This window comes from Pseudoduganella sp. jia 12, assembly GCF_055502675.1.
Genome location: NZ_JBUXKP010000004.1, coordinates 339,694 through 397,364 on the forward strand (window position 1 = coordinate 339,694; position 57,671 = coordinate 397,364).

Below are 57,671 nucleotides of genomic sequence, written 5' to 3' on the forward strand. Positions count from 1 at the left end.
GCGATACGGCGGAAGACTTCGACCGGCTGGCGGCGAACGGCCCGCTCAAGAGCTACGCCAACGATGTCTACGCGCTGTCGTCCGTGAAGCTGTTCGCCGACGGCGCGCTGGGCAGCCGTGGCGCCGCGCTGATCAAGCCCTACAGCGACGCGCCGCACACGCACGGCCTGCTGTTCTACGACGACGCGGCGATGCGCGCCAGGATGGCGAAGGCGATGAAGGCCGGGTACCAGGTCAACGTGCACGCGATCGGCGACGCCGGCAACCGCCAGATCCTGGATGGCTACGCGACGCTGCTGAAGCAGTATCCGGCTGCCGGCCTGCGCCACCGGATCGAGCATGCGCAGGTGGTGGCCCCGGCCGACATCCCGCGCTTCGCCGAACTGGGCATCATTCCGTCGATGCAGCCCACGCATGCCACGTCCGACCACAATATGGCCGAGCAGCGCGTGGGCAAGGAGCGCATCCGCGGTGCCTATGCGTGGCGCACGTTCCTGAAGCAGGGTTCGCGCATCGCCTGCGGGTCCGATTTCCCGATCGAGTCGCCCAATCCCTTCGAGGGCATGCATGCCGCCGTCACGCGGCAGGACATGCGGGACCAGCCCCCGCAAGGCTGGCACCGGGATCAGGCCATGACGGTGAAGGAGGCGCTGCGCTGCTTCACGCTGGATGCGGCGTACGCGGCACGGCAGGAAAACGTGCTCGGTTCGCTGGAGCCGGGCAAGTGGGCCGACTTCATCGTCACCGACCGCGACCTGTTCACGGTACCGCCGGCCGAGATCGGCCGGATCGGCGTGCTGGAAACGTGGGTGGGCGGCAGGCAGGTGTTCAAGCGATAGCGGCGATGCCGTCCAGTTCCGCCACCGCGTCCGCCGGCAGCGACAGCGATGCGGCGGCGAGGTTCTGCCGCAAATGGACCACGGACGACGTGCCGGGAATCACGAGGATGTTCGGCGAACGCTGCAACAGCCACGCGATCGCCACCGCCATCGGGGTCGCATCGAGGCGCGCGGCCACCCGCGACAGCGTGTCCGACTGCAGCGGGGAAAAACCGCCGAGCGGGAAGAAGGGCACGTAGGCGATGCCGTCGGCGGCCAGCCCGTCGATCAGCGCGTCGTCGCCGCGGTGCACCAGGTTGTAGTGGTTCTGCACACAGGCGATCGGCACCATGCGCCGCGCCTCGCGTACCTGGGCAGCGGTCACGTTGCTCAGGCCGATATGGCGCACCAGGCCCTGCTCGCGCAGGCTGGCCAGCACGGCCAGCGGTTCTTCCAGCGATCCTTCGGCCGGACCATGGACGCTGAACATGGCGCGCAGGTTGACCACGTCCAGCGATGCCAGGCCCAGGTTGCGCAGGTTGTCGTGGACCGCCGCCGTCAGCTCTTCCCGTGAAAATGCCGGCAGCCAGTTGCCCTGGCCGTCGCGGCGCGCGCAGATCTTCGTCACGATGGTGAGGTTGTCCTGGTAGGGATGCAGGGCCTCGCGAATGAGCTGGTTGGTGACATGCGGCCCGTAGAAATCCGACGTGTCGATATGATCGACGCCGCCCGCCACCGCGGCACGCAGCACGGCGCGTGCCGCTTCGGGATCCTTCGGCGGGCCGAACACGCCGGGGCCGGCCAGTTGCATGGCGCCGTAGCCGAGTCGCTTGACCGCGCGGTCGCCCAGTTGCCAGGTTTGCGTGGTGTGCGTGAAGTTCGACATGCCGTTCTCCTTGGTGAGTGATGAAGCAAGGATACGAGCGCATTCAGTGCACGACAATCCGGTAAAGTGTGCATGGGTTGTGCGAAAAAACGAACAATGGAGGGGGCAATGAAGGTCGATCTCGGCGATTTGAACGCCTTCGTCACGGTGGCACGAGCGGGCGGGTTCCGCGATGCGGCACGGGTGGCAGGTGTCAGTGCGTCCGGGCTGAGCGAGGCAGTGCGGCGACTGGAGGCGCGGCTCGGCGTGCGCCTCCTGAACCGCAGCACCCGCAGCGTGGTGCCCACCGAGGCGGGCCGCGGCCTGCTCGACCGGCTGGCCCCGGCGCTGAACGAAGTGCAGTCCGCGCTCGACGTGGTCAACGCGTTCCGCGACCGGCCCACGGGCACGCTGCGCCTGAACGTGCCGCAGGCTGCGGCGCGCCTGGTGCTGCCGGCCATCGTGCCGCGCTTCCTGGCCGCCTATCCGGACATCGTGGTCGATGTCGCCGTCGAGGACAGCTTCGTCGACATGCTGGCCGCCGGCTTCGATGCCGGTATCCGCTACGAGGAGCGGCTGGAGCAGGACATGATCGCGGTGCCCATCGGCCCGCGCCTGCAGCGCTTCGCCGCCGCCGCGTCGCCGGCCTATCTCGAGCGCCATGGCCACCCCGGCCACCCCGGCGAACTGCTCCGGCATGCCTGCCTGGCCGGGTATTTCGCCGCCGGCGCCACCGTGCAATGGGAGTTCGCCCGCGACGGCGAAACGGTGCGTGTCGACCCGCAGGGGCCGCTGCGCGTGCGCCTGGGTGCGGGCGCCGACCTTGCCGTCGCATCGGCCGTGGCCGGCGCCGGCATCGTCTACCTGTTCGAGGACTGGCTGAAGCCCTATTTCGCGCGCGGCGAACTGGTGCCGGTGCTGGAACCGTGGTGGCCGAGCTTTTCCGGGCCTTTCCTGTATTACCCCGGCCGGCGCCTCGTGCCCGCGCCGCTGCGGGCGTTCATCGATTTCATCCGGGATGCCCGGGAGTAGCCATAAAAACAAGGCGCTGTCACCCGAGCCTGTGGGCTGAACTGAACCATTCGCCAAGACCGCTGTCTCAACAGTACTGACGACGGAGGCGGCGATGCATGACGGACTGTTCGATAACTTGCTGGAGCGGCTGCGCGGGCAAGTCGCTCAATGTTCAAGCGCGCAACTGGCGGCGTTGCGCGCTTTGCTCGGGTCGGCCTCGTCGCTGACGACCTGCCTCGAGCTGATCGAACGATTCGGGCGACCCTGCCATACATGCCCACATTGCGCGGCGACACGTATCCATCGTCACGGCTTCTCTTATGGCCTGCAACGCTATCGCTGCCTGGCTTGCGGCCGAACCTTCAATGCCTTGACCGGCACACCGCTCGCTTTCCTGCGCCTGCGTCACAAATGGCTGCCGTTCCTGGAGACAGTGCTCGATTCGCGGACGGTGCGCGCCGCCGCCGAAAAAACCGGCATCCATCGCAACACCAGCTTTCGCTGGCGCCATCGCTTCATGGCCGGAGCCAAGCACGATCGCCCGTCGCAGTTGCAAGGGATCGTCGAGGCGGACGAGACTTATCTGCTGGAATCGCAAAAAGGCAGCAGGCACCTGGACAGGCCGGCGCGCAGGCGTGGCGGCAAGGCCAGCCGGCGCGGGATTTCGAGGGAACTCGATTGCATCCTCGTGGCCCGCGACCGTGATGGCAAGACGAGGGATTTCGTTTGCGGCCGTGGTCCGGTCACGGCGCGCCAGCTGGAGCATCACCTGCCGCCGGTACTGGCCACGGACGTGCTGCTGGTGTCGGACAGCGCCGCTGCCTACCGGACATTCGCGCGCCGTGCCGGCATCTTGCACGAAGCTGTCAACGTGAACGCAGGGGTGCGAACACGCGGTGCGATTCACCTGCAGCATGTAAATGGGTACCACAGCCGCTTCCATGGCTGGCTGGCGCGTTTCAACGGGGTAGCTAGCAGGTACCTGCCGAACTACCTGGGCTGGCGCCACGGCCTTGACGGGCAGCGCTGGCGAACGCCAGCGGATTGCTTGATTGCAGCACTGCAGGGCAGCATTAACTGATAACTCGGTGGAACTTCCACAGGTTTCGGTGACAGCGCCTTCTTTTTGGCGCTGCCGTTCATCCCCGCACGCCGATTACATGACGGTCGCCACGGTGTCCGCCGTGCCGGACTGCGGACGGGGCCCGTGCCCCGCAGCCGCTGCCGGCGACGGCGCGCTGTGCTCGTCGTAACCGCGTACGCTGGCGAGCTTCCCGGCACCGACCACGTTGACCGCATAGCCGTTGCGGCCGGCGGCCTTCACGCCGTACAGCGCATAGTCGGCGGACTGCATGATCGCTTCCGCGTTCGTCTGCACGTCCGTGATGGCGATGCCGATGCTGGCCGTCACGCGCAGCGTGCTGTCGCCCACGCGGAACGGGGACTGCATCGCCGCCAGGATCCGGTCGCCCAGCTGGTGCGCCTCGCCGGCGCCGCGGACCTGTTCATACACGACCACGAACTCGTCGCCCGCCAGCCGCGCCACGGTGTCGGTACAGCGCACGGCACCCTGCAGGCGCGCCGCGAACTCCACCAGCACGGCGTCGCCCACGGCGTGGCCGTGGGTATCGTTGATGGCCTTGAAGCGGTCGATGTCGAGGAAGGCCACGGCCACCGACTCTCCGGAGCGGCGCGCGCGTGCCAGCGCCGCCGGCAGGAACTGGTCGAACATGCGGCGGTTGTGGGTGCCGGTCAGCACGTCGGTCGTGGCCAGCCGGTGCAGGTCGTCGGCGGCCTGCTTGCGGCTGCGCGACAGCCGGTACAGCGCGCGGCTGAGCAGGCCGAATTCGTCGGCATGGTCGACATTGAAGGCGCTGATGTCGGTGGCGCCCGCGTCGATCGACTCGACCACGCGCTGCAGTTCGTCGAGCGGTTCCATGAGTACCTTCACGAGGCCCCAGCCGAAGATGCCGGCCATCGCCGTGAACAGGCCGGCCGCGCCGAGCGCGTTGAACCATACGGAAGCCATGGGCGCGAAGGCATCGCGCAGCGGGTACGACACGGCGACCGTCCAGTCCACGTGGCGCAGCCGCTTCCAGGCCACCAGCGAAGGTTCCTTGCCGTCGAGGATGTCGGCGCGCCAGCCTTCCGGGCCCGCCAGGGGCGCGGCCAGCGCAGGCATCTCGTCGCCGGACGGGCGTGTGAGGATCAGTTCCTTGCGCGGGTGGTGCACCACGGTGCCGTCATTGGCCACGATGAACAGGTAGCCCTGTTCGCGGGTGCGCAGCGCCTCGACCTGGGCCGCGAAGGCCGGGCGCAGCAGGTCCAGCCCGCCCACGAGCACCGCATGGATGTTGCCCCGTGCATCGTGCAGCGGCTGCGCCACCGACACCACCGGGCGGCCCGACAGCTGGCTGCGGAACGGCGCCGAGATCACGCTGTCGTGCGTGCGCAGCACTTCCCGGAAATAGGAGCGCGTGCTGACGTTGATGGTCTTGTCGTGGCGGTTCTTCAGGTTGGCCACGCGGTCGCCGCGCACGTCGAACGCCACCACGTTGGCGAAATCGTCCCGCAGGCCTGCATGCGATTCCAGCAGCGCCTGCACGTCGCGCACGCCGAGATCGCGCGCCTGCGCCTCTTCCGCGATGCTGCGCAACACTTCCTGCTTCGCGCGGATATCGTTGTCCAGGTAGGCGGCGGCGCCGGACAGCGCCGAGATTTCCTGGCGCGCGATCATGCGCTGGATCTGCGATTCGGCGATCAGCAGCGAAATACCGCATACGCCGATGGCGGCGATGAGCACCATCGAGGTCACCAGGAGGGAGACCTTGGCTTTGAAGCTGGTGAAGGGTATGGCGGCCGAGAACACGACAACTCCTGGCGCACGAAGACGCGTCGATCGTTGATCCGGCGGGAAGTTGGGCCAGGAATGCGGTCCCGCACATGAGCATGGGGCAGGACCGCCAGTGCACGATTATAACGGTGGCATCAACGCAGGCCGGCGGATTCATGGCGGATGTTGCCTGCCAACAACAATCATGAGAACGAAAGCAGCGCATCGCGGTGTCACCGCCCGCTTCACTTCCGCTCCTCTGCCGATCATCGCTGTCGGTCCTCGCCACGGTCGTGTTTGCCGCACAGCCATAGAATGCATCTTTATACCAACTAAGGCATCATCGCGGCATCACCGGGAGGAGAACAATACCGCATGGAGACGCGTTCCGGGCCGCTCACCGCCACGGCCGGCAAGGTCGTGCTGTTTACGGTCGTCTATGTGCTGGCCGCCGCGCTGTGCATTGCCGTTTCGGTACCGACCGGTAACAACAGCCCCGTATGGCTTCCCACCGGCATCGCGCTTGCGGCGGTCTTGCGCCACGGCCGCCCCATGCTCGTCGGCGTCGCGGTGGGTGCCTTTGCCGTCAACCTTTACCTGCTGGCGCGCTGGCCCGGACTGGGCGTCACGACGGTCGTCGCGGCACTGGCCATCGGCGCCGGCAATACTCTGGCGGCCGGAGCCAGCGCCTGGCTCGTGCGCCGCAGTGCCCGCGCGCTGCGGCGCGACAGTCCCCTCGTCGTCTACAGTTACCTGGTGGTGGTGATGGCGGGCGCGATGATCGGCGCCGCGCCGGGCGGCTGCGCGCTGGCGCTTGCCGGGCAGCTGCCGTGGAGCAGCGTGGGCAGCGTGGTCGCGCTGTGGTGGCTGGGCAATGTCATGGCGATGCTGCTCGTCACGCCGCTGCTGGCCGCCTGGACCTGCGGCAAGGCGCTGCGCCGGATGCGCGAGCCGCGCACGGCCTGCATGGTCGCCCTGCTGCTGGCGCTGACCACCCTGGCCACGCTGTGCATGTACCGGCTCGGGCCCGAGGCGCTGCAGACATGGACACCGTTCCTGCTGCTCGCCCCCGCCATCGCCGCGGCCTGCCTGTTCGGCGCGCCGGGCGGCACCGCCGCCGCCGCCATCGTGGCGACGGGCGCCATCGCCGCCACGCTGGCGGGCGGCGGCCCGTTTGCCACCCGCGACCAGTTCCATTCCCTGCTGGGGCTCGACATCTACCTGGCATTGCTCGGCATCGCCGTGATGCTTGTCGCGAACACGGCCGTCGGCCACCACCGCCCCGCCACCGTGCCGCGGCCGGGCCGGTGGCCGATGGCCACGCTGGCGCTGTGCCTGGCCATCACGGCCGCCGCCTGGCACGCGGTCGATGCCCACACGGAGCGCCGCATCCGCGAACAGTTCGACGCGATCATCGACCTGACCTGGCAGCAGATGGATTACCGGATGGGCAACTACCGGCGCATCCTGATGGCCGGCAAGGCGTTCTTCGAGGCGTCGGAAGAGGTCACCGAAGCCGAGTGGAATGCCTACGTGGCCGACTTCGACCTGCAGCGCGCATTCCCCGGCACGCTGGGCCTCGGCTACGCGACATGGCTGCGCACGCCGGAAGAAGCGGAAGCATTCGTGCAGCGCCAGCGCGCGCAGCGGCCGGCCTACCGCCTGTGGCCCGAGCCCATGCGGTGGCCGGCGGCGGCCGTCACCTACCTGGCGCCCCCGAACGAGCCGAACACGCGGCCGGTGGGCTACAACATGACGTTCGAGGCCAACCGGCGGCAGGGGCTGGCGGCGGCCGTGGCCAGCGGCGGCATCGGCAGCACCGGCAGCATCGGGCTGGTGCACGACATGGGACGGGACGCGCAGCAGGGCCTGCTGATGTTCATGCCGCTGTACCGACGCGACATGCCGCTCGACACGGTCGCCGGCCGCGACGCGGCACTGCGCGGCTTCATCTACAGCCCGTTCCGCGTGCACGAGATGGTGGGCAGCCTGCTCGGAAGGCACGACGCGTTTTCCCTGCGGATCGTCGACCTGCATCCCGCATCGGCAGGGCGGGAACTCTACCGCGGCGCCGGCGGCGAGACGCGCGGACCACGCTACGTGCGGCCGCTCGAGGCGGAGCGCCTGCTGGAGATCGACCAGGCCGGGCACCGCTGGCAGCTGGAATTCACCGCCAGCGCCAGCTTCGAGACCGGCATCGACCGGCAGGGTCCGCTGCTCACGCTGGGCCTGGGATCGCTGATCAGCTTCCTGCTGTTCGGCATCGTGCGCGGACTGGCCACCACGCGGGAGCGGGCACTGCGGATGGCGCGCCAGATTACCCGGGAGCTGCAGATGCAGCAGCGCGTGGTGCGCGAGGGCGAGGAGCGGTTCCGCCTGTTCACCGCCAGTGTGCGCAGCCACGCCATCATCTTTCTCGACGCGGCCGGCCGCGTGGAGGCGTGGAACGACGGTGCCGCCAGGATGTTCGGCCACGCGGACGGCGAGGCGATCGGCCGCGCCCTCGACCTGTGGGCCGATCCGGGGCGCGGCCAGGCCCTGCTGGCCGAGGCGATGGCGCGCGACAGCGCGACGGCCGTCACGGAACTGGTGCGCAAGGACGGCACGCGTTTCACGGGCGAACTGCAGTTGACGGCGGTGCGGCACGAAGGCGTGCCCACCGGGTTCGCCTGCATCGTATACGACGTGACGGCGGCACGCCAGGCCGAGGAACAGTTGCGCCAGGCAGTGGCCATCGCACAGAGCGCGAGCCGGGCGAAGAGCGCGTTCGTGGCCAATATGAGCCATGAACTGCGCACGCCGATGAATGGCGTGCTGGGCATCGCCGCGCTGCTGGAGCGGAGCGCGCTGGCGAAGGAACAGCGCGACCTGGTGCGGATGATCCGCACGTCCGGCGAGACGCTGCTGGCGGTGCTCAACGATATCCTCGACTTTTCCAAGATCGAGGCCGGCAAGGTGGAATTGCACCCGGAGCCGGTGGCGCTGGACGACGTGGCGCTGGCCTGCGCGCGGCTGATGGCCGTGAACGGTGGCGGACGGCTGAGCGTGCTCGTCGACGTGGCGCCTGCCCTGCCGGCCACGATCGTGGCGGACGCGCTGCGCCTGGAACAGATCCTCACGAACCTGATCGGCAATGCGCTGAAGTTCACCGAACGGGGCACGGTGGACTGCCGTTTCGCCCGTGCCACGCTGGCCGGCGCCCCGGCGCTGCGGGTCGATGTCGCGGATACGGGCATCGGCATCGATCCGGAGCAGCAGAAACGCCTGTTCTCCGCCTTCGCCCAGGCCGACGTGTCGACCACGCGGCGCTTCGGCGGCACCGGGCTCGGATTGACGATCGCCCGCAGCCTGGCCGAACTGATGGGCGGCACGCTCGGCGTCGCCAGCACGCCGGGCAGCGGCAGCACGTTCACGCTGACGGTGCCGCTGCATGCGGCGGCTGCGCCGGATCGCTACATCCTGCCGCCACGGCACCTGCAACTGCCCGTGCTGCTGTGCGAACCGGCGACGCGGGTGGTATCGGCGCTGGCCAACGCCACGGCGCGCTGGGGCTGGCACCTGCACATCGCGCACGACCCGGCCCGCGTGGGGCTGCTGCTCGCCGTGCCGGGCCCGCTGCCGTACGAGCTGGCGATGGTCGGACCCGGCATCGATGCCGCGCCGGTGCTCGCCACGCTGGCGGCCCGGCGCGCCCAGCTGCCCGCCGGCTTCGCGGTGATCCGCATCCTGGCCGGTTTCGATACCCCGGTCGCGGATACGCCGGTACCCTTCCCCGCCGCCACGGTGCATGCGCCGGCCACGCGCGCGGCGCTGCATGCCGCTTTGCTGGAGGCGCGCCATGCCCCGGTGGCGCCGGCACCCGCGCTGCCCCCGGATGCCAGCGGCGGTACCAGTGCCGATGTCGGTACCGGTGCCGACGCCGATGCGGACAGGCAGCCCCTGGCCGGCATGCGCGTGCTGCTCGCGGAGGACAACCCGATCAACCAGACCGTGGCCATGGCGCTGCTCGACTATGCCGGCGCCATCGTCAACCTGGCCGGCGATGGCGCCGCGGCGGTAGACCGGCTTCGGCACGATCCCGCCGGCTGCGACGCGGTATTGATGGACGTGCAGATGCCCGTGATGGATGGCCTGGCGGCCACACGCGAAATCCGGCAGGCGCTGCGCCTGGCGCTTCCCGTGATCGCCATGACGGCCGGCGTCACGCAGGAAGAGCGCGACGCGTGCACCGCTGCGGGCATGGACGATTTCATCGCCAAGCCGATCGACGAGGAAGAGCTGGTCGAAAAACTGCGTCGGTACTGGCGCCCCGCCCTCGCCGCCAAAGCATGAGCACTGGTGCCGACGTTGGCCCATGAGCCCTGGTGTCGGACAGGTTTTCCGGCGCTTTTCGGAAAACGTGTCGGACACTGGTTGCCCCCGGAAGCAGCCGCTGTCAGTGCACCGGCAACACGAAATCCGGATACCGCGCGCGCAGCGCATCGAGCTCCGACAGGGTGCCCGACAAATGCTGCCGCACCCAGGACTGGGCCCGTGCGGCGTCGCCGTCGCCGATCGCCCGGGCGATCTGCGCATGCTGTTCGAGGATCGACTGGGCCTTGCCGTTCAGCGGCAGGTGCAGGCGGCGCAGCCGGTCCAGGTTGCCGCTGCCGTCGCGCAGACGGTGCCACAGGCCCTCGAGCGATGCCGCGTCGTACATGGTGCGATGGAATTCCATGTCCACCGCCGTGAAGCTCGCCAGGTCGCCTTTGCCCAGGCAGGCTTCCTGCCGGCCCACGAGGTCGAGCAGCCGCGATGCCAGTTCCGGGTCGGCCCGCTGCGCCAGCGCATGCACGAGTTCGAGCTCCACCGACAGTCGCAGGAAATGCGCCTCGCGCGCCGACGACAGGTCGACCGCGCGCACCCGCGTGGCATGCTGGGGAAAGACTTCGACCAGCTTCTCGTCATCCAGCCGTGCCAGCGCATCGCGCACCGGCGTGACCGACACGTCGAAATACCCGGCCAGGTCGGTGCGCGACAGCACGGCGCCGGGCGGCAGCGCCAGCGTGACGATCAGCTCGCGCAGGTGTTCGTACACCTGCAGTGCCGCGCTGCGGGACCGGTCGAGCCGGAAAGTGCCAGGTAAAGTGTGTTCGCTCATGTCGTTCTTGAAGGGTTGCCGCGGTAACGCCCGTGACGGTATGGCCGCAATGGTACAGGCGTGATGGTTTAGCCATGATGGTATAAGCGTGATTCTACCGGCTGCCCGCGCAATGGTTGCATCGGCATGGCCCGGAATCAACTTCGTGAGCGATTGCCCGTGGCGGCCGGCGATCGCTGGACAGTGCCGCGCAGCCCCGGATAATCGCCCGGATCACGTCCTGCGAGTTTTGCATGCCCCCATCGACCCCGCGCCGCGCCACGCTTTCCCTGGCGGCGACCCTGCTGCTCACCGCCACCTGCGCCCCATCCGTTCATGCGGCGGTGCGGCTGCCGGCCATCCTCTCGGACCACATGGTCCTGCAGCGGTCGGCCGCCACGCCCGTGTGGGGCTGGGCCGATGCCGGCGAGAGCGTGACCGTGCGCTTCGGTGCGGCCACGGCCGCCACGCGCGCCGGTGCCGATGGCCGATGGCGGGTCGACCTCGACCTGGCCCAGGTGCCGCCGGGAGGCACGGCCGAACTGGTGGTGCGCGGCGCGGCCGACGACATCGTCGTGCGCGATGTGCTGGTCGGCGACGTGTGGCTCGCCTCGGGCCAGTCGAACATGCAGAAACCGCTGGGCGAACGCAAGGGCGAGCAACCCACGTTCGACTACCGCGCCGAGATCGACGCGGCCGACGCCCCCGACGTGCGGCTGTTCAAGGTGGCCCGCAGGCGCGCCGCGCAGCCGGCGGACGACGTGGCCGGCGAATGGGTGCGCTGCAGCCCGGCGTCGGTCGAGCGCACCGCGTTTTCCGCCGCCGCCTATTTCTTCGGCCGCCGCGTGCACCGCGAGGTCGGCGTGCCGGTCGGCCTGGTCGATGCCAGCTTCGGCGGTACCCGGATCGAGCTGTGGACGCCGGCGCCCGTCCTGGCCGCCACACCCGGACGGGCGCCCGCGGCCGACGATGCCGTACTGTACAACGGCATGGTCGCCGGCCTGGCGCCGCTCGGCCTGAAGGGCTTCCTGTGGTACCAGGGCGAATCGAACCTCATCGAGGATGGCGACGGCGCCGCCTACACGGCCAAGATGGCCGCGCTGGTCGACGGCTGGCGCAGCGCGTTCGCAGGCAGGCAGCCGGCTTCGCCGCGCCTGCTGCACTTCTACTATGTGCAGATCGCCCCGCACCTTTACCACGTGGTGCGGCAGGCGAAAGTGGCCGATCCCGCGGCGGCGGCGGAGCTGCGCGCGGCGCAGACGGCGGCGCTGGCAATACCCGGCACCGGCATGGTCGTGACGACGGACCTGGTCGACGACCTGGAGGACATCCACCCGCGCGACAAGCGCACGGTCGGCCTGCGCCTGGCGAACCTGGCGCTGGCCGGCACCTATGGGCGCGCGGACATCGTGGTGCACGGCCCCACGTTCCGGGACATGCGGGTGGAAAACGGCCGCGCGCTGCTGTCGTTCGACCATGCCGCCGGGCTGTTCGCCAGCGACCGCAAGCCATTGTCGTGGTTCCAGGTGGCCGGCACCGACGGCCGCTGGCATCCCGCCAGGGCCACGATCGAAGCCGGCCGCGTGGCGGTCGCCAGCGACCGGGTGCCGCAGCCGGCGAAGGTGCGCTTCGCGTGGGACGAGGCGGCACGGCCGAACCTGGTCAACGGTGCCGGCCTGCCCGCCGTGCCGTTCACTACCGACGAAGCGCCGGTGCCGGCGCCACGCCGCTGACATGCAGGCTCGCTGCCCCTGGAACCCCTGGCCTTGAAACCGATGATCCGCTCTCCGATGCCATCCTTTGCCGCACTGCTGTGCGCCATCACGCTCGCCCCGGCCCTCGCGGCCGAAGCTTCCGGCGCCAATGAACGGTTCATGGTGGCCGTCACCGTCGACGACCTGCCCGGCCACGGCAGCCTGCCGGCGGGCATGACGCGCACCGGCATCGCCGCAGCGCACATCGCGGCCTTCACGGCGCATGGCGTGCCCGAGGCGTTCGGCTTCGTCAACGCCGGCAAGCTGGAAGGGGAACCGGGCAGCGCCGCCGTGCTCGACCTGTGGCGCAAGGCCCGCCACCCCCTCGGCAACCACGCCTACACCCACATGAACCTGAACCGCGCGCCTTCGCTGGCCGCGTGGCAGGCCGACGTGGTTGCCGGCGAACCGGCCGTCGCGGCGCGGATGGCGGGAGCCGACTGGCACTGGTTCCGCTATCCGAACCTGGCGGCGGGCAGCGACGACGCCACGCGCGACGCGGCGCTGGCATGGCTGCAGGGGCGCGGTTACCGCATTGCCGACGTGGCGCTGTCGTTCAACGACTGGGATTACACGGATGCCTATGTGCGCTGCGTGGCGAAGGCCGACGATGCGGCGATCGCGCGCATGAGGGCCCACTACATGGCGCGCATCGATCATGAAATCGTGCGCACGAAGGAGCAGTCGCGGCGCGTGTTCGGCCGGGTGATCCCGATGGTGCTGCTGACACACATCGGCGGCTGGAGCGGCGTGACGCTGCCGGACGTGCTGCGCCGTCTCGACGCCGCCGGCGCCCGCTACGTGACACTCGCCGAGGCCAGCGCCGATCCGGCCTATGCGACGGCGGGCGGCGGCAGTGCGATCGCCCGCGCCGCGAAGGCAAAGGGCATCGCGCTGCGCGACGCGGACATTCCCGCCGGGGTCCCGCTGCCGGAGCTCGACCTGCAGGCCGTCTGCCGGTAACGGCGTGCGGAGAGGCACTGAGGGGCAAGCAAGCCGCCGCCGCGTCGCTGGGCGGTGGCGTTCAACATCCTTTCCATGACCACGAACAGACAACAACAGACAGCTGCCGCGCCATTGATATATTAGTATTTGAGGAGACCCGATGAAGCCCGCCCATTCGACCGCCCGGCGTTTTCGCGCCACCCTGCTGGTAAGTGCCGTCATTGCCGGCCACATGCTGCCCGCGCATGCCGCCCGCACGGTTTACAACTTCAATCCCGGCTGGCGGCTGGCCGTGACCGACACGGCCGATGCGTCCCGTCCGGGGTTCGACGACGCCGGGTGGAAACCGGTGACATTGCCGCGCGCGTGGAACGAGGACGACGCGTTCAGCAAGGACATCGTCGACCACTCGACCGGTATCGCCTGGTACCGCAAGCACTTCACGCTGCCGGCCGCGGCAAAGGGCCGCAAGGTGTTCCTGGAATTCGAAGGCGCGCGGCAGGCGGCCGAGGTGTACGTCAACGGCCGGCGCATGGGCCTGCACGAGAACGGCATCACGGCATTCGGCTTCGACATCACCGATGCGCTCGTGCCGGGCCGGAACGTGGTGGCGGTCCGCACCGACAACAGCTGGGATTACAGGGAGGCGGCGACGGGCCAGCGCTACCAGTGGGCCGACCGCAACTTCAACGCCAACTATGGGGGGCTGCCGAAGAACGTGAAGCTGCACGTCACGGACCGGCTGTACCAGACGCTGCCCCTGTATTCGTCGCTGGGCACGACCGGTGTCTATGTGCATGCGGGTGACTTCGACATCCCCGGCCGCCGCGCCACCGTGTCGGCCGAGTCGGAAGTGAGGAACGAATACGGCCAGCCGCGCACGTTCACCTACGAGGTGCGGCTGCGCGACCGCGATGGCAAGGAAGTCGCCCGCTTCGCCGCGCCGCCGCAGACCGTGGCACCAGGCGCCACCGCCACCGTGAAGGCGCAGGCGCCGGTGGCGGGACTGCATTTCTGGAGCTGGGGTTATGGCTACCTGTACGACGTCGAGACGACACTGAAGGTCGATGGCAGGCCGGTGGATACCGTCGTGACACGCACGGGCTTTCGCAAGACGGAATTCAAGGACGGCGTGGTGAAGCTGAACGACCGCGTGATCCAGATGAAGGGCTATGCGCAGCGCACGTCGAACGAATGGCCGGCCGTCGGCATGTCGGTACCGGCGTGGCTCAGCGATTACAGCAACGGGCAGGCGCTGGCCAGCAATGCGAACCTGATCCGGTGGATGCATATCACCCCATGGCGGCAGGACACGGCGTCGCTCGACCGGCTCGGCCTGATGCACGCGATGCCGCCGGGCGATTCCGAAAAGGACGTGACGGGCAGGCGCTGGGAACAGCGCATCGAGGTCATGCGGGATGCGATCGTCTACAACCGCAACAGCCCCAGCATCATCTTCTACGAAAGCGGCAACCGCGGCGTGAGCGCGCAGCACATGCGCGAAATGAAGGCGCTGCGCGACCGGTACGATCCGCATGGCGGCCGGGCATCGGGCAGCCGCGAAATGCTGTCCACCGCGCTGCAGGGCATCGCCGAGTATGGCGGCGAAATGCTGTACATCAACAAGAGCGCGCGCATCCCCATGTGGGCGATGGAATATTCGCGCGACGAAGGCGCCCGCAAGTTCTGGGACGAGTTCACGCCGCCGTTCCACAAGGACGGCGACGGCCCGCTCCACAAGGAGCAGCCCGCTCCCACCTACAACCGCAACATGGATACGCATGCCATCGAGAACGTGAAGCGCTGGTACGACTACTGGCGCGAGCGGCCCGGCACGGGGACCCGCGTATCGTCCGGCGGCGTGAACATCGTGTTCTCCGATTCGAACACGCACCACCGCGGCGCCGAGAACTTCCGCCGCAGCGGCGAAGTGGACGCGATGCGCATCCCGAAGGACGGTTTCTACGCGCACCAGGTCATGTGGGACGGCTGGGTCGATGTCGAGAAACCGCGTGCCCACATCGTCGGCCACTGGAACTACGCGGCCGGGACCGTGAAGCCCGTGACCGTGATCTCCAGCGCCGACAAGGTGGCGCTGTACCTGAACGGCACGAAGCTCGGCGAAGGCCGGCAGAGCGAACGCTTCCTGTTCACGTTCGACGATGTGGCCTGGCAGGCGGGCGAGCTGAAGGCGGTCGGCTTCGACGCGGCCGGCAAGAAGGTCTGCGAAACGACGCTGGCCACGGCCGGTGCGCCCGCCGCGCTGAAGCTGACGGCGATGACGGCGCCGGGCGGCCTGCGGGCGGACGGCGCCGACCTGGCGCTGGTGCAGGTCGAAGTCGTCGACGCGCAGGGCCGCCGCAATCCGGTCGCGCTGGACATGGTGAAGTTCGACCTGCAGGGCGCGGCCGAATGGCGCGGCGGCATCGCGCAGGGTCCGGGCAATCACGTGCTGGACCGCGAGCTGCCGGTCGAGGGCGGCGTCAACCGCGTGCTCGTGCGCAGCACCACGAAGCCGGGCCGCGTGGTCCTGCGCGCCAGCGCCGCCGGGCTGGCGCCGGCCGAGCTCGCGCTGGCCACGCAGCCGTTCGAGGTCAAGGGCGGCCTGGCCGCGCGCTTCCCTGCCGACGGCTTGCCGCTGCACCTGGAGCGCGGGCCGACGCCGGCCACGCCTTCGTTCCGCGTGTCGCGCATCGCCGTTCCCGTCGCCTCGGCCGAAGCAGCCAGCAACGCGGGCGATGCCGCGCTGACGTTCGACGACGACGAAACGACAAAATGGTCCAGCGCGCCGGGCCAGGGCTCTATCACGTACCGCCTGGCGCAACCGGCCACGCTCGGCGAAATCTCGCTGAAGCTTTCCGGCTGGCGCGAGCGCAGCTACCCGCTGCGCGTCTTCGTCGACGGCACGCCCGTCTACGACGGCACGACGCCGAAGAGCCTGGGGTACGTGACGCTGCCGCTGAAGCCCGTCCACGGCAGCACCGTGCGGCTGGAGCTCAATGGCGTGGCCGACGAGTCGAACGCCATCCGGCTCACCGAAGTGGCGAACCAGGCGATCACCGATACCGGCGCGAACCAGACGCCGAAAGGCGTGCTGTCGATCGTGGAGATCGAGTTCTATCGCCCGGCGGGGGCTGTCGGGGAGCCTGCGCCACGCCCGCGCAGCGAATGACGGCCTGCATGCCGCCGTCCGGAACCCGTCACTCGCCGGCGTGCCGTCAGTTCGCCCGGAAATCGTGGGCCGTCGCGTCGGCGAACGACAGCAGGTCGACCATCGAGAAGCGGTTGCCCCGGTCCGCATCCTTGCGGGTCGGCAGCGTGGGCCGCCACTCCGGATCCTGGGTCAGGTACGATTGCTTGTCGCCCAGCAGCAGGCCGATCATGACCTCGGCGACGATGCGCCCGCCCACGGGCCCGAGGTGTTCGCCCGATGCGTCCATTTCGGCTTCCTTCAGGATGTAGTACCACAGCGGCGTGGCATGCTGGAGGTTCAGCGCGTGCAGTTCGGGCAGCTGTTCGGCCGACAGCGGCGTGACGTGCATCGCCTGTGCGACGCGCTGGCCGGAGGGCAGCGCGAACGTGAGGTGGCGCAGCAGGTTGCGCTGCGCCAGCGAAGCGGGATTGCCCGCCGGCGAAGGATTGGCCACCACGGACGGCGGCAGGGCGAACAGCGCCGACGACAGTTTCGTGTCGATCCGCTTGTTCGGCTTGACCTGCTCGTCGCCGAAGTCGAAGAAGGTGGACCAGCCCACGTAGCGGCGTTCGGCGCGGCAGCCGCCGCGCAGGTCGTCCGGATCCGTGGCGGACCCGCCGCGGCCGCCGAAGATCATGGCGATAAAGGGTTCACCGCCGTTGCCGGTGAAGTTGGCGCGGTACGAGGGCCGCACCTGGCTGTGCCCGAAACGGTAGGCGGCCACCGAGAATTCCACGGGAATGTACGGTTCGTTGTTCCACTTGTAGAACTTCAGGCCGTTGTCCACCACGTCCTTGACGATCTCCTTGCCGCAGGTGAGCGGCAGGAACTCGTGCAGCACGATCCACTGGTAATGCCAGCGCACCTGCCGCTGCGCTTCGCAGAACAGTTCCGCCCCGCCCAGCCCGAGCGGCGCCAGGTGGTCGACGACGGCGTTATGAAATTTCAGCATGGCCAGGTGCAGCTGCGACACGATCAGGTTCTCGTCGTTGCGCGGATCGCCGATCAACGCGCAGCCCTCGCTGTTCCTCGGCAGGTCGTCCTTCAGGCCGCCATGCTCGATGAGGAATTTCGCCGGATTGCCGCGCTGGTACAGGAACGGATTGGCATCCGGTCCGGCACCGTAGATGCTGTCGAGCGACAGCGTGGGCGTGCGGAAGTTGGCGATGTGCTCGGGATCGGCCTGCCGTTCGAGGCTGGACGTGGGGTCGTACGTCATGTCGTGGTCGAGGAACTGGCCCAGGAAGGTCATGCCCGCGCTCATCTTCGGATTGTCCTGGTTATGGATGCCGAGGTTCAGGTCCGTCACGAGCGCGCCCGGGGTCGCATCCTTCGGATCGCACGCGTCCATGATGCCGCCGGCACGGCCCAGTTCCAGCAGCTTTTCGCGGACCGACGGATTGTCGGACGCGAACGGCGGAAGGGATCCGAACATCCGCCCGAACTTCCCGCTGTCGTGATAGCGGGAACGGGGTGGAATGAAATCGTTGGTGTTCGTGGTGCCGTGGCGTGCCATTGCTGTCTCCCGGGTGACATCGCTTTTCGCGAATCGGTGTGAAGGATGAATGCATGGACGATGGATACCGCGCTCGACCCGCCATGCCGGGGATGCCGGTGGTTCGCGGCTTCCGGATTGCATGTTCCCTCCAGCCTCATCCCTTAGTTGTATTCGTTTGTCACCAACTGTCATGAATGCCTGGAAAACAACGAGCCACGGGGATCGCCGATACCGCGGCGAATGGCGCGGATGACGCATGCGCGCAACATGGTTGACGGCGGTTAGGCACCGGCCTAACCTGATGGTCGCACTACCCGCCGCAGCACCTCCCGGGAAGGAGAGCCATCATGCCTCACTGTACTTCGCCTGGCTGCAACAAGGCCTGGGAACCCGCCACCGAGTCGTCCATGGAACGTATTCCCCTGTGTACCGAAGCCGTCTGTCCGCTGCGCGCGCTGCAGCGCCAGGAAGCGGTGCGAGTTTCCGGCCAACCCCTGTTCCAGACGAGGCAGAATGCCTACACCAACCAGGGCACGGCAAGAGTCGGCACCTCGGTGGCGCAGTCGCTGAACTTCCTGCGCGACGACAGCGACGCGGCATTTCACGCCTACAATATGGATGGTGCGCAAAGCGCGTGCACGACCGTGAAGAAACGCAATGGCCAGGTCAAGGAGTTCAAGACCCAAAACCAGATGCATTCGGAGATGCGCGCCATCGACTGGATACTGGAACAGGGCGAGTGGACACTGTACCTGGGACTGGTCCTCTGGAAGGACGACCTTTCTCCCATCGCCACCACGCACTTCCACACGACGGAGCCGCACTGCGGCTTTTGTACCATCTTCCTGCTGGCAGCCGGCCTGCCGGTCGGAAAACCCACCTGCGGCAACCACAAACTGGCCAGCCGCCTGAACTACCAGTTGCCCGTGTCGATGGAAATCAGCCCGCACTACATTGCGCGGGTACTCGACAAGGGCTGCTACTGCGGTTTTCCCGCGCTGAAGCGGGTGCTCAACGCATTCATCGGCACGCCAGCCAGCAAGTGGGTACTCAGCATCGATGGCCTGGCCTATGTGGATGACCACACCTATATCCCGCCGGACAGCGGATTGCTGGTGATCGACTGGTTCGAGCTCGTCAAACAGCACAACCGGGAAGTCATCTACCTGGCCTGGAAGGTCATCTACGAGCAGATCCAGGCCACGAACAAGCAGCGCCAGTGAGCAGCGCCAGCGTCGGGAGATAACGGTCTTGCCGCAGCTCGCCGGTTTTCATCGAGCAATCGAGAACACGCACAGGACCACCCGGCAACGCGCCCAAGGCGCACTGCCGAGGACGACAGCTTTCCCCTTCCGGCCGGCGGCCGGACACTGCACGCATCACAGGCACTGCATGCCGCAAATTCGGCGGCCCGCCGCTTTCCGGTGTCGCCGCGGATCAGCTGCCCAGATGCTGTTCGCCCGGCTGCTGTGCCGATTTGGGCCGGAATTCCTGGGGGCTCATGCGCATGCGGCCGCGCCGGTCGCCCATCAGGTCGCGCAGTTCCCGGATCGGAATGCCGCTTGCTTCATGCATGCGCAGCAGGATCGTGGCGCCGACCGGCAAGCGGCCGTGGCGAATCTTGCTGAGCACCGGCGGCGCCACTTCCAGCGCGCGCGACAGCGCCGCATCGTTCTTGGCGCTGAGCCGCTCGGCCAGCGCGTCGAGCAGGCGGCCCGGGTTGTAAGCACCGACATCCTGATCGGCTCCACCATTGTTGAGTAGGGGTTCCATCACGTTCTCCTTGTCAATCGCTACCTGCTCGATATGCAGGCGAAGCAACGCAAATCAACAGGCTGATGACGAAAAATCAGGGGTTTTCAAGTAACGATATAAAAGGTTTAAACGTTATTAAAAGCTAAGTACCGGTACCGGCCACGAAACCTGTCGATCTGAAACATTGCCTCTCTTTACATTTTTAATTTCCGGTTATTGTTCAATCGCTATCGGTTTGCGCTAAAATGCCGTCCGCCGCCCGCCGGGCAGCCTTTTCGGCAATCGCCGACGCCATCGATGGAGCCCCGATGTACCCGACCCGAACCGCCGGCCTGCTGGCCTGCTGTGTTGCGCATGCCGCCTGCGCTGCGCCCGCATCCGATGCCGCGGCTTCGGATTCCCCTTCGGTGTCGCGCTCCTCTCTCCGCGCTGATTCGCACGGTTATCCCATCTACCAGTTCTCGCCGGTCAACCAGTACAACGTGCCGGTGACGGCCAGCTACTGGAATCCCATCATGGATTACGTGTCGAAGGCCAGTGGCGTGACATTGCGCCTGAAGCTCGGCCGCACGTCCGCCGATACCACCAGTTTCGTGCTTGCCCAGGAGGTCGACTTTGCCTTCACCAACCACCTGTTCGCGCCCGAACGGGCGCGGATGGGCTGGCGCGTGCTGGCACGCCGCACGGGCGCAACGGTCCGTTCCCAGATCGTCACGCTGGCCGGGTCGCCCGTGCGCGAGCTGGCCGGGCTGGCCGGTGCCGATGTCGCGTTTCCCGGTCCCGAGGCGTTCGTCGCCTACAAGGTGAGCTACGCCGAACTGCTGCGGCGCGACGTGCCTGTCAATGTGGTGTTCGCCGGTAATATGGACGGCGCGTTTGCCCAGCTGCTCAGCGGCAAGGCGCGCGCGGTCGGCGCCAATTCGCAGCTTGCCGCGTCGTTCACCGCCCGCACGGGACAGTTGCTGCGCGTGCTGTGGCAATCGGAGCCGTTCAATGACCTGGCGCTGATGGTGTCGCCGCGCGTGCCGGCCGCCACCGCCGAGGCGGTGGCGCGCGCCTTCACCGGCATGGTCGCCGATCCCCGCGGGCATGCCGTACTGGCCGAAGCGGCCGCGCTGGTGAAGACGGCGCCGTTCGCGTTCGTGCCGGCGAGCGAAGCCGACTATGGCGCCTACCACCAGTTCTACGGCCGCATTCCGGCCAGCCTGCGCTGACGATGGCCGCGCTGCGCCGCCTGACCCCGCGCACGCTGTGGGGCCGCATGCTCGCACTGTACAGCACAACGCTGCTGTGCTTTCTCGTGCTGGGCCTGAGCGCCTACTACCACCTGCAATTCGTGCGCGAGATCGAGGATGTGCAGGACACGGCCGGCATGCTGGCCGAAGTGGCGTTGCAGGCCGTCGAGGACAGCGTCGTCGTCGGCGACTATGACACGGTGCAGCGCACGCTGGCCAAGACGCTGCACTACTCGCCGTTTCGTTCCGCCGCCTTCATCGACGTGGGCGGCCATGCGCTGCGCATGGCCGCGCCGCCACGCGACGGCGGTGCCCCGCCCCGCTTCATCGTCGACATGGTGGCGGACCGGTTGTACGACGTGAACCGCCCGATCACCGTGGGCGGCCGCGATTATGGCGTGATGCGGCTCACCTTCGACGATGCCGAGATCGCCCAGCGGCTGTGGCGCCTGATGCGCGATGCGGCATGGCTGGCGGCCGGCTGCGTGCTGCTGTCGCTGTTCGCGATGCATCGGCTGCTGCGCCGCTGGCTGCGCCAGTTGACGCGCTTGCAGCGCTACGAGGCGGACCTGTCGGCCGGCGTGGCCGAAGCCGCCGCCCGCACCGGCGACGCACCGCTGGAGATCGAGCAGGCGATGCGCGCCGTGGACCGCATCACGCACAGCATCCGCAGCCGCTTCGACGAGCGCATCGATACGTTGATCGACTCGCTGATCCAGCACAAGAGCGCGCTCGACGAGGCGTGCAGTGTGTGCGAGCTCGATCCGGCCGGCCGTATCGTTGCCGCCAACGACCGCTACGTGGCCGCTTCCGGCTACACGCGCGAGCAATTGCTGACGATGCCGATCGACCAGATCGGCGAACTGCTGGAGCCGCGGCGCCACGGCCTGCATGGCGCCTCCACGCTGACCTGCGAGGTGCGGCTGGTGGACCGTTCCGGGCGGCCGCACTGGCACCGGCGCACCGTGGTGCCGATCTTCGATGCCGCGCGCAACGTGGAGAAATACATCTGCATCGAGATCGACATCACCGACCGCCGCCGCAGCGAGCAGCTGGCGCTGGCCCATGCGCGCAAGCACGAACAGGCCGCCGCGTTCGCGCGCTGCGCCCTGGTGGAATCGGACTACGAGACGCTGTGCCGCCTGCTCGTGCGCGCGGCGGCCGTCGGCCTGCAGGCCGATTGCGCGGCGCTGCTGCAGCAGTCCGACAAGGGCACCACCTGCGTGGCGGTATGGCCGCCCCTTTACCCTGCCAGGGCGACACCTCGCGACAGCGCGGACCGCGCCGAGGTGGCGTTGCGCTGGGGCGACGCGCACGGCGTGCTGGCCGTACAGGGTGCGCATGACGAGGCGATCACCGACCACGACCGCCACTTCCTCGACAGCCTCGCCGGCACGTTCGCCAACGCCGTGGAGCGCCATGACAGCAGCACGCGACTGCGCTACCTGGCCACCCACGATCCGCTGACGGCGCTGCCGAACCGGACCGCGTTCGGCGACCGGCTGGAAAGCACGATCGCCGCCGGCAATGCGGTACAGCTGCTGATCATCGACCTGGATCACTTCAAGAACGTCAACGACACGCTGGGCCACGCGGCCGGCGATGCGCTGCTGGTCGAGGCGGCGCAACGGCTGGGTGCCGGGGTGCCGCCGCGCGCCTTCGTGGCCCGCCTGGGTGGCGACGAGTTCGCCGTGATCTGCCCGCCCGGCATGATGGACGACGGCGCCGATGCCTGCGCCGAAGCACTGGTGGACAGCCTGCACCGCCCGTTCCTGCTCGATGGCCGCGAAGTGTTCATCGGCGCCAGCATCGGCATTGCATGCGCGCCGCGCGACGGCCGCGCGGCCGAGGACCTGGTGCGCAATGCCGATACGGCCATGTATGCCGCCAAGCAGCACGGCCGCGCCCGCGGCTGCCGCTTCCGCAGCGAAATGAACGAGCGCGTGGCGCACCGCGTGGCACTCGAATCCGCGCTGCGCGGCGCGCTGGACCGGGGCGAATTCACCCTCGCGTACCAGCCCAAGCAGGACGTGGCGTCCGGCCGGCTGACGGGCTTCGAGGCGCTGCTGCGCTGGCATGGCCCGCTGGGCCACGTGCAGCCCGCCGAATTCGTGCCAGTGCTGGAAGACACGGGCCTGATCCTGCCGGTCGGCGCCTGGGTGATCCGCTCCGTGTGCGCGCAGGTGCGGGCCTGGCGCGATGCCGGCATGCCGCCGGTACCGGTGGCGATCAACCTGTCGGCCCGCCAGTTCCAGCAGGAAGACCTGGTCGATGCGATCCTCGCGGCGGCGCGCGACGCCGGCATCGCGCCGGACACGCTGGAGTTCGAACTCACGGAATCGATGCTGATGAGCGATCCGGCGGTGTCGGAAGGCATCCTGCTGCGGCTGAAGGCGGCCGGCATCGGGCTGTCGATCGACGATTTCGGTACCGGTTATTCGAGCCTGTCGTACCTGAAGCGCTTCCCGCTCGACGCGCTGAAGATCGACCGCGCGTTCGTGCGCGACCTGCCCGCCGACAGCGAAGACCTGGCGATCACCCGCGCCGTCATCGCGCTGGCGCACAGCCTGGGCTTGCGGGTGATCGCCGAAGGCGTCGAGGACACCGCCCAGCTGGCATCGCTGCGCGCCAACGGGTGCGACGAGATCCAGGGCTATCTGTATGGCGAGCCGCTGCCGGCCGAGGCGTGTTTTGCCATTTTTGCGGGGCGGGCGGTCGAGGAGACCGTGGCTTGACCGGTGGAAACAAGCGCGGTCATTTGCGGCAGGCTTCGGGAAAACCGGTGTCTGACACTATTTTTCTGCGAAAATAGTGTCAGACACCGCTGCTCGGCGGCCACAGGCTAGAACAGCAGCGCCTGCGGCGGTTCATCCTTTCCTGCCAGCGGCTCCGGCCCGGCGACCAGCAACCCGTCTTCCGGCAGCACCAGCATGCGCCGCGCCGCCTCGGCATCGCGGCAGCGCAGCCAGTCGTCCCACTGTTCGGGCGCCAGCGGCACGAGCGCGCGTTTTTCGTCGCCCGGGCGGTGGAAGCGCGACAGCAGCGGGTGCGCATCGGCGTTCACGGTCAGCTGCGTGAACGAACATACCCGCCGCCCGTCCGGTTCCTCCCATGCGCGCCACAGGCCGGCCACGGCCAGCGGCGCGCCGTCCGCGCGGCCGATCGACCAGCGCTGGTGCCGGCCGCTCTCGTAGTTCGGCTCGAACCAGCGCGCCATCGGCACCAGGCAAAAGCGAAAGCGCGCCCACGCGTCGCGGTAGCTGGCCAGTTCGGCCGCGGTCTCGCTGCGCGCGTTCATCGTCGAATAGGCCCGGCTGCCCGGCGCCAGGCGGTGCTGCGGCACCATGCCGTAGCTGCCCACGAGGCAGCGGCGGCCTTCCGGCGCCGCGATGATGATCGGCGCCGCATAGTCCTGCCACACTTCATCTTCCCATTCGCCACGCGGGGCGAATGGCACCCGCTGCTCCGTTGCGCCCCCTTGCGCGGCGAAGCGCGCCAGGCTGTCCCGTTTCACTGTCACATAGTTCACGCACATGCGCTGTCTCCCTCCCGGCCGCATGGTAGCAAAGATCATCGAAAATGGTGCCATGCATCATCGATTGCGCTACCAATTGCACTCGCATTTTTGCAAGTCGCTGTGGTACTGTTGCGGACCAACCTTATGATTGCGCAAACATGATCACTAAAAAAATACGGGGACTGCGCTGGTGGATGATCGGGCTGGTGATGCTGGGTGCGGTCATCAACTACCTGACCCGCAGCACGCTGGCCGTTGCCGCGCCCACGCTGCTCACAGAGCTGAACATCACCACGCAAGAGTATTCATACATCACGGCCGCCTTCCAGGGCGCGATCATGCTGCAGCCGCTGTGCGGCTACGTGCTGGACACGATCGGCCTGAAGTACGGGTTCGCCATGTTCGCCACGGCATGGTCGCTGATCTGCATGGCGCACGGCATGGCCACCAACTGGCAGACGCTGGCCTTCCTGCGCGGCCTGCTCGGCCTTGCGGAGGGGTCGGCCAATCCGGCCGGCATGAAGGCGGTCTCCGAATGGTTCCCCGCGAAGGAGCGCGGCCTGGCGGGCGGCATCTACAACATCGGCGCGTCGTTCGGCTCGATGCTGGCGCCGCCGCTCGTCGTGTGGGCGATCCTGCACTACAACTGGCAGTCGGCGTTCGTGATCACGGGTGCGCTGGGCCTCGTGTGGGTGGCGGCGTGGCTGCTGCTGTACGACGCGCCGGCGCGCCACCGCCGGCTGGCCGCCGCCGAGGCGGAGCACATCGCCGCCGGGCAGGAGCAGCACCTGCAGGGCGACGGCAAGCGCCCGTCCGTTGCCAGCATCCTCAAGCAGCGCAATTTCTGGGGCATCGCCCTGCCCCGCTTCCTGGCCGACCCGGCCTGGGGCACGCTGGCGTTCTGGGTGCCGCTGTACCTGACGACCGTGCGCGGCTTCGACCTGGCGCAGATCGCCATGTTTGCGTGGCTGCCATTCCTGGCAGCGGACCTGGGCTGCATGTTCGGGCCGATCGTCGTGCTGTGGCTGCAAAAGCGCGGGGTCCGGCTGATCAATGCGCGGCGCGGCGCGTTCACCGTGGGCGCCTGCATGATGATGGGCGTGGCCTTCGTCGGCTACGTGGAAAGCGCGTATGCCGCCATCGCCCTGCTGAGCCTGGCCGGTTTCGCGCACCAGACGCTGTCCGTCACCGTCATCACGATGTCGTCGGACCTGTTCCGCCGCAACGAGGTGGCCACCGTGGCCGGCATGTGCGGCACGTTCGGCAACCTGGGCCTGCTGATCTTCTCGCTGCTGATCGGCGGCATGATGGCCAGCGTGGGCTACACGCCGTTCTTCGTGAGCCTCGCGGTGCTCGACCTGGTGGCCGCCGTGCTGCTGTGGACCATCGTGCGCGAACCCGCGCCGCAACCGGCAGGCCCGGCCGCCTCAATCCTGCAAAAAACATGATCCAGAATCCCATCCTTCCCGGCTTCAATCCCGACCCGTCCATCGTGCGGGTCGGCGACGACTACTACATCGCCACCTCCACGTTCGAATGGTATCCGGGCGTGCAGATCCACCATTCGCGCGACCTGGTGAACTGGCGCCTGCTGGCACGCCCCCTGACGCGGGCCAGCCAGCTGGACATGCTGGGCGCGCCCGATTCCTGCGGCGTGTGGGCGCCCTGCCTGACCTACGCAGACGGCCTGTTCTGGCTGATCTATACGGACGTCAAGCGCTACGGCCGCACGTCGACCGGCGGGGCCAGCGGCAGCGCATCGCTGCGCGACTTCCACAATTACCTCGTGACCAGCCCCGCCATCGACGGGCCGTGGTCCGATCCCGTGTACCTGAACAGCAGCGGCTTCGATCCGTCGCTGTTCCATGACGACGACGGCCGCAAGTACCTGCTGAACCAGCTGTGGGACCACCGCCCGGGCGGCAACCGCTTCAACGGCATCGTGGCGCAGGAATACTCGGTGGCCGAAGGCCGGCTCGTCGGCCGCCGGGAAAACATCTTTCCCGGCACGGCGCACGGCCTGACCGAGGCGCCGCACCTGTACCGGCGCAACGGCTACTACTACCTGCTGACGGCGGAAGGCGGCACGGGATGGCACCACGGCGTGACGATGGCGCGCTCGCGCAGCCTGCTCGGGCCCTATGAACTGCATCCCGACGTCACCATCCTGACCTCGCGCAACCGCCCCGATGCGGCACTGCAGCGTGCCGGCCACGCCGACCTGGTGGACACGCCGGACGGCCGGACGTACATGGCCTATCTGTGCGGCCGCCCGCTGCGCAACCGCGGCACGTGCACGTTGGGGCGGGAGACAGCCCTGCAGCAGATGGCGTGGGGCGAGGATGGCTGGCTGCGCACGGTCGATGGCGATGCGCTGCCGGCGTTGACTGCCGACGCGCCCGGCCTGCCGGAGCACCCGTTCCCCGCCGCACCGGCGCGCGAGGAGTTCGATGGCGACGTGTTGCCGATCGATTTCCAGTGGCTGCGCAGCCCGTGGCCGGACGAGCTGTTCTCGCTGTCCGCGCGGCCGGGCCACCTGCGCCTGCACGGCCGCGAAAGCCTGGGCAGCACGTTCCGCCAGGCGCTGGTGGCGCGCCGCCAGCAGTCGCACTGCTACAGCGCGTCGACGGTCGTCGATTTCGCGCCGGAGCATTACCAGCAGCAGGCAGGCCTGGTGTGCTACTACAACGCATCGAAGTTCCACTACCTGTACATCACGCACGACGACGCCCACGGCCGGCACCTGCGCGTGATGAGCAGCCTGCCGAACCACGTGCAGACCGACAGCTTCACGGCACCCGTGCCGCTGCCGGCGAGCGGCCCGGTGCACCTGCGCGTGGAAGTGGACGAGGAGCGCCTGGTCTTCGGCTGGCGCATGATGGACAGCGGCGGCGACGGTGGCGCCGGCGAGTGGCAATGGCTGCCGCAGCAGTTCGATGCCGGTATTCTTTCCGACGAAGCGAACGCCCCCGGCCAGCCCAATTTCACGGGCGCCTTTGTCGGCATGGCATGCCAGGACATGTCCGGCGCCCGCCTGCACGCCGATTTCGACTGGTTCGCCTATCGCGGCCGGCCGTACTGCATCGATCCGAAGGGCTTGCCGTGCGATTGAGGTGACGGCGGGCCGGCATGCGCGCTGCTAGCGTGGCGTTCATGCCACCCGGCCGGCCTGTTGCGCGCATCCCGTGCCCTCGTCGAGCGCCCGACTCCGGTATAGTGACGACAGCCCATCGGCACACTGGAATCATGCTTAGCGGCAACTATCATCCTATTCTTGTCGGCCTCTCGATCGCCGTTGCGATCTTCGCGTCCTTCACGGGCCTGAGCCTGGCCGACCGCGTGCGCAGCGCGCATGGCATCGCGGCGGCCGGCTGGACGGCCGGCGGCGCGCTGGCGCTCGGCACCGGCATCTGGTCGATGCACTTCATCGGCATGCTGGCATTCCGCCTGCCGATTCCGGTCGGCTACGATCTCGGCATCACCGGCCTGTCGCTGCTGCTGCCCGTCGTGGTCACGGGGCTGGCGCTGTGGCAACTGCGCCACCGCGTGGTGTCCGCGCGCCGGCTCGGCAGCGCCGCCCTGCTGATGGGGCTCGGCATCGCGGGCATGCACTACACGGGCATGGCGGCCATGCGCATGTCGCCCGGCATCGTGTGGGATCCGCTCGCGATCGCCGCTTCCGTGCTGCTCGCGATCGGTGCCGCTGCCGGGGCGCTGTGGATTGCCTACCGCCTGCGCATGCGCACACCCAAGGCCACGCTGATCCAGGCCGCCGCCGCCGTGGTCATGGGCCTGGCCATCGCCGGCATGCACTACACCGGCATGGGCGCCGCCCATTTCCCGGCCGGCAGCGTGTGCCTGGCCGCGGCTTCCGGCGTGGATGGCGTACATCTGGCGATCCTCGTTGCCATCGGCACCGCCGGCATCCTGACGATCGCGCTGATCGTGGCCGTCTACGATGCCCGCCTCGAGTCGCGCACGCACGTGCTGGCGGCCTCGCTGGCCACGGCCGAGGAGCGCCGCACGCAATTCCAGACCGAGCACGAGGCGCGCCTGCAGGTGGAGCGGCTGTCGCACCTGAAGGACGAGTTCCTGGCCACGCTGTCGCACGAGCTGCGCACGCCGCTGAACGCGGTGCTGGGATGGGCCCAGCTGCTGCAGCAGGCCGGCAAGGACGACGCCACGCTGCAGCGCGGCCTGGCGGCGATCGAACGCAATGCCCGCGCCCAGGTGCAGATGATCGACGATCTGCTCGACATGAGCGCCATCGTGTCCGGCAAGGTGCAGGTCGAGACCGCGCCGGTCTGGCCGGCGGACTTCGTCACGGCGGCCGTCGACGCGATCCGGCCGATGGCGCTGGCGCGCCGCATCGCCGTCGCCACGGACATCGACCGCCAGGCGGGTCCCGTGCTGGCGGACGCGGCGCGGATGCAGCAGGTGATGGGCAACCTGCTGTCGAACGCCGTCAAATTCACCGAACCCGGCGGCCACGTCACGGTCACCGTGGCCGGGGCCATCGACGGCGCCGGCCAGGCGGTGATCCGCGTGGCCGACACGGGGGCCGGCATCGATGCCCTCTTCCTGCCGCACGTGTTCGAACGTTTCCGCCAGGCCGACGCCTCGCTGGCGCGGCAGCACGGCGGCCTGGGCCTCGGCCTGTCCATCGCGCGCCAGCTGGTAGAGCTGCAGGGCGGCACGATCCGCGCCGACAGCGCCGGCGCCGGGCGCGGTGCCGCGTTCACGGTGGCCCTGCCGCTTTCAACGTTCGCCGCGCCGCGCAGCGCGGGTGCACCGGCCGCGCTGCAGTCCGTGGACCTGGGCGGTGCCGTGATCGTGGCGGTGGACGACCAGCCCGATTCACTGGACGTGCTCAAGCGCTCGCTCGTGGCGGCCAATGCGCGCGTCTACACGGCGGGCAGCGGCATCGGCGCCCTGAACCTGGTGGCCAGCGTGCGCCCTGCCCTGCTGATCAGCGACATCAGCATGCCCGGCATGGATGGTTTCGAACTGCTGCGCAAGGTACGCGCGCTGCCAAACTGCCGTGCGTTGCCAGCGCTGGCGCTGACGGCACTGGCCGGCGCGCGGGAGCGGGAACGGGCTATCGCGGCGGGGTACACGGACCATTTGCCGAAGCCGGTCGGGCCCGCGACGCTGGTCAATGCGGCGGCGGAATTGCTGGGGTTGCGGGAGAAGGCGTGAGCGGCGCGTGTTATGACCACGAGCGCTTAACAAATCCTGCGCTTGTCCTGGAGGGAACAACCGCGCATGCTTTGGCAATGCGACCGGCTCGCTTTCGGCCAGAAGCGGTCCTAGCCAAATATAATTCCGAATTCTGGCAGCTTAAAGGCGTTCGGGACTGGAGGTGGTGCTCACGCTGGTGGCTTCGTTTTCCGGGCCGATGAGTCTGCCATGGCTGCGCGGATGAATGTCGAGACTTTCAACTGGATCTCGGCCCAGTCCTTGAGGTGAATGCGCTGGTAATGAACCCGCAGGAATGCGTTCGGCAGCTCGGGAACGAAAAACAGCTGCGTACAGTCCGGCGTTCGCAATAGACCGCCGGCGGCGACGAGCTGATGGGCCTCCGGGGTGCCAGGGTCGGGATCACGGTCCGGTGAGCATCTGATCAGTGTGTCCGACGTACCAAAAAGCACCAATACGTCCCCATCGCCGAACGGAGAGCTTGCGCCCTCGCGCAAGCTGGTTCGTTCGAGGCCGAACTTGCTACTGTTCGGCACATGCTTGACCCGGTATTCGTCCAGCAGGCGCTGGAGATATTGCCGGCGTTCGATAGCATCCAGCATGCCGGAGGGGGCGATCGATGCCGACAGCTTATTCCTGTACCGTGTGCGTGGTGGCAAAGATGCCTGTTCTTGAAATGGCCCCATCGACGGCCAGTCGAACCTCAATCTCACCACATCGTGTGTGCGGGCATCCGTGTACGTTCCGCGATCCTCTTCCGGCAAGAAGCTGGGCGCGACCGCGATGGATGTACCGCGCACATTGATGATCAGCTCGTGCACGGTTGCTGGTGCCTGCTTTCGCTCGCCGGAATTGGCGAGCGAAAGCAGGGCAAGGACAGCGGCGCCGACCGCCAGCATTGCCAAAGATTTGCGCGAGTGCATCCGTCAGCGGCTTTCCATGTGGAGTGAAAAGTCCAGCGGATGGCGCGGCGTAGGCTCCATCCTGCGGATTCGGAAGGCCCGTGCAGCGTCTAATTCCCGCTGCAGATCCACTGGTGCCGCCGCGCCGACCCACAGCATCTGCGTGTAGTTGTCATACTTCATTTCCTGCCACCCTTTACTGTCGCGATGCCAGTCGCCGATTTATTTGGGTCCGAATATGCCTGCCGCGTGTCTTGAAGGTACATGTGCGTCAGTGACGTCACCGCGCCTAACCACTTCAATTGAGGCGTGAATTCATACGCCGCGCCCGTCGTCATCTGGTTTGCAAAGGTCGTCGACAGCTGAGCGAACTTGTTTGGACGCATCATATCAGCGAATACCCGCTCCGCGCCCGGGTCGTTGCCACTGGTCAAGTACGGCTCCAGAGGAATGAAGGCGGTCCACGCCTCCCTGTCCAATCCGATTATCTTGAAGTTGACGACGTGGGAGTCATAGATGTCCCTGACCGGTAGATCGAGGGCAAGATGCACCGTGCTATCGTTTTTCGAGTAATTGAGACGACGTGCGAAGTCATCCTAGATCGGTCCCACGCCGAATTCGTTCCACTTTTCCTCAGTGATGGTAGCCCCCAGTTCAGAGGCGCGCAGATTGGCGTAGCTGTTCGCGACGAACCCGGCAAGCGTATCGTTCCTGACCACTCCCAGCGCGAGTTGGCCGTAAGTGACGCCTTTCGAGGCCAGGTAATTCCAGTATCGTTCGCGATCGCCTGCGCCGGCATAGCCCTCCAGTACTTCCACCGCGCCGCGGATTTCCGCGATCTGGGCCGCTTTCACTTCGGGCGCCAGCTTCTTGCCGGTGATGTACACCGTCGGGATATCCGGATCGATGTCGTTGCTGCCGCCCTCGGTACGGTAGCGAGGTCCGACCAGGGGGCTGACCTCTTCGGCGAGCGCACTGCCGTCGAGACCTGCCATCCGCAGGTAGTTCTCTCGCCCTCGAGAATGCTGTCGAGATCGAGCCCTCCGTAGGGAGTCATCGCGGATCCCCCGCCATGGATCCCCTGTGCAGTAGCGCGCCGGGTTGCGAACGGGGCTGTCCCGGCATACTGTTCCGCGATCGCATTGCCTATCGCATTCCCGAACGCATCCGTCGCATTCTTTACCATGTCGACTTTTCCGCCGCGGACGATGGCCGCTGCAGTACCGGAAGCCATGCCCGTCAATGCGCCCGTGGCCACGGCGGCGGCTGTGCCAAAGAACCCGTTTGCCATGGCATGCCCCCTCCACATCAGGACAGCATGCCACAACTGCTTCATTGATTTTGTCTACACCCTCTAAGCCGCCATCTGCACATTATTCCGGCCGCGGCGTTTCGCCACATACAGTGCCGCATCGGCGGCGCGAACCAGCGCATCGCCGTCCAGCCCGAAAATCGGATGGCTGGCAACGCCGAACGAGGCGGTGACTTGCGGGATTTCACGCCCGCCATGCTCGATGCGGACGGACTCGATCGCCTTGCGGATCATCTCCGCCCGTTCCATCGCCATGCCTTCGGCACAGTCGGGCAGCACCACGATCATTTCCTCGCCGCCGTAGCGGCAAACGATGTCCGCCTTGCGCACCGCCGCCTTCGTGGCCGCGGCGACAGCCTTCAGGACCACGTCGCCCGCGTCATGGCCGAAGGTATCGTTCAGCCGCTTGAAGTGGTCGATGTCGAACATGATCACCGAAAGGGGTGCGCGATTTCGCACGCTGCGCGAGAGCTCGCGTTTCAAGGACTCTTCGAGGAACCTGCGGTTGTACAGGTCGGTCAGCGGATCGATGATCGACTGCTCGCGCAATGCCTCCCGCAGGCGGACATTGGACAAGGCCAGCGACACCTGTTCCGCCAGCACGCTGACCAGCTCGCGGTGCAGCGCAATATTCCTGTCCGGCAGCTGGTCGACCTTCACGGACATCAATCCGAGTACCGCGCCCTGCGTCACCATCGGGATGCAGAGGTGGTGCCTGCGCGGCTCGCCATGCAGGTGGTCGCAGCACAGGTCGGTCTCGACGTGGTGGGCATGGGGCCGGCCGAAGCGAAGCGCCCAGCAATCTTCCGACGAGATGACGGAACGTGCCGCATCGCCGCCCCAGCTTGCCAGGGGCTCCAGCACGTCGTTCGAATCGCGGTACAGGTAGAGCGTGCCGGACACGTTCGGCAACAAGGCCGTCAGGCACGGCGTGAGGACCGCCGAGGTGCCATCGAGCGTCTGGATCGAGTCGAGCGCCTGCAACAGCCGGGCACTGCCCGACATCATCGCGTTGCGCGTTTCCGCCAGCGTAATCGCCTCTTTCAGCTGGTCGGCGGCGTGCGCGCGGTCGCGGAACAGCCGCCGGACATTGAAGGCTGCCACGCCGAGCAGCAGCGCATTGAACAGTCCCGCGAAGGCGCTGGAATACGCCACCTGCGCCGACCCGTCGATCAGGGTTTTCCTGGCGAGATTGCGCCGCTCGGCCATCAGCGTAATCTGCTTGCCGATGAGCACCCGCAGTTTGTCCATTTGCGCCTTGCCGAGCGCGGTCGATGCGTACAGGCTGTCCGGCGCCGCGCCAAAATTCTTGCGCGCGGCAATGCTGTCGGCAGCGTTCGCCAATTTGGCATCCGTCAGCTCGATGATCTGGCGAATCGCCTCGCGCTCCCGGGCGTCCAGCGCGCCCTTCACGAGGTCGCGTTTCAGCGATGGGATTTCCAGGACTGCCGCCGTGTACGGTTCCAGGAAGGCATCCATGCCGCTCAGTGCAAACCCCCTCTGCCCGGACTCCACATCCCGCAGCATGCCGAGGAGATCCGTGTACGCGGTCTGGCGGTCTGCCGCAAGCTTGAGCAGCGGTACACCTTCGCTGACGCGACTGTTGATGAAAAACGGAATGGCAGTAACGAGGAGGGAAACCACTACTGCGATGATGGCGATATTTCGAACGCGTGCTTCAGCCGGCATAACAAATCTGCATGACTAGGAAGTCTTGGCCTAGTGTCGAGGAAACTGCGGGGGCAAGGCAGGTACCGGAATGTAACACGATCAGGGAAACTATCACTGCGATAGCTTTTCTATCGATGCATGAACGTTGCAACAAGACAACAAAATCGGGCGATCCTGCACGATCGACCAAACATCCACAGCCGGGCTTGGGCCAGGCATCGGCACCACATGCATGCGTCACTGGTTCAAGATCTGGATTAAGCCTGGGTACTGCGTCGGACTTGGCGGGACACCAGAAAGCCACGGTACGGCGGTAGCGTCCATGACCGCGCCACGGCCATGCGCTACCGGCCGCGGCGTCGAGCGCCCTGCCGGAACAATGCGGGATCGTTGGGCATGCACTTTCCATATGCTGTCAACAGTGCGCGGTCGCCCGCCCTCTGCAGCACCACGGTGCAAGTAAAGACGTCGCCGATCCAGTCCGGCCGGACACTGGGCAGGGCGGTGTCGGCATTGAACCGGATGCGGACTTCAGCCTTGGTGAGGTCGTCTGCCCGCAGGTCTTTTTTCGCCAGGGCCCGCTCGAGGAACTCCGCATAACGCGCCGTGACGTACAGCGCACTGCATCTTGCCGGCATCGCAGTGCGGCTCAACAGGTCGAGCGTGACACAGTACGGCGCCTCCCGGACTTCCTTGTAAAGCATGCCGAGCGCCCAGAATCCGTCCACCTCGTTGCATCGGGAGTAAAACGAGCTCAGCAGGCCTGCGGCCACGTGATTCAAACGGTTGCGTATCGCCATGGTGGTCCTGGGTAGAAGCAGTCGGTTCCGGTTGCAGCCGGAAGCGGCGTATCGGTGCGGCGGCTTCCAAGCCGAACCGGATTGTTTTCGACACGCTCCGACGGTACCTGAAAAAGCCAGCGCCATCAATCCGGGCGGAAAGCCGTCCTAGACCCGCAGCGCCGCGGCCGGCACAGCCCGCATCGCCAGCCACGCATGGCGCGCCGCGGCAGCCAGCGCAACGGCAGCCGTCGCGGCCAGCGCGCACGGCAGCGCCCACTGCCCGGCCGGCGCGCGCTCCACGTAGCCGGCCAGGTAGCGTTCGATCACCAGCGCGGCAACCGGCAAGCCGGCGACGGCGCCCAGCACGGCCAGCGCGCCGGTTTCGCGCAGTACCAGCAGCCCGACGGCACTGCCCGGCGCGCCATGCAGCTTGCGCAGCACGATCTCCTTTGCGCGCCGCTGCACCGTGTGGGCCGACAGGGTATAGCAGCCGGCGGCGGCGAACGCCAGCGCGACGCCGGCCGCGATGGCCAGCAGGCGGGCCAGGCGCGCGTCGTCGGCATAGTTCCGTTCCAGCACGGCGCCTGCGGGCGCGATGCGTGGCAGCGCGTCGGGGAACCAGCGCGGCCACAGCTGGCGCACCAGCGCATCCACGCGCGCCGCGGGCAAGCCCGAACGCACGGTCAGCGTGGAGCCGCCGGTGGACAGTTCGAACGCGATGGGACGCGGCGCCTCGCGCAGCGACTGGAAGCGCAGCGGCGGTGCGATGCCGATCACGCGGCGCGGCGACACCTTGCCATCCCAGTCGCGGAACAGCACCGTCTGGCCCAGCACCTGCCCCGCGTCCGGGAAGCCCAGCGCGCGAGCGGCCACCTCGTTCAGCACCAGCGGATGCGGATCGTCGTCGCGGTCCAGGCGCGGATCGAACAGCCGGCCGGCGCGGGCGCGGATGCCGTACAGCGTGAAGAAGTTCGCTCCTACCCAGCGCACCTCGAGCGTCATGCCCTGCCCGCCCGGCTTCTGGTAGGTGCGGCCGAGCGTGTCTTCGCTGCGGCCCACCGCGTCCAGCGAGACGGTCACGCCGTCGATGCCCGGCTGCGCCGCGATCGCCGCCATCAGGCCGCGTGCCTTGTCGGAAAAGCGTACCTGCTCGGGCAGGTCGACCAATGTCAGCGGCCGCGGGTCGAAGCCGGGAGATGCCTGCGCCGCGTAGCGCGCCTGCCAGGCGATCGCCAGCGCGACGCCGGCCACACCCATCGCCACGGCCAGCTGCAATACCGTCAGCACCCGACGGGCTCGCGCGGCGCCGCGCGATTCCGTGTCGGGCTTGCCGGACAGGGCCCGGTCGGGCCGCACCCGCAGCGCCAGCCATGCCGGGTACGCGGCGGCCGCGCAACCCAGCGCGATGCCCGCTGCCAGCACGCCCGACAGGTGGCCAGGCTCGAACATGCCGGGCATGTCGCGCCCGGCCAGCGCGGCGAATGCCGGCTGCGCGAGCCACGCCAGCAGCAGGCCGACCGTCGTCGCGGCCAGCGTCACCATCAACGCCTCGGCCACGCACTGCGCGGCGATATCGCGTGCCCGGGCACCCAGTACCTTGCGCACGGCGAGTTCGCGCTGCCGGCGCAGGACGCGCATGGCGGCCAGGTTCACGTAGTTGGCGCCGGCCAGCGCAAGGATCAGCAGCGCCACCGCACCCAGGCCCGCCACCAGGGCCGGATTGACGCGCTCGCCGGCACTCCACAGGAAGTTGCTGCCCAGTTCATGGTCGAAGTAAGCGCCGCGCAGCGACGCCAGCCCCAGCTCCAGCGGCGGACGGCCCGCCAGCCGGGCGATCACGTCCGGTGCATGGCGCTGCGTGCGCGGCAGGTGGTCGACGGCGGCCTGCAGCGCGCCAGCGACGGCCTCGGGCGAGATGCCGGGCGCGAGCCGCAGCAGCACCTTGCCGGGCCAGCCTTCCCGCCCGGTCAGCATCTCTTCGCGGACCGCCGGATCGACGATGGCGCTGGCCACGCCGGTCAGCGCATCGAACGGCAGCGTGGTCGGCCCTGCCTGGGGCACCAGCACCGCGGCCACGCGCAGCACCTGCCCTTCGGCCCGAAGGGTGCGGCCAACGGCATCGGCCATGCCGAACAGGCGCAGCGCCGTGGCCTGTGTCAACACGATGCCGTCCGGGCGCGCCAGCGCCGCTTCCACGTCGCCATCGATGGCGCGCAGGCCCATCATGCCGGCAAAACCGGGCAGCACCGTCAATCCCTGCAGTGGCACGAGCCGGTTGCCGGCGCGGGCCATCAAGCCTTTCAGCTCCGGGCGCAGCGGCACGAGCACGGTGGCGCCGGCCACGCCGGGGATGGCCGCCGCCATGCGCGCCAATCCCATCGGCGCCTGGTCGTACCAGGGCGCCTGCGTGGCGGTGTTGTCGCGCTGCTTCACGAGATACAGTCCTTCGGGCAGGTGCGCGTTCACGCGCAGGGCATGGCCCACGAAACCACTCAGCAGCGTGAACACGGCAAGACCGAGCGCCAGGGCGCCCGTGGCGAACACCGTTTGCCATGGGTTCGCGGCAAGGGTGCGCCAGACGGCCCGCAGGACAGGGAATCCAGAGCGCAAGTTCGGTTTCGACATAGTGCGCGCGCTCATTGGCCGCGCTCCAGTTCGGTTACGGTCATCCATCCCTCCACTGTAGCAATGAAATGATGGAATATGTGCAACTTGCATGCCAGGGCTGGCAACGGGGCAGCGCGGCCGTTCGGCGTCACCGGCACGGTCACGGGCGGCCGGAACCGGCCAGGCGCTGTCCGGTTCCGGACAGTTACAGGCAGTCGCGCTGCTGCAGCGCGCGCGCCACCTCGACGAGGATCGAACGCGTCAGGGGCGCGTCGTGATGTTCGTCGCGCGTGGCTTCCGTGAGCAGGCGCGCCGCCGCGCGCGCGTTCAGCTCGGGCGATACCGATTTCAGGACGCGACCGACCAGTTCGCAGGCTTCCAGCACGGCGTCGATATCCACCATGTCCAGTCCGAGCTTGATGTGCGGCGTGGCGCCGCTGGCGTGTTGTTTGTCCATGGTGCGCTTCATCGTGTGCCCTGGCGCCATTTAACCAACAGTCGCAGCGCCGTTACGTCAGCACACTTCCCACGCGCGTGTCAGCCTGCGCCGCATGCTAAGCCGGGTTCAGCAGCGCACCCGCGCTGTGGACGACCCGTTCCAGCAAGGCTTCGTCGCAGGGCAGCCAGGGCACCGCAAGCAGGCGCTTGCTGTCCTTGCCCGAGGCCGGTTTCAGGGCCAGCTCGATCGGCGTGCCGCCGCGCACCACGCGGCCGTGCGCATGCTGACATGGGCGCCACCGGCATGCACCTGGCAACCCTCGATGGACACGCTGCCCGCGGCGATCTGCCTGTGCAGCAGGCGTTCCTGCATCAGACCGGCGCGTTCGAGCAGTTCAAGCTGCCAGGGTCAGGGTGCCAAGCGGTCCTCGCCCGCGTAGCAGGTAAAGCGGTCTCCCCTGGCAAAGGCCAGCAGCACCAGCCCCGCCCCGGCAGCCATGCGCACGGCCGCCGCCGTGGGTGCCGAGACGCCGACGATGCCGACGGCGCCGGCCATCGCCGCCTTCTGCACCATTTCGACGCTGACGCGGCTGGTGACGAGGACAAAACCATCGCCGCCGCGCAACGACGGGTCGCGGGCCAGCGCACCGGCCACCTTGTCGAGCGCGTTGTGGCGGCCCACGTCCTCGCGCACCACGGCGAGGTGGCCCCCCATGTCGCACCATGCTGCCGCGTGCGTGGCGCCGGTCAGCTGATTCAATACCTGCCGCGCCGGCAATGCGGCCAGCGCGGCGCGCACCGCCTGCCCCGTGAGGACGGCTTCGCGCGCGGCCTGCGGCAGCGTTCGATAGACCTGGTCGAGGCTGTCCACGCCGCACAGGCCGCAGCCCGTGCGGCCGGCCAGCGAGCGGCGGCGTTCCTTCAGCGCGACGAATGCCCGGCTGGCGATGTCCAGCTGCACGGCCACGCCGGCCGGGCCCGCCTCGATATCGATGCCGTAGCACTCGCCCGGATGGTCGATCAGCGCCTCCGTCAGCGAAAAACCGAGCGCGAAGTCTTCCAGGTCTTGCGGCGTGGCCATCATCACCGCATGCGAGATGCCGTTGTAGACGAGTGCCACCGGCACCTCGTCGGCCAGCACATCCTCGGCCTGCTCCGCCGCGCCATCGCGCACGCGCAGCACACCGCGCCGCTCCGTGGCAGGAGGCGGCTCCTGCCCAAAAGCGGTGGGACAAGTGGCAGCGGCTTCGTCGACCATGGCAATGCTCTCTTTCGCAATGAGGCGCACATGATGCCACAGCCACCGGTTACCCGCCGGGCCATCAACCTGCAGGCAGCGATGCCGGAAGTTTCCTGAAACCGGGGTCAGACCCCGAATTTAAGAAACATTTCTCGAAACCGGGGTCTGACCCCGGTTTTAGGCAATAGTCAGCGGGATAATAATGAGAATTATTCTCAATTTATTTCATGATCTTTTGAATAAGATCAAGCACTTTGGTCAAACATTTTGTCGTTTTTTGATAAGGGATAACACGTACTTCAGCGTTTCACCCCTTGTTCGATTGAGTTTCGCTGCGAAAATACTTTCTTCGCGGTGATAACATTCATTGGCGAAAGAAATAAACTCCTTACAGAGGATCTTATGAACCAGATGTCAAGGCGCCAGTTCCTGAAGGTAACTGGCGCAACCATCGCGGGTTCGAGCATCGCGGCGCTCGGCTTCATGCCGGCAACGGCCATGGCCGAAGTCCGGCAATACAAGCTGGCGCGCACGACCGAAACCCGCAATACCTGCCCCTACTGCTCCGTCGGTTGCGGCTTGCTGATGTACGGCCTGGGCGATGGCTCGAAGAACGCCGCCGCCAGCATCATCCACATCGAGGGCGACGCCGACCACCCGGTCAATCGCGGCACGCTGTGCCCGAAAGGCGCCAGCCTGATCGACTTCATCCATTCGCCGAACCGCCTGAAGGAGCCGGAATACCGGGCACCGGGCGGCACCGAATGGCAGAAGATCTCGTGGAGCGACGCGCTCGACCGCATCGCCAAGCTGATGAAGGAAGACCGCGACGCGAACTTCATCGAGAAGAACGCGGATGGCGTGACCGTCAACCGCTGGCTGACGACCGGCTTCCTGGCTGCCTCGGCCGCCAGCAACGAAGTCGGCTACCTCACCCACAAGACTGTACGCAGTCTCGGGATGCTCGCATTCGATAACCAGGCGCGTGTTTGACACGGTCCGACGGTGGCAGGTCTTGCCCCGACGTTTGGCCGTGGTGCGATGACGAATCACTGGGTCGACATTAAAAATGCCGACGTGATTCTGGTTATGGGCGGCAATGCCGCCGAAGCGCATCCTTGTGGTTTTAAATGGGTTACCGAAGCCAAGGCACATAACAAGGCCAAGCTGGTGGTGGTGGACCCGCGGTTTACCCGTACTGCGTCCGTGGCGGACTACTATGTGGCCACGCGTACCGGCACGGACATCGTGTTCCTCGGCGCGATCGCCAACTGGCTGATCACGAACGACAAGATCCAACACGAATACGTCCGCAATTACACGGACATGTCGTTCATCGTGCGCGAAGACTTCGCGTTCGACGACGGCATCTATTCGGGCTACGACGAGCAGGCCGGCAAGTACACGGACAAGTCGAGCTGGAACTACGAGATCGGCGAGGATGGCTACGCCAAGGTCGACCCGACCCTGCAGCATCCGCGCTGCGTGTACCAGCTGATGAAGAAGCACTACGCCCGCTATACGCCCGAGATGGTGCAGAAGGTGTGCGGCGTGTCGCCCGAACAGTTCCACAAGGTTGCCGAGACGCTCGCGTCCACGGCGGTGCCGGGTCGCGCCGGTACCATCCTGTACGCACTGGGCTGGACGCACCACTCCACCGGCGCGCAGACCATCCGCATGGGCGCGATGGTCCAGCTGCTGCTGGGTAACATCGGTATCGCCGGCGGCGGCATGAACGCGCTGCGCGGCCACTCGAACATCCAGGGCCTGACCGACCTGGGCCTGATGTCGAACCTGCTGCCGGGCTACATGACGCTGCCGTTCGACGCGGAACAGGATTTCGACAAGTACATCGATGCGCGGGCACCGAAGCCGCTGCGTCCGAACCAGCTGTCCTACTGGAGCAACTACAAGAAGTTCCACGTGAGCTTCATGAAGACCTGGTGGGGCGATGCCGCGACCGAGGAAAACAACTGGGCGTTCGACTACCTGCCGAAGCTGGACAAGCCGTACGACCTGCTGCAGACGATCGAGCTGATGCACCAGGGCAAAATGACCGGCTACTTCTGCCAGGGCTTCAACGTGCTGGCGTCCGCGCCGAACAAGCAGAAGGTCACCGAGGCGCTGGCCAAGCTGAAGTACCTGGTCGTCATGGACCCGCTGGCCATCGAGACGGGCGAATTCTGGAAATCGCATGGCGAATTCCATGATGTCGACCCGACCAAGATCCAGACGGAAGTGTTCCGCCTGCCGACGGCGATCTTCGCCGAGGAACGCGGTTCGCTGGTGAGCTCGTCGCGCGTGCTGCAGTGGCACTGGCAAGGCGCCGAACCGCCGGGCCAGGCCAAGGGCGACATCGAGATCATGTCCGGCCTGTTCCTGCGCCTGCGCAAGCTGTACCAGACCGAGGGCGGCAAGTTCCCCGACCCGATCCTGAACCTGACGTGGCCGTACGCGCAGCCCGCCCATCCGACGCCGGAAGAACTGGCGATGGAATTCAACGGCAAGGCGCTGAAGGACATCACCGATCCGAAGGATCCGACGAAGGTGCTGCTGAAGAAAGGCGAGCAGCTGGCTTCCTTCTCGCAGCTGAAGGACGACGGTTCCACGGCGTCGGGCTGCTGGATCTTCGCCGGCAGCTGGACGGCCGCGGGCAACCAGATGGGCCGCCGCGACAATTCCGACCCGACCGGCATCGGCAATACGCTGGGCTGGGCGTGGGCATGGCCGGCGAACCGCCGCGTGCTGTACAACCGCGCCTCCTGCGACACGCAAGGCAAACCGTTCGACCCGACCCGGAAACTGGTCGGCTGGAACGGCACCACGTGGAGCGGCGCGGACGTGCCGGACTTCAAGCTGGACGAAGACCCGGCGAACGGCATGAACCCGTTCATCATGAATGCCGAAGGCGTGGCGCGTTTCTTCGCCCGCGGCCAGATGAACGAAGGCCCGTTCCCCGAGCACTACGAGCCGTTCGAGAATCCGCTGGGCTACAACCCGATGCACCCGAAGAACCCGAAGGCGACCAGCAACCCCGGCGCGCGCGTGTTCCCGGGCGACCGGGCGCAGATGGGCACGCACAAGGACTTCCCGCACGTGGCCACGACCTATCGCCTGACCGAGCACTTCCACTTCTGGACCAAGCACGCCCGCCTGAACGCGATCGCGCAGCCGGAACAGTTCGTGGAAATCGGCGAGGCGCTGGCGAAGGAAATCGGCGTGGTGGCTGGCCAGAAAGTGAAGGTGTCGAGCAAGCGCGGCGTGATCGTGGCGAAAGCCGTCGTCACCAAGCGGATCAAGGCACTGACCATCGAAGGCAAGACCACGCACACGGTCGGCATCCCGCTGCACTTCGGATTCAAGGGCCTGACGAAGCCGGGCTATCTCACCAACACGCTGACACCCGTCGTGGGCGATGGCAATTCCCAGACACCGGAATTCAAGTCGTTCCTGGTGAAGGTCGAGAAAGCGTAAGGACAAGACATGGCACTACAATCTTTGGACATCAAACGGATCTCGGCCACCACGGTGCAACCGCCCGCGGCCCGCGAACCCGTCACCGGCACGGTCGCCAAGCTGATCGACGTATCCAAATGCATCGGCTGCAAGGCCTGCCAGACGGCGTGCTCCGAGTGGAACGACCTGCGCGACGAAGTGGGTGAAACCACCGGCGTGTACGACAACCCGATCGACCTGACCCCGCAATCGTGGACCGTGATGCGTTTCGCGGAACACGAGAACGAACAGGGCAACCTCGAATGGCTGATCCGCAAGGACGGCTGCATGCACTGCGAGGAACCGGGCTGCCTGAAGGCCTGCCCGGCGCCTGGCGCGATCGTGCAGTACACCAACGGCATCGTCGACTTCCACGAGGAGAACTGCATCGGCTGCGGCTACTGCATCACGGGCTGCCCGTTCGACGTGCCGCGCATCTCGAAGAAGGACAACCGCGCGTACAAGTGCACGCTGTGCTCGGACCGCGTGGCCGTGGGCCAGGAACCGGCCTGCGTCAAAACCTGCCCGACCGGCGCGATCGTCTTCGGCACGAAGGAAGACATGAAGACGCATGCGGCCGAGCGGATCGAGGACCTGAAGTCGCGCGGCTACGAGAACGCGGGCCTGTACGACCCGGCCGGCGTGGGCGGCACGCACGTGATGTACGTGCTGCACCATGCGGACCGTCCGGCGCTGTACAGCGGCCTGCGCAACAATCCTTCCATCAGCCCCGTCGTGGGCGCGTGGAAGGGCTTGACGAAGCCGCTGGCGCTGGCCGGCATGGCGGCGGCGGCGATCGCGGGCTTCTTCCACTACACCCGCGTCGGACCGAACGAGGTCAGCCGCAAGGAAGAAGAGGAAGCACTGCACGACGCGAAACGCATAGCGGAGGAACGCCATGACAACCGATAAGATCGTGACGGACAAGGACGGCAACCCGGTCATCGAACGGTACAAGCCGAACGAGCGCACCAACCACTGGATCACGGCGATCAGCTTCGTGCTGCTGGCGGTGTCCGGCCTGGCACTGTTCCACCCGGCCATGTCGTGGATGGCGGTCTTCCTCGGCGGCGGCCAGTGGACGCGGATCCTGCATCCGTTCATCGGCATCGTGATGTTCGTCTCGTTCCTGGTGCTGGTGCTGCGCTTCTGGCACCACAACTTCCTGGACGCCTCGGACCGCCAGTGGCTGAAGCAGTTCGACGACGTGCTGGCCAACCGCGAGGAAAAGCTGCCCCGCATCGGCAAGTACAACGCCGGCCAGAAGCTGCTGTTCTGGGTGCTGATCGTGTCGATGGTGGGCCTGCTGCTGACCGGCATCGTCATGTGGCGCGCCTGGTTCTCGCACCTGTTCGCGGTGGACATCATCCGCGTGGCCTCGCTGCTGCATGCGTTCTTCGCGTTCGTGATCATCGTCTCGATCATCGTGCACGTGTACGCCGGCTTCTGGATCAAGGGCTCGATGGGCGCCATGATCCGCGGCACCGTCACCTACGGCTGGGCTCGCAAACACCACCAGCGCTGGTTCGAGGACGAAATCCGCAAGAACAGCCGCTAGGCCGATTGCGAACTGCACGCTTGTTCGTATTCGTCTAAAATTGGCCGGGCCCGCGTGGCCCGGCTTTTTTATTGGCAAACAGTTGCTTCAAAAATGGGGTACGTCCCCATTTTTGAAGCAACTAGTTGCCGAGAAAATGGGGACGTACCCCATTTTCCAGGAAATATTTGGAGTTATCTTGGTACAGCGACTGCTAGAACCGGGCGAGATCGAATCGCTCGACCACACCGCCATCCCCCGCCTGCTGCTGCCGCGGCCGGGCGAACTGTATGCAGCGCGCGCGGAGCGCCTGCGCCAGCTGGCGCAAAACAACATCAAGGGCATCCCCGTCGACGAGGCCCTGGCAAGCTACGTCAAGGTGATGGCCGAGCTCGTGCAGGCACAGGCCGATGTCGTGAAGACGCTGCTGCCCGCGGGCATCCCCCTGCCACCGCAGGACGAGATGCGCGTAGCGCACGAGCACAACATGCCGCCGCTGCCCGTGACGGGCAAGCGCCCTGCCGCGTGGCAAACCGTGTTCGCCGCCATCCTGGAACGGCTGGAAGCGAAAATGGCCAGCCAGCCGCAGCTGGCGACCGCCCTCGCCGCCCTGCGCGCGCTGGACGATGCGCAGCTGGAAGGCGCGGCCGACGCCGTGCTAGGCGAGTTCGCCGAAGGGATCGATCCGGCGCAGGCGCCGTTCGTGGCGGCCGCGCTGCAGGTCACGTGGAGCGTGATGGCCGCGCAGCTCGACGAACGCTGGGCGCAGCCGCTCGTCACCGGCACCCTGTGCCCCGTGTGCGGCTCGCACCCCGTGGCCAGCGTGATCCGCATCGGCGGCCAGTCGCAGGGCTACCGCTACCTGCACTGCGCCGTCTGCGCCAGCGAATGGCATATGGTGCGGGTGAAATGCTCGTGCTGCGAAGACAACGCGAAGGTCGCCTACCAGGGCCTGACCGACGCCGCCGCCGACGCGATCGCCGAGAACGTGGCGGCCGCCAAGGAAGGCAAGACCCTGAACAAGGCCAACGATCCGACCCGCGTGGCGCGCGCCGAGACGTGCGACGCCTGCCACTCGTACCGCAAGATCTTCAACCAGGAACACGACTACAACGTGGACCCGCTGGCCGACGATCTCGCCAGCCTCGTGCTGGACATGCTCGTGTCGGAACTGGGCTACGCACGGGCCAGCGGCAATCCGCTGCTGCGGCTGGGCTCCGCGGAATGACGGTGGCGGTGCAGCACCTGCGCCTGCCGGCCGTGCACCTGCTGCTGGCGGCGCCCGCCTGCGAGCCGCTCGTGGCCGAGTATGGCCGCGACCAGACGGTCGACGCCCTGCGCGGCCTGCTGGCCGACCTGCGCGGCACGCTGCTGGCGGGCGGCTCGGCCGACACGTCGGAGAGCGCGGTGCTGGCCGCCCTGGCAACCCGGCTGGCAGCTGCGAACCGCTCGACGATGCGCCGGCTGTTCAACCTCACGGGTACGGTGCTGCACACGAACCTGGGCCGCGCGCTGCTGCCGGACGTGGCCGTGCAGGCCGTGGCCGACGCGCTGCGCTGGCCGATGAACCTGGAATGGGACCTCGACACGGGCAAGCGCGGCGACCGCGATACGCTGGTCGAGGAGCACCTCCTGAAGCTGACGGGCGCGGAAGCAGTCACGATCGTCAACAACAACGCGGCCGCCGTGCTGCTGATGCTGAACACGCTGGCCGCCGGCCGCGAAGTGATCGTGTCGCGCGGCGAACTGGTGGAGATCGGCGGCGCGTTCCGCATTCCCGATGTAATGACGCGCGCCGGCGCGGTGCTGCGCGAAGTGGGCGCCACCAACCGCACGCACCTGAAGGATTACGCGGACGGCATCGGCGCCGATACCGCGCTGCTGATGAAAGTCCACGCGAGCAATTACGCGATCACGGGATTCACCAAGGAAGTGACCCTGCCGGAACTCGCGCCGCTGGCCCGCGAGCGCGGCATCCCGGTCGCCGTGGACCTGGGCAGCGGCACGCTCGTCGACCTGGAAAAATATGGCCTGCCCCATGAAACGACAGTGCGGGAGACGATCGCGGGCGGCGCCGACCTCGTCACCTTCAGCGGCGACAAACTGCTGGGCGGCCCGCAATGCGGCATCATCGCCGGCCGCAAGGACCTGGTTGCCGCGATCAAGAACAACCCGCTGAAGCGCGCGCTGCGCGTGGGCAAGCTCACGCTCGCCGCGCTGGAACCGGTGCTGGCGCTGTACCACGCGCCGGACTTGCTGCCCGAGCGGCTGACGACGCTGCGCCTGCTGACCCGCCCCGCCACTGCCATGCGCGCCCTCGCGGTACGTCTGCAGGCACCCCTGCAGCGGGCGCTGGGCGACTCCTACACCGTGAACGCCGAACCGGTCACGAGCCAGATCGGCAGCGGCGCCCTGCCCGTCGACGTGCTGCCCAGCTTCGGCCTGGCGTTGCGCGCCATCCCCGGCACGCGCGGCAATCCGCTCGGTGTACTGGAACGCCGCCTGCGCGCGCTGCCGGTGCCGGTGATCGGCCGCATCGCCGACGACACGCTGTGGCTCGACCTGCGCTGCCTGGAAGATGGCCAGGCGGACGAATTCGAGCGGCAACTGACGCACCTGGCGCAGGAGGGCACGGCGACATGATCGTCGGTACCGCCGGCCATATCGACCATGGCAAGACCACGCTGACCCGCGCGCTGACGGGTGTCGACACCGATCGCCTGAAGGAGGAAAAGGCGCGCGGCATCTCGATCGAGCTGGGCTACGCCTACCTGCCGCTGCCGGGCGGCGAGATCCTCGGTGTCATCGACGTGCCCGGCCACGAGAAATTCATCCGCACGATGGCCTCCGGCGTGACCGGCATCGACTATGCGCTGCTGGTGATCGCGGCCGACGACGGCGTCATGCCGCAAACCGTGGAACACCTGGCGATCCTGCAACTGCTGGGCGTGCGGCGCGGCGCCGTGGCGCTCACCAAGACCGACCGCGCCGACGCGCAGCGCATCGACGCCGTGGAACAGGACATCGCCGCGCTGCTGGCCGATACGGCGTTTACCGGCGCGCCCGTGTTCCGCACCGCCGCCACGCAACCCGCCGATCCCGGCGTGGCCGCCCTCCTCGCCCACCTGGCCGAAGTGGCCGCCACGCTGCCGTCGCGCGACGACCGGCGGCTGTTCCGGCTCGGCGTCGACCGCGTCTTCACGCTGTCCGGCCAGGGGACGGTCGTCACCGGCACGGCGCTGTCGGGCCGCGTGGCCGTCGGCGATACGCTGGTGCTCGCGCCCGGTGGGCAAAGCGCACGCGTGCGCGCCATCCACGCGCAAAGCCGCAGCGCCAGCGAAGGCCATGGCGGCCAGCGCCTCGCGCTGAACCTGGCCGGCGTGGCGAAGGACGAGATCGAGCGCGGCACGTGGGTCGTCGCCCCCGCGCTGCAGGCGTGCTCGGAACGGATCGATGCGCAATTGACACTCGCCGGCGGAACAAAGACCGGCGCCCTGAAGGCCTGGTCGCCGGTCCACGTGCACCTGGGCGCCTCGCACCACACGGCGCACGTGGTGCCGCTCGACGGCGATACTGTCCCGCCGGGGCAGGCCGCGCGGGTGCAGCTGGTGTTCGACGTGGCGGTACACGCGGTGCCGGGCGACCGCTTCGTGGTGCGCAACGCGCAGGCGACGCAGACGATCGGCGGCGGCACGGTACTCGATCCGTTCGGCGCGGCGCGCAAGCGGCGCAGCCCGGCGCGGCTGGCGTGGCTCGATGCGTTGCAGGCCTACGTGGACAGCGGCGACGTGTCGGCATTGCTGGCGCAAAGCCCGCTCGGCATGCGGGCCGCCGCGCTGGTGCGCCTGACGCAGCTGCCCGCCGACGCGATCGCGCTGCCGGAAGGCTGCCTGCGCCTGTCCCTCCCGGGCGGCGACGAACTGTGGATCGCCCCGGCTGCGCTGGCGCGGCTGGAAGGATCGGTGGTCGATGCGCTGGCCGCTTTCCACGAGAAACATCCGGACGATGCCGGCCCCGAACTGTGGCGCCTGAAACGGATGGCGCAGCCGGACGCCGAGGATGCGCTGTGGTCGGCGCTGGCGGCACGCATGCTGGCCGCGGGCACGGTCGCGCAGCTCGGCAACAGCCTGCACCTGCCGGGCCACAGCGTGGCGCTGACACCGGAAGAGGAAGCGCTCGCGGCACCGCTGCTCGCGGCTCTGGAAAAAGGCCGCTTCGATCCGCCGTGGGTACGCGACCTGTCGCGCGAACAGCGGGTGGCGGAAGACGACGTGCGGCGCCTGCTGCGCAAGCTGGCCCGGGCCGGGCAACTGTCGCAGGTAGTGCCCGACCTGTTCTATCACCCGCGCGCGCTGGCGGCGCTGGCGAAGATCGTCGGCACGCTGCCCGATGCGCAGGCGGCGAGCTTCCGCGATGCCACGGGCCTGGGCCGCAAGCGTGCGATCCAGGTGTTGGAGTATTTCGACCGTGTCGGCTATACTCGCCGCGTCCGCAACAGCCACCTGGTGCGGCCCAACGCAAGCTGGCCGGACCCAGTATGAAATACCCGGCCTGATATGCTGGTTCCCGTGGAAGGCATTCTCATCCGGTGATGGGGCCGGGCTTCAAACCCGGTGAGGGGCGTCAGCCGTTCCTCTGTAAGTTCGACTCTTTCTGCCTTCCGCCATCTTTCTCCCCGGCCATCCAGCGCCCGGCCAGGCCGGCGACGCGCCTCTGTTGCCAACTGTAACCGCAGTTGACTGAACGATGCCTTTTTGGCATGTTGGGATCCCCCACATCCGCGAGGCTCCCATGAAGCTCTACATTGCCCTTCCCCCGCTGGCCATCCTTACACTGCTGGCCGCGTGCAGCAGCAAGGTGCAAGAAACCGCCGCGCCGGCGCAACCCGCGGCGCAGCTGCCGGCCCCGCCGGCCCCGCCTGCTCCACCTGCGCCCATGGTCATGAGCCGCTCCAGCCCCACGCACTTCAACACGCTGGCCAGGCCGATGCCCGCTGCCGCCTACCTGCCGCCCATTGTTCTGCCGGAAAGCACGAACAAATTCCCCGGCAAGGAAGCCAACAAGGCGGTGTTGGTGGCCGAGCAGCCGGTATCGACATTCAGCACCGACGTCGATACGGCTTCGTATGCCTTCGTGCGGCGCATGCTGGGCAGCGGCAGGCTGCCGCCGCTCGACGCGGTGCGGGTCGAGGAGATGGTCAATTACTTCCCCTACGCTTACACCGCGCCGCGCGATCCGGCCCGGCCGTTCGCGATCGGCACCGAGGTCCTGCCGAGCCCGTGGAAGGCGGGCAACCAGCTGGTGCACATCGGCGTGCGCGGCTACGACGTCGCCAAGGCGGCGCGGCCGCGCGCCAACGTGGTGCTGCTGGTCGACGTGTCCGGTTCGATGATGCCGCCGGACCGGCTGCCGCTGCTCCAGCAGGCGTTCCGGCTGTTCGCCGACGGGTTGCGCGACGACGACCGGGTTGCCATCGTCACCTATGCCGGCGGCACGCGCGTCGCGCTGGAGCCCACGGCAGGCAAGGAACGCGGCAAGATCGTCGACGCCATCGGCTCGCTGCAAAGCGGTGGCGGCACGGCGGGCGCAGCCGGGCTGCAGCAGGCCTATGAACTGGCCGCGCGCAACTTCGATCCGAAGGCGGTCAACCGCGTGATCCTGGCCACCGACGGCGACTTCAACCTCGGCATGACCGATCCGCGCGAGCTGGAAAAATTCATCGTGGACAAGCGCAAGAGCGGTGTGTACCTGTCGATCCTCGGCGTCGGCGAAGGCAACCTGAACGACGCGCTGATGCAGCGGCTGGCCCAGTCGGGCAACGGCAACGCCGCCTACATCGATTCGCTGCTGGAAGCGCGCAAGGCGCTGGGCCAGGAACTGGGATCGACCATGTTCCCGATCGCCAACGACGTCAAGGTGCAAGTCGAGTTCAACCCCGCGAAAGTCGCGGCCTACCGGCTGATCGGCTACGAGACGCGCATGCTGGAGCGCCAGGACTTCAAGGACGACAAGGTGGATGCCGGCGACATCGGCGCCGGCCATACGGTGACGGCAATCTACGAGATCACGCCGGCGGATGCGGCGTCAAGACTGGTCGATGCGCCGCGCTACGCGGGCAACCAGGCTGCCAAACCCGCCGCCACGGACAGGAAAGCGGGCAGCGACGAGCTGTGCTTCGTGAAGCTGCGCTACAAGCTGCCGGGCGAGTCGGCCAGCCGCCAGCTCGAACATCCTGTGAAGGCGGCTGCGCGTGCCCGCCTCGATGCTGCGCCGGACGAACAGCGCTTCGCCATCGCCGTCGCCGCCTTCGGGCAGAAGTTGCGCGGCGAAGCGCAGCTGTCCGACATGGCCTATACGGACATCGCCGCGCTGGCCAATGGCGCGCGCGGCACGGATCCGGAAGGCTACCGCGCGGAATTCGTCAAGCTGGTGCGCATGGCCGAGTCGCTGGACAAGGTGGGGCCGCAGACCGGCTTGCTGCGCCCGGCCGGCCCGCTCACGTTCCCGCTCCCGCGCTGAGCCTTCGGCCGCTCCGCGGCCGTTTCAGTTACTCGGCAGGATTATTTCTTGCCGCTCTTCGGCGCCTCGTCGAGCGCCCTGCGCTCGACCGGGTTCACGTAGGCATCCGACGGCTTGATTTCCATGGCGCCCTCGGCGCCATGGTCGCCATTGCCGGCACCGATGCCGGTGGTCGCCGTGGCGCTGGAGCCGGCGCTCACACGATCGCCGGTCATCGAATCGCCGCTCGTGTCTACCTTGCCGCCCTGCCCGGCTTTCGGCGCGTTGCGGGTCTGGCCCGCGTTCTTGTCCTGCTGCTTGTTCGTGTTGCGGTGCGCCGTGGCGGTCTTGCCCGGCGTGGCTTCCGTGGCGGCCTTGTTGTCGGACTGTGTCTGCGGCGGGTTCGCCATGTTGGACACGGAATGGCTTTGCGCCGAGGCGACGCCGGTAAAAGCAAGGGCGGCAACCGCCGCGAGCAGATGAATGTGCATGGTGTTCTCCTATCGGGCCGATGGCCCTTCAACGCTCCGGCCAGATGCCGGGATGACAGGACGATTCTGCCACCCTGCTCAGCAATATCCTGTAGGAGAAGGCCGCGTGCGCAAGTCGGTGCGGGCCGGTTCGTACCGCATCCACGGCGCCGCGAACGTATCGGACGCACGTGCGCAGCCGAACAGACGGCCCTGCGAAGCTTCGCCATCCTGCATGCCTTCATTGGAGAAACCCATGCATGACACGAAGCATGACAGCAAGGCGCCTGCCGCGGACGACACGGCACCGCGCGCAAGCTCCCAGAAGGTCATCTACGCGGCGATCGCCGCCAACCTCGGCATCGCCACCGCCAAGTTCATCGTGGCGGGCATCACGGGCAGCGCGTCGATGGTGGCGGAAGGCATCCACTCGGCGGTGGATACGGGCAACGAGTTCCTGCTGCTGCTGGGCGAACGCCGCAGTGCGCGCCCGGCCGACCGCAAGCACCCTTTCGGGTACGGAAAATCGCTGTATTTCTGGGCGCTTATCGTCGCGCTGTCGGTGTTTTCGCTGGGTGGCGGGCTGTCGATCTACCATGGCGTGGCCGCGTTGCAGGACCCGCCACCGCTGGAAGACCCGCTTTGGAACTACGTCGTCCTCGGCGTAGCGGCCCTCTTCGAAGGCTACAGCTGGAATGTATCGCGCAAGGCATTGAATACCGTGCGCAAGCCTGGCAGCACGCTGTGGCAGACCGTTCGCGCCAGCAAGGATGCGTCGGTCTTCACCGTGTTCATCGAGGACACGGCCGCGCTGCTGGGCCTCGCGGTCGCGGCGGCGGGCATCGCGCTGGGCCACTACTTCGGCAATCCGTACTTCGATCCCGCCGCTTCCATCGTGATCGGCCTGCTGCTGGTCGGCGCGGCCTTCATGCTGGCCCGCGAGTCCGGCGGCCTGCTCGTCGGCGAAAGCATCGACCGGGAGGAGCTGGCCGCGCTGTACGCGCTGTTCCGGCGCGAGGCGGCGCTGGACAGCGTCGCCAGCCTGCGCACGATGCAGATGGGGCCGGAGGAAGTCCTGCTCGCCGCCTCCGTCCAGTTCCGCCGCGGCATGCCGATCGACGAGGTGGAACGGGCGATCGCCCGGCTCGAGGCCGCCATCGCCGTCGCGCACCCGGTCATCCGCCACGTCTACTTCGAGGCTTCGGCGTTGCGTGCCGCGATGCAGTGATCCGGCCGCGGCGGCTGCGCGGCACCATGCCATACCCCCTGCCGTGGCGGCCGCTCCTCTCCCTTAGTGCAGTGGTACGGGCGCCGCGCAGCACCGACAATGCCTGTACCGCAACAACGTTCGGAAAGGAACGCCATGACAACCCAACATACCATCAATACCGTAACCACCCGCGACGGCACGATCATCCGCTACACCGACTGGGGCGACGGCCCGGCCGTCGTCTTCAGCCACGGCTGGCCGCTGCAGGGCGACGCGTGGGAAGACCAGATGCTGTTCCTGGCCGAGCATGGCTACCGCGTCATCGCCCATGACCGCCGCGGCCACGGCCTGTCCAGCAAGCCATGGCACGGCAACGACATGGACCACTATGCCGACGACCTGGCCGCCGTGATCGAAGCGCTGGACCTGCAAAGCGTGACCCTGGTCGGCCACTCGACCGGCGGCGGCGAAGTCGCCCGCTACATCGGCCGCCATGGCACGGGCCGCGTCAAGGGCGCCGTGCTGGTGGGCGCCGTCACGCCGCGCATGCTGGTGGGTACCGACAATCCGGCCGGCGTGCCGATGGAGGTGTTCGACGGCATCCGCGCCGGCGTGAAGGCCGACCGCGCGCAGTTCTTCAAGGACCTGACCACGCCGTTCTACGGCTACAACCGCGAGGGCGCGAAGGATTCGGCCGGCGTGCGCGAAACGTTCTGGCTGCAGGGCATGCAGTGCAGCATCCGCGCCGCTTACGCCTGCATCAAGCAGTTCTCGGAGACGGACTTCACGGAAGACCTGAAGAAGATGACGATCCCCACGCTGGTGATCCATGGCGACGACGACCAGATCGTGCCGATCGCCGCGACCGCGCGCCGCGCCGCCGAGATCCTGCCGCAGGGCCGACTGGTGGTCTACGAAGGCGCGCCGCACGGCCTGCCCACCACCCACAAGGACCGCCTGAACGCGGACCTGCTGGCCTTCCTGAAGTCCTGATGCGGGTTCCACCAAGCGATCTGTTCCTCGGCATCTGCCTGGGCGGCCTGGCCGGCTATGTCGACACGGCCGGCTTTGTCGCCCTGTACGGCCTGTTCACGGCGCACGTGACGGGGAACTTCGTGCTGATCGGCGCCACGCTGACGCATCCTTCGCACACCACGCTGCTGCTCAAGTGCCTGGCCTTCCCCGCCTTCGGGCTGGGGGTGGTGGCCACGCGGCTGCTGGGGAACCGGTGCGAACGGCAGGGCGTGGTGCCGATCCGGCCCATGCTGTCGATGCAGCTCGTGCTGCTGATCGCCTTCATGGCCACGGCGCTGCTGGCCGTGCCGATCACGAGCCCGGATGCGCCGATGGTGCTGCTCACCGGGGTGCTCGGCGCCGCCGCCATGGGCGTGCACAACGCCGCCGGGAAGCTGCAGTTTTCCCGCATTGCGCCCACCACGGTCATGACCGGCAACGTGACGGAACTGCTGATCGACATGACGGACCTGGCCACCGGGCATGCCACGCCGGCTGCCAAGGAAAAGTTCATCCGCTTCGTGTGGCCCGTGGCGGCATTCGCCGTGGGCTGCATCGCCGGCGGCGCGGGCTACGTGCATTTCGGCTTCTGGTGCCTGCTGGCGCCGATCGCCGCCGTCGCCTTCCTGATGACGATGCCGTGGCCGGTGGCAAAGCCGGCGCACGTGTAGTTCCACCGCGGTGATCGAGGCACTGGTGTCGCACATTTTTTCCGGATGATTCTTCCGGAAAAAGTGTGCGACACCGGTTTTCTCCAACGTATTCACGCACGACGACTGCGCACGGGACAACCGGTGTCCGACACATTTTCCGGTAAAAGCATCCGGAAAAAATGTCCGACACCATATGCATCTGCCGTTCCTCCTTACTCCCTCCCCACATTCCTCTCCACCCGCGGATCCGGCCGTATCCACACCAGCGCCAGCCCCACGTAGAACGCGGCGCCCACCAGCGGCTGCCACAGCGACAGCGGCACGCCGATGGCATACAGCACGATCGAGATCCAGCCCTTCGTGTCGCGGCCGATCGCGTGGGCCAGCACCGACCGGGGACCGTGCACCCGCACCAGGCTGCGCACCAGCAGGTCGTAGGCGATGGCGCTCATCAGCAATACGAAGCCGTACAGCGCCATCGGCAACGCTGCCATGCGCTGCTCGCCGAGCCAGTTCGTCATGAACGGCACCAGCGACAGCCAGAACAGCAGGTGCAGGTTGGCCCACAGCGCGCGGCCGTCGACCTTGCTCGCCAGCTGCAGCAAATGGTGGTGGTTGTTCCAGTAGATGCCCACATAGACGAAACTGAGTACATAACTGAAGAACAGGGGCCACAGCGGCAGCAGCGCGTCCAGCGTGGCTTCATGCGGCACCTTCAGTTCCAGCACCATGATCGTGATGATGATGGCGATCACGCCATCGCTGAACGCTTCGAGCCGCGATTTCCCCATTTCCCTGCCCATGGCCGGTGCGTTCCCGCCCGCGGCGGTTTCTGTATGGTTCGGTTTGCTTCCTTCCTGCATGCTTCCTCCAGCGTGATTCAAACAACCATCTTAGTGCCGTTGACCGCTGCGTCACATCGCCCTGATGGCAGAGCCGCCCACGCCCTACCGGACAACGGTTGCACCATGGGCAAAACGTCCGTAAGCTTGGGGCTCACTGGAAAGGAGGCCTTCTGTCATGGACACGCGGATCGAACGGGACGAGTCGGAACAGCGGCGCGTGCAGGAACTGTCGCGCTACGAGCTCGCACTGGACAACGCCGACCCGCAACTGCGTTTCATCGTGGAGCTGGCCGTAAGCACGATGGGCGCGCAGATCGGCGGCATCAGCCTCGTCTACCGCTCGCACATCTGGCTGCCCGTCGCCGTAGGGATCGCGCTGGGCGAAGTGGACCGCTGCGATTCGTTCTGCAGCGACCTGGTGGCCTCCGAGCAGGACTTCCTCGAGGTCGAGGATGCGCGGGACGACGATTCGGCCGCCGCCCGGCCGATCGTGCGCCAGCCGCCCCATTACCGGCACTATGCCGGCGTGGCCCTGTACGGCAATCGCGGCTACCAGCTGGGCACCCTGTGGGTCATGTGGCTGGCGCCCGGCCGGCTCGATGCGGCGCAGCGCACGATGCTGCACGGGCTTGGCCGCCTCGTCAGCGACACGCTCGAACTGCGCTACTGCGACGCGGTTACGGGCATGTACAACCGTGGCGCATTCATCCAGCACCTGCAGCATGCCAAAGGCACCACGGACGGCCAGCAACTCATCGTCGGCTACATCGACCTGACCGGCTTTCACCAGATCAATGAGGTGTACGGCCGCGCCGCCGGCGATGCCACGCTGGCCGAGATCGCGGCACGCGTCACCGGCTGGGCGGGTCGGGACGGGCTCGTGGGCCACCTGGGCGGCGACCGCTTTGCCTTCGCTTTGCTGGACGGCCCGGAGCCGGACCGGTTGCAGGCACTGTGCCACGCGATCGACGTGCCGGTCATGCTGCCGTCGGACCGCACGCAGGTACTGCGTGCCCGCATCGGCGTCGTGCGCGAAAGCCTGCCGACATCGCTGGCAGCGCCGGCGCTGCTGGACATGGCCGAAACGGCTGCGGCCAGCATCGGCGACATCGACAATTTTTCGGTGGTGCGCGAATACGGCAGCGAGATGCGCGAACGATCGTGCTTCCTGCATGACCTGCTCGGTGCGCTGGAGGGACAGGAGGGGGCGGGGAAGCTGTCGATGCACTACCAGCCGCAGGTCAATTTCGCCAAGCAGAAACTGATCGGGCTGGAGGCGCTGCTGCGTTGGGAGCATCCGCGGCGCGGTACCGTGCCGCCGTCGACTTTTATCCCGCTGGCCGAGAGCTCGGGCAACAGCTATGCGCTGGACCTGCTGGTGATGGGCCAGGTGTGCCGCGACATGCGCCATTGGGCCGACGCCGGGCTGCCCCAGGTGCCGGTGTCGCTGAATTTTTCCCGCTCGTCGCTGCTGCATCCAGGCCTGCCCGGCGCCATCGCCGCGCTGCTCGAGGAACACCGCCTGCCCGGTGCCTTGCTCGAGGTCGAGGTCACGGAAAGCCAGTTGCTGGAGGCGCCCGAAGCGCTGGGCGAACGCGTGGCCGCGCTGCGCGAGCTGGGCCTGCGTATCGCGATCGACGATTTCGGCATCGGCTATTCGAACCTCGATGCGATCGGCTCGCTGCCGTTCGACCGGCTCAAGGTGGACCGCCGCTTCGTGCACGGCGTGGCCGACAGTGCGGTGACGGCCAGCCTGTTCCGGCTGATCCAGGGCGTGGCCGAGGTGTCGGATGCCGAACTGCTGTGCGAAGGCCTGGAACGGCAGGCCGACCTGGACTGGCTGCGCCACGAGCATGCCTACTGCGTGCAGGGCTGGTACTACTGTTCCGCCCTGCCGCCGCAGAACGTGGAACACCTGCTGCGGGCATGGGGCGAGCGCTCCCGCCAGGTGGTACAGGACGGCGACGTGCGCGAGTTGTTTACAGCAACGTAAAGCGGGCAACGTAAAGCGGGCAACGTAAAGCGGGCAACGTAAAGCGGACGACGTAAGGCGCACGACGTCAACTGCACTGCCTGGAGCGAAGCGGGCGCCATCGCCCGCAGGGCTTTCCTATACTCGGGAAATGACTGACCTGCGAATCGGCATTTCCGGCTGGCGCTACGAACCGTGGCGCAAGGTGTTCTACCCGCATGACCTGGCCCAGGCGCGCGAACTCGATTTCGCCTCGCGCATGCTGCCGACCATCGAGATCAACGGGTCGTTCTATTCGCTGCAGCGCCCGAAAAGCTACCAGCAGTGGTACGACGCCACGCCGGAGGGCTTTGTGTTCGCCAACAAGGGCAACCGCTTCATCACGCACATGCGCCGCCTGCGCGACCCCGTGCCCTCGCTGTGCAATGTGTTCGCATCCGGCGTGCTGGCCCTGCGCGACAAGCTCGGCCCTTTCCTGTGGCAACTGCCGCCGAACTTCCAGTTCGATCCCGAGGTGCTGGAAACGTTCTTTGCCGCGCTGCCGCGGGACACCGAGGCCGCGCTGGACATGGCGCGGCGCCACGAGCCGCGCATGGAGGGCCGCGCCTTCCTGGAAATCGACCGCAAGCGCAAGCTGCGCCATGCGCTGGAGATCCGCCATGAAAGCTTCAACGATCCGGCGTTTGTAAAGCTGCTGCGCAAGTACAACGTGGCGCTCGTGGTCGCCGACACGGCCGGCAAGTGGCCCGGCTACGAGGACGTAACGGCGGACTTCATGTACCTGCGGCTGCACGGCGAAAAGGAGCTCTATGCGGGCGGCTACACGGATGAAGCGCTGGACGGCTGGGCGCGCAAGATCCGCGCGTGGCGTACCGGCGGCCAGCCGGACGACGCGCGCCTGATCTCCAGCGCGGCACCGCCGAAGCGCGCCAGCCGCGACATCTTCTGCTACTTCGACAACGACATCAAGGTGCACGCCCCCTTCGATGCGCGCCGCCTGCTGGCCCGGCTGGGGGCGGACGAGAACCTGCCGGTGCTTACCGATCCCCGTCCGGATCCACGTGGCAACGCGCGCTGAACGGCATCTTCGACCCCCGCTGCGCCCGATAAATGCCGGCATGGCCGGAGCACAGGTAGGCCACCACGCAGGCCAGCGCCGCATAGGGGCCGATCGCGGGCCCGAACAGTTCCAGCGCCATCACGGTGGAGGCCAGCGGCGTGTTGGCCGCGCCGGCGAACACGGCGACGAAACCCACGCCCGCCAGCAGCGGGAACGGCAG

At 67.5% G+C, this 57,671-nt stretch carries 43 protein-coding genes and 1 tRNA gene (2 of these 44 only partly in view); 26 read left to right on the top strand and 18 right to left on the bottom strand.

All coding sequences use genetic code 11. The features are described from left to right. Positions 1 to 839: the 3' portion of an amidohydrolase gene (locus ACY65G_RS10785; protein WP_464997349.1), read on the top strand. 829 nt of this gene lie to the left of the window's left edge; only the last 839 of its 1,668 coding nucleotides appear in the window; the start codon falls outside the window, past its left edge; the stop codon is at positions 837 to 839. Here the strand turns inward: ACY65G_RS10785 and ACY65G_RS10790 are convergent. Next, on the bottom strand, positions 829 to 1,704 hold the full coding sequence (locus ACY65G_RS10790; RefSeq protein WP_464997350.1) for an aldo/keto reductase family oxidoreductase: 876 nt from the start codon (positions 1,702 to 1,704) through the stop codon (positions 829 to 831). The two genes, ACY65G_RS10785 and ACY65G_RS10790, sit on opposite strands and share 11 nt — an antisense overlap. Before the next feature lie 108 nt (positions 1,705 to 1,812). On the opposite strand from ACY65G_RS10790, the gene ACY65G_RS10795 reads away from it, so the two are divergent. Both ACY65G_RS10795 and ACY65G_RS10800 read left to right on the top strand, forming a co-directional pair. Continuing rightward, a complete protein-coding gene (locus ACY65G_RS10795) occupies positions 1,813 to 2,715 on the top strand; it encodes a LysR family transcriptional regulator (RefSeq protein WP_464997351.1) in 903 nt (300 codons plus the stop codon). Between the two features lie 94 nt (positions 2,716 to 2,809). Then, entirely contained in the window at positions 2,810 to 3,778 is a 969-nt protein-coding gene (locus ACY65G_RS10800; protein ID WP_464997352.1) for an IS1595 family transposase, read from the top strand. A gap of 75 nt (positions 3,779 to 3,853) precedes the next feature. Here the strand turns inward: ACY65G_RS10800 and ACY65G_RS10805 are convergent, their stop codons facing one another. Beyond that, entirely contained in the window at positions 3,854 to 5,566 is a 1,713-nt protein-coding gene (locus ACY65G_RS10805) for a sensor domain-containing diguanylate cyclase (RefSeq protein WP_464997353.1), read from the bottom strand. A gap of 339 nt (positions 5,567 to 5,905) precedes the next feature. Here ACY65G_RS10805 and ACY65G_RS10810 point away from each other — a divergent pair, with 339 nt between their 5' ends. Beyond that, positions 5,906 to 9,862 (top strand): CHASE domain-containing protein, encoded by a 3,957-nt coding sequence (locus tag ACY65G_RS10810; protein ID WP_464997354.1) that lies wholly within the window; start codon positions 5,906 to 5,908, stop codon positions 9,860 to 9,862. 103 nt (positions 9,863 to 9,965) lie between these two features. On the opposite strand, the gene ACY65G_RS10815 is transcribed toward ACY65G_RS10810, so the two are convergent. Next, entirely contained in the window at positions 9,966 to 10,670 is a 705-nt protein-coding gene (locus ACY65G_RS10815) for a GntR family transcriptional regulator (RefSeq protein WP_464997355.1), read from the bottom strand. A gap of 233 nt (positions 10,671 to 10,903) precedes the next feature. On the opposite strand from ACY65G_RS10815, the gene ACY65G_RS10820 reads away from it, so the two are divergent. From ACY65G_RS10820 to ACY65G_RS10830, 3 genes are all read left to right on the top strand, one after another. After that, the gene (locus ACY65G_RS10820; protein ID WP_464997356.1) at positions 10,904 to 12,382 is read left to right on the top strand and encodes a sialate O-acetylesterase; all 1,479 of its coding nucleotides are present in this window, start codon (positions 10,904 to 10,906) and stop codon (positions 12,380 to 12,382) included. 42 nt (positions 12,383 to 12,424) lie between these two features. Continuing rightward, complete coding sequence (locus ACY65G_RS10825) at positions 12,425 to 13,366, top strand: polysaccharide deacetylase family protein (protein ID WP_464997357.1); 942 nt, start codon at positions 12,425 to 12,427, stop codon at positions 13,364 to 13,366. Between the two features lie 142 nt (positions 13,367 to 13,508). Continuing rightward, positions 13,509 to 16,520, top strand: coding sequence for a glycoside hydrolase family 2 protein (locus tag ACY65G_RS10830; protein WP_464997358.1), 3,012 nt, complete (start codon positions 13,509 to 13,511; stop codon positions 16,518 to 16,520). A 46-nt stretch (positions 16,521 to 16,566) separates the two neighbouring features. Here ACY65G_RS10830 and ACY65G_RS10835 read toward each other — a convergent pair whose 3' ends face one another. Further along, complete coding sequence (locus ACY65G_RS10835; RefSeq protein WP_464997359.1) at positions 16,567 to 18,057, bottom strand: peroxidase family protein; 1,491 nt, start codon at positions 18,055 to 18,057, stop codon at positions 16,567 to 16,569. 389 nt (positions 18,058 to 18,446) lie between these two features. On the opposite strand from ACY65G_RS10835, the gene ACY65G_RS10840 reads away from it, so the two are divergent. Further along, positions 18,447 to 19,262, top strand: coding sequence for a hypothetical protein (locus tag ACY65G_RS10840; protein ID WP_464997360.1), 816 nt, complete (start codon positions 18,447 to 18,449; stop codon positions 19,260 to 19,262). 214 nt (positions 19,263 to 19,476) lie between these two features. Here ACY65G_RS10840 and ACY65G_RS10845 read toward each other — a convergent pair whose 3' ends face one another. Continuing rightward, positions 19,477 to 19,812, bottom strand: coding sequence for a hypothetical protein (locus ACY65G_RS10845; RefSeq protein ID WP_464997361.1), 336 nt, complete (start codon positions 19,810 to 19,812; stop codon positions 19,477 to 19,479). Positions 19,813 to 20,102: 290 nt separating this feature from the next. Here ACY65G_RS10845 and ACY65G_RS10850 point away from each other — a divergent pair, with 290 nt between their 5' ends. Both ACY65G_RS10850 and ACY65G_RS10855 read left to right on the top strand, forming a co-directional pair. Then, complete coding sequence (locus ACY65G_RS10850; RefSeq protein WP_464997362.1) at positions 20,103 to 21,008, top strand: phosphate/phosphite/phosphonate ABC transporter substrate-binding protein; 906 nt, start codon at positions 20,103 to 20,105, stop codon at positions 21,006 to 21,008. A 2-nt stretch (positions 21,009 to 21,010) separates the two neighbouring features. Further along, positions 21,011 to 23,764: a putative bifunctional diguanylate cyclase/phosphodiesterase gene (locus tag ACY65G_RS10855; RefSeq protein WP_464997363.1), complete on the top strand. Its 2,754-nt coding sequence runs from the start codon at positions 21,011 to 21,013 to the stop codon at positions 23,762 to 23,764. Between the two features lie 107 nt (positions 23,765 to 23,871). Here ACY65G_RS10855 and ACY65G_RS10860 read toward each other — a convergent pair whose 3' ends face one another. Further along, a complete protein-coding gene (locus tag ACY65G_RS10860; protein ID WP_464997364.1) occupies positions 23,872 to 24,564 on the bottom strand; it encodes an SOS response-associated peptidase in 693 nt (230 codons plus the stop codon). 140 nt (positions 24,565 to 24,704) lie between these two features. Between ACY65G_RS10860 and ACY65G_RS10865 the strand changes: the two genes are divergently transcribed. The 3 genes from ACY65G_RS10865 to ACY65G_RS10875 all read left to right on the top strand — a co-directional run bounded on the left by ACY65G_RS10865 (position 24,705) and on the right by ACY65G_RS10875 (position 29,745). Further along, entirely contained in the window at positions 24,705 to 25,994 is a 1,290-nt protein-coding gene (locus tag ACY65G_RS10865) for an MFS transporter (RefSeq protein ID WP_464997365.1), read from the top strand. Beyond that, the gene (locus tag ACY65G_RS10870; RefSeq protein ID WP_464997366.1) at positions 25,991 to 27,658 is read left to right on the top strand and encodes a glycoside hydrolase family 43 protein; all 1,668 of its coding nucleotides are present in this window, start codon (positions 25,991 to 25,993) and stop codon (positions 27,656 to 27,658) included. The genes ACY65G_RS10865 and ACY65G_RS10870 overlap by 4 nt, the downstream gene beginning before the upstream one ends. Positions 27,659 to 27,792: 134 nt before the next feature. Next, positions 27,793 to 29,745 (top strand): MHYT domain-containing protein, encoded by a 1,953-nt coding sequence (locus ACY65G_RS10875; RefSeq protein ID WP_464997367.1) that lies wholly within the window; start codon positions 27,793 to 27,795, stop codon positions 29,743 to 29,745. Between the two features lie 170 nt (positions 29,746 to 29,915). Here ACY65G_RS10875 and ACY65G_RS10880 read toward each other — a convergent pair whose 3' ends face one another. The 9 genes from ACY65G_RS10880 to fdhD form a co-directional block, all read right to left on the bottom strand. Then, entirely contained in the window at positions 29,916 to 30,668 is a 753-nt protein-coding gene (locus tag ACY65G_RS10880; RefSeq protein WP_464997368.1) for a hypothetical protein, read from the bottom strand. 158 nt (positions 30,669 to 30,826) lie between these two features. Continuing rightward, a complete protein-coding gene (locus tag ACY65G_RS10885; protein WP_464997369.1) occupies positions 30,827 to 31,198 on the bottom strand; it encodes a hypothetical protein in 372 nt (123 codons plus the stop codon). A 45-nt stretch (positions 31,199 to 31,243) separates the two neighbouring features. Then, positions 31,244 to 31,642, bottom strand: a complete 399-nt coding sequence (locus ACY65G_RS10890) for a hypothetical protein (RefSeq protein ID WP_464997370.1) — start codon at positions 31,640 to 31,642, stop codon at positions 31,244 to 31,246. Positions 31,643 to 32,001: 359 nt separating this feature from the next. Next, complete coding sequence (locus tag ACY65G_RS10895; protein WP_464997371.1) at positions 32,002 to 33,648, bottom strand: sensor domain-containing diguanylate cyclase; 1,647 nt, start codon at positions 33,646 to 33,648, stop codon at positions 32,002 to 32,004. 326 nt (positions 33,649 to 33,974) lie between these two features. Beyond that, positions 33,975 to 34,430, bottom strand: coding sequence for a hypothetical protein (locus tag ACY65G_RS10900; protein ID WP_464997372.1), 456 nt, complete (start codon positions 34,428 to 34,430; stop codon positions 33,975 to 33,977). Positions 34,431 to 34,577: 147 nt separating this feature from the next. Continuing rightward, positions 34,578 to 37,052 carry an FtsX-like permease family protein gene (locus tag ACY65G_RS10905; protein ID WP_464997373.1) on the bottom strand — a complete coding sequence of 825 codons (2,475 nt, stop codon included), beginning with the start codon at positions 37,050 to 37,052 and terminating at the stop codon, positions 34,578 to 34,580. A gap of 172 nt (positions 37,053 to 37,224) precedes the next feature. After that, positions 37,225 to 37,476 (bottom strand): hypothetical protein, encoded by a 252-nt coding sequence (locus tag ACY65G_RS10910; RefSeq protein ID WP_464997374.1) that lies wholly within the window; start codon positions 37,474 to 37,476, stop codon positions 37,225 to 37,227. 97 nt (positions 37,477 to 37,573) lie between these two features. After that, on the bottom strand, positions 37,574 to 37,774 hold the full coding sequence (locus ACY65G_RS10915) for a hypothetical protein (protein ID WP_464997375.1): 201 nt from the start codon (positions 37,772 to 37,774) through the stop codon (positions 37,574 to 37,576). 92 nt (positions 37,775 to 37,866) lie between these two features. After that, complete coding sequence (gene fdhD, locus ACY65G_RS10920; RefSeq protein ID WP_464997376.1) at positions 37,867 to 38,715, bottom strand: formate dehydrogenase accessory sulfurtransferase FdhD; 849 nt, start codon at positions 38,713 to 38,715, stop codon at positions 37,867 to 37,869. A 384-nt stretch (positions 38,716 to 39,099) separates the two neighbouring features. Here fdhD and fdnG point away from each other — a divergent pair, with 384 nt between their 5' ends. The 8 genes from fdnG to ACY65G_RS10960 all read left to right on the top strand — a co-directional run bounded on the left by fdnG (position 39,100) and on the right by ACY65G_RS10960 (position 50,248). Beyond that, a complete protein-coding gene (gene fdnG, locus ACY65G_RS10925; protein ID WP_464997377.1) occupies positions 39,100 to 42,171 on the top strand; it encodes a formate dehydrogenase-N subunit alpha in 3,072 nt (1,023 codons plus the stop codon). Positions 42,172 to 42,180: 9 nt separating this feature from the next. Then, positions 42,181 to 43,104, top strand: coding sequence for a formate dehydrogenase subunit beta (gene fdxH / locus ACY65G_RS10930; RefSeq protein WP_464997378.1), 924 nt, complete (start codon positions 42,181 to 42,183; stop codon positions 43,102 to 43,104). Further along, positions 43,091 to 43,750, top strand: coding sequence for a formate dehydrogenase subunit gamma (locus ACY65G_RS10935; RefSeq protein WP_464997379.1), 660 nt, complete (start codon positions 43,091 to 43,093; stop codon positions 43,748 to 43,750). Before fdxH ends, ACY65G_RS10935 begins: the two co-directional genes overlap by 14 nt. A 178-nt stretch (positions 43,751 to 43,928) precedes the next feature. Further along, a complete protein-coding gene (gene fdhE / locus ACY65G_RS10940) occupies positions 43,929 to 44,957 on the top strand; it encodes a formate dehydrogenase accessory protein FdhE (protein ID WP_464997380.1) in 1,029 nt (342 codons plus the stop codon). Further along, on the top strand, positions 44,954 to 46,372 hold the full coding sequence (gene selA / locus ACY65G_RS10945; RefSeq protein ID WP_464997381.1) for an L-seryl-tRNA(Sec) selenium transferase: 1,419 nt from the start codon (positions 44,954 to 44,956) through the stop codon (positions 46,370 to 46,372). The genes fdhE and selA overlap by 4 nt, the downstream gene beginning before the upstream one ends. Continuing rightward, positions 46,369 to 48,270, top strand: coding sequence for a selenocysteine-specific translation elongation factor (gene selB, locus ACY65G_RS10950; protein ID WP_464997382.1), 1,902 nt, complete (start codon positions 46,369 to 46,371; stop codon positions 48,268 to 48,270). The genes selA and selB overlap by 4 nt, the downstream gene beginning before the upstream one ends. A gap of 29 nt (positions 48,271 to 48,299) precedes the next feature. Then, a tRNA-Sec gene (locus ACY65G_RS10955) sits at positions 48,300 to 48,395 on the top strand. A 125-nt stretch (positions 48,396 to 48,520) separates the two neighbouring features. Beyond that, the gene (locus ACY65G_RS10960) at positions 48,521 to 50,248 is read left to right on the top strand and encodes a vWA domain-containing protein (RefSeq protein ID WP_464997383.1); all 1,728 of its coding nucleotides are present in this window, start codon (positions 48,521 to 48,523) and stop codon (positions 50,246 to 50,248) included. 41 nt (positions 50,249 to 50,289) lie between these two features. Here the strand turns inward: ACY65G_RS10960 and ACY65G_RS10965 are convergent, their stop codons facing one another. Then, positions 50,290 to 50,718 carry a hypothetical protein gene (locus ACY65G_RS10965; RefSeq protein WP_464997384.1) on the bottom strand — a complete coding sequence of 143 codons (429 nt, stop codon included), beginning with the start codon at positions 50,716 to 50,718 and terminating at the stop codon, positions 50,290 to 50,292. Between the two features lie 235 nt (positions 50,719 to 50,953). Here ACY65G_RS10965 and ACY65G_RS10970 point away from each other — a divergent pair, with 235 nt between their 5' ends. The 3 genes from ACY65G_RS10970 to ACY65G_RS10980 all read left to right on the top strand — a co-directional run bounded on the left by ACY65G_RS10970 (position 50,954) and on the right by ACY65G_RS10980 (position 53,592). Beyond that, positions 50,954 to 51,925, top strand: a complete 972-nt coding sequence (locus ACY65G_RS10970) for a cation diffusion facilitator family transporter (protein ID WP_464997385.1) — start codon at positions 50,954 to 50,956, stop codon at positions 51,923 to 51,925. Positions 51,926 to 52,078: 153 nt separating this feature from the next. Next, positions 52,079 to 52,900 (top strand): alpha/beta fold hydrolase, encoded by an 822-nt coding sequence (locus ACY65G_RS10975; protein WP_464997602.1) that lies wholly within the window; start codon positions 52,079 to 52,081, stop codon positions 52,898 to 52,900. After that, positions 52,900 to 53,592: a YoaK family protein gene (locus ACY65G_RS10980; RefSeq protein ID WP_464997386.1), complete on the top strand. Its 693-nt coding sequence runs from the start codon at positions 52,900 to 52,902 to the stop codon at positions 53,590 to 53,592. Before ACY65G_RS10975 ends, ACY65G_RS10980 begins: the two co-directional genes overlap by 1 nt. Positions 53,593 to 53,786: 194 nt before the next feature. Here the strand turns inward: ACY65G_RS10980 and ACY65G_RS10985 are convergent, their stop codons facing one another. After that, the gene (locus tag ACY65G_RS10985; RefSeq protein ID WP_464997603.1) at positions 53,787 to 54,365 is read right to left on the bottom strand and encodes a TMEM175 family protein; all 579 of its coding nucleotides are present in this window, start codon (positions 54,363 to 54,365) and stop codon (positions 53,787 to 53,789) included. A 229-nt stretch (positions 54,366 to 54,594) separates the two neighbouring features. Between ACY65G_RS10985 and ACY65G_RS10990 the strand changes: the two genes are divergently transcribed. Both ACY65G_RS10990 and ACY65G_RS10995 read left to right on the top strand, forming a co-directional pair. Then, on the top strand, positions 54,595 to 56,412 hold the full coding sequence (locus ACY65G_RS10990) for a putative bifunctional diguanylate cyclase/phosphodiesterase (RefSeq protein WP_464997387.1): 1,818 nt from the start codon (positions 54,595 to 54,597) through the stop codon (positions 56,410 to 56,412). A 130-nt stretch (positions 56,413 to 56,542) separates the two neighbouring features. Next, positions 56,543 to 57,469 carry a DUF72 domain-containing protein gene (locus ACY65G_RS10995; RefSeq protein WP_464997388.1) on the top strand — a complete coding sequence of 309 codons (927 nt, stop codon included), beginning with the start codon at positions 56,543 to 56,545 and terminating at the stop codon, positions 57,467 to 57,469. Here ACY65G_RS10995 and ACY65G_RS11000 read toward each other — a convergent pair. Then, on the bottom strand, positions 57,429 to 57,671 hold the 3' portion of the coding sequence (locus tag ACY65G_RS11000; protein ID WP_464997389.1) for a voltage-gated chloride channel family protein. The gene runs 1,014 nt beyond the window's last position; the window shows 243 of its 1,257 coding nt (coding positions 1,015–1,257); its start codon lies beyond the right edge, outside the window — the gene reads right to left on this strand; it ends in the stop codon at positions 57,429 to 57,431. The two genes, ACY65G_RS10995 and ACY65G_RS11000, sit on opposite strands and share 41 nt — an antisense overlap.

What these genes read in the sequence shown, in the direction of transcription:
- ACY65G_RS10965 (WP_464997384.1), bottom strand. Translation starts at nt 50,718, where the DNA reads ATGCACATTCATCTGCTCGCGGCGGTTGCCGCCCTTGCTTTTACCGGC.
- ACY65G_RS10990 (WP_464997387.1), top strand. Translation starts at nt 54,595, where the DNA reads ATGGACACGCGGATCGAACGGGACGAGTCGGAACAGCGGCGCGTGCAG.
- ACY65G_RS10880 (WP_464997368.1), bottom strand. Translation starts at nt 30,668, where the DNA reads ATGCACTCGCGCAAATCTTTGGCAATGCTGGCGGTCGGCGCCGCTGTC.
- ACY65G_RS10935 (WP_464997379.1), top strand. Translation starts at nt 43,091, where the DNA reads ATGACAACCGATAAGATCGTGACGGACAAGGACGGCAACCCGGTCATC.
- ACY65G_RS10820 (WP_464997356.1), top strand. Translation starts at nt 10,904, where the DNA reads ATGCCCCCATCGACCCCGCGCCGCGCCACGCTTTCCCTGGCGGCGACC.
- ACY65G_RS10870 (WP_464997366.1), top strand. Translation starts at nt 25,991, where the DNA reads ATGATCCAGAATCCCATCCTTCCCGGCTTCAATCCCGACCCGTCCATC.
- ACY65G_RS10810 (WP_464997354.1), top strand. Translation starts at nt 5,906, where the DNA reads ATGGAGACGCGTTCCGGGCCGCTCACCGCCACGGCCGGCAAGGTCGTG.
- ACY65G_RS10980 (WP_464997386.1), top strand. Translation starts at nt 52,900, where the DNA reads ATGCGGGTTCCACCAAGCGATCTGTTCCTCGGCATCTGCCTGGGCGGC.
- ACY65G_RS10985 (WP_464997603.1), bottom strand. Translation starts at nt 54,365, where the DNA reads ATGGGGAAATCGCGGCTCGAAGCGTTCAGCGATGGCGTGATCGCCATC.
- ACY65G_RS10895 (WP_464997371.1), bottom strand. Translation starts at nt 33,648, where the DNA reads ATGCCGGCTGAAGCACGCGTTCGAAATATCGCCATCATCGCAGTAGTG.
- ACY65G_RS10960 (WP_464997383.1), top strand. Translation starts at nt 48,521, where the DNA reads ATGAAGCTCTACATTGCCCTTCCCCCGCTGGCCATCCTTACACTGCTG.
- ACY65G_RS10905 (WP_464997373.1), bottom strand. Translation starts at nt 37,052, where the DNA reads ATGAGCGCGCGCACTATGTCGAAACCGAACTTGCGCTCTGGATTCCCT.
- selB (WP_464997382.1), top strand. Translation starts at nt 46,369, where the DNA reads ATGATCGTCGGTACCGCCGGCCATATCGACCATGGCAAGACCACGCTG.
- fdhD (WP_464997376.1), bottom strand. Translation starts at nt 38,715, where the DNA reads ATGGTCGACGAAGCCGCTGCCACTTGTCCCACCGCTTTTGGGCAGGAG.
- ACY65G_RS10840 (WP_464997360.1), top strand. Translation starts at nt 18,447, where the DNA reads ATGGAACGTATTCCCCTGTGTACCGAAGCCGTCTGTCCGCTGCGCGCG.
- fdxH (WP_464997378.1), top strand. Translation starts at nt 42,181, where the DNA reads ATGGCACTACAATCTTTGGACATCAAACGGATCTCGGCCACCACGGTG.
- ACY65G_RS10855 (WP_464997363.1), top strand. Translation starts at nt 21,011, where the DNA reads ATGGCCGCGCTGCGCCGCCTGACCCCGCGCACGCTGTGGGGCCGCATG.
- ACY65G_RS10845 (WP_464997361.1), bottom strand. Translation starts at nt 19,812, where the DNA reads ATGGAACCCCTACTCAACAATGGTGGAGCCGATCAGGATGTCGGTGCT.
- ACY65G_RS10970 (WP_464997385.1), top strand. Translation starts at nt 50,954, where the DNA reads ATGCATGACACGAAGCATGACAGCAAGGCGCCTGCCGCGGACGACACG.
- ACY65G_RS10860 (WP_464997364.1), bottom strand. Translation starts at nt 24,564, where the DNA reads ATGTGCGTGAACTATGTGACAGTGAAACGGGACAGCCTGGCGCGCTTC.
- selA (WP_464997381.1), top strand. Translation starts at nt 44,954, where the DNA reads ATGACGGTGGCGGTGCAGCACCTGCGCCTGCCGGCCGTGCACCTGCTG.
- ACY65G_RS10890 (WP_464997370.1), bottom strand. Translation starts at nt 31,642, where the DNA reads ATGGCAGGTCTCGACGGCAGTGCGCTCGCCGAAGAGGTCAGCCCCCTG.
- ACY65G_RS10900 (WP_464997372.1), bottom strand. Translation starts at nt 34,430, where the DNA reads ATGGCGATACGCAACCGTTTGAATCACGTGGCCGCAGGCCTGCTGAGC.
- ACY65G_RS10815 (WP_464997355.1), bottom strand. Translation starts at nt 10,670, where the DNA reads ATGAGCGAACACACTTTACCTGGCACTTTCCGGCTCGACCGGTCCCGC.
- ACY65G_RS10850 (WP_464997362.1), top strand. Translation starts at nt 20,103, where the DNA reads ATGTACCCGACCCGAACCGCCGGCCTGCTGGCCTGCTGTGTTGCGCAT.
- ACY65G_RS10865 (WP_464997365.1), top strand. Translation starts at nt 24,705, where the DNA reads ATGATCACTAAAAAAATACGGGGACTGCGCTGGTGGATGATCGGGCTG.
- ACY65G_RS10910 (WP_464997374.1), bottom strand. Translation starts at nt 37,476, where the DNA reads ATGGACAAACAACACGCCAGCGGCGCCACGCCGCACATCAAGCTCGGA.
- ACY65G_RS10995 (WP_464997388.1), top strand. Translation starts at nt 56,543, where the DNA reads ATGACTGACCTGCGAATCGGCATTTCCGGCTGGCGCTACGAACCGTGG.
- ACY65G_RS10835 (WP_464997359.1), bottom strand. Translation starts at nt 18,057, where the DNA reads ATGGCACGCCACGGCACCACGAACACCAACGATTTCATTCCACCCCGT.
- ACY65G_RS10825 (WP_464997357.1), top strand. Translation starts at nt 12,425, where the DNA reads ATGATCCGCTCTCCGATGCCATCCTTTGCCGCACTGCTGTGCGCCATC.
- ACY65G_RS10795 (WP_464997351.1), top strand. Translation starts at nt 1,813, where the DNA reads ATGAAGGTCGATCTCGGCGATTTGAACGCCTTCGTCACGGTGGCACGA.
- ACY65G_RS10875 (WP_464997367.1), top strand. Translation starts at nt 27,793, where the DNA reads ATGCTTAGCGGCAACTATCATCCTATTCTTGTCGGCCTCTCGATCGCC.
- ACY65G_RS10830 (WP_464997358.1), top strand. Translation starts at nt 13,509, where the DNA reads ATGAAGCCCGCCCATTCGACCGCCCGGCGTTTTCGCGCCACCCTGCTG.
- ACY65G_RS10800 (WP_464997352.1), top strand. Translation starts at nt 2,810, where the DNA reads ATGCATGACGGACTGTTCGATAACTTGCTGGAGCGGCTGCGCGGGCAA.
- ACY65G_RS10790 (WP_464997350.1), bottom strand. Translation starts at nt 1,704, where the DNA reads ATGTCGAACTTCACGCACACCACGCAAACCTGGCAACTGGGCGACCGC.